The sequence below is a fragment of the Bradyrhizobium sp. Mp19 genome, from assembly GCF_029952935.1.
Lineage (GTDB): Bacteria > Pseudomonadota > Alphaproteobacteria > Rhizobiales > Xanthobacteraceae > Bradyrhizobium > Bradyrhizobium elkanii.
The window spans coordinates 55,925-113,277 of record NZ_JASAUT010000001.1; the positions used below are offsets into that span (position 1 = coordinate 55,925).

The following is a 57,353-nucleotide window of genomic DNA, read 5'->3' on the forward strand; positions in this document are numbered from 1 at the left end:
GACGCCGAAGGTGCCGCCGCCCATATAGGCGCGGTCAAGATAGAGCTTCAGGATCTCGTTCTTGGTGAGCCGCGTCTCCAGCCAGATCGCGAGGAAGGCTTCCTTCACCTTGCGCTCGATGGTGCGCTCGTTGTTCAGGAACAGGTTCTTGGCGAGCTGCTGGGTGATCGACGAACCGCCCTGGCGGACGCCGCCGGCCTGCGCGTTGGTGGCGAGCGCGCGGGCGAGGCCCGGCACGTCGATGCCGAAATGGTCGTAGAAACGTCGGTCTTCGGTCGCGAGCGTCGCCTTGATCAGATTGTCCGGAAAATCTTCCAGTGGGATCGAGTCATTATGCTTGATGCCGCGGCTGCCGATCGGGTTGCCGTAACGGTCGAGGAAGGTCACCGCGAGGTCGGACTTCTTCAGCCAATCCTCGTCGGCGGTCTCGCGGAAGGCGGGGATCGCGAGCGTCAGCATCAGGATCATGCCGCCGAGCCCAAGCGTCGCGGCCTCCGACAGCGGCTCGATGAACACCCAGCGCTTCCAGCGGCCGACATAGAAGCGGTCCATGAAGGTGGAATAACGCTCAAAGAGCTCGCGCAGGCCCTTGCCCGACGAGAACAGCGTCGAGTCGATACGCGCATCGAGGTCCAGGAAGAAGTTCCGGACCTTCTGTTTCCAATGCGACGGCATGATCTGAAAGGACCGGACCCTTGATCAGTTCGACAGCGCTGCGGGTGCCCAAAACGGGCACGGGCCAGCGTCTTGCTTCGATGTTGCGGCAATCCCAAGGCGCTTTTGCGTCGTTGGGGACTCGTTCGTTGTTCTATCCGAGCGGCTGCCATAAACCAATGGCGCGGCTTGTGAATTTAATGAAAGCCCTAACGCTGCCCACCGGCTTTTTCGACCCCGCAATACCACCCCCTTGCGGAGGGAGCGCCGGCATCCCAAGAAGAGTTGCACCGTCATTTCAGGGATATCATGACCACACCGCCCAAGCGCCCGTCGGACCAGGAGGGATTCTTCTGGAAAACCAAGACGTTGGAAGAAATGTCCAACGCCGAATGGGAGAGCCTGTGTGACGGCTGCGCACGCTGCTGCCTGGAGAAGCTCGAGGACGAGGACACCGGCAAGATCTATTTCACCCATATTTCCTGCAAACTGCTCGATTCCGGCCTCTGCACCTGCAAGGACTACCCGAACCGTTCCGACCAGGTTCCGGATTGCGTCCGCCTGACGCCCGAAAATGTCCGGACGCTGAACTGGCTGCCGCCGAGCTGCGGCTATCGGCTGGTGGCCGAGGGGCGGGACCTCTATTGGTGGCATCCCCTCATCTCGGGCGATCCCAACACCGTCCACGAAGCCGGGGTCTCGGTGCGCGGGCGGGTGGAGGGCACTGAACTCGACGTCAACGACGCCGATCTCGAGGATCATATCGTGCGATGGCCGGCTCTGCTGCCGAAACGGGCACAATTGAAGAAGCGGCCGAAAATGCTGGGCAAGACGACCAAAGCGTGACGTCGTCGCCGCGTCCGCGATCACGTCACCGCGAGAAGATCGCGGCGGGATGCACCCATGCGCTGGGGTGCCTGCCTCAGCATTCAATTGCTGCATAAATTGCGAAGCAGAGAATGATTCCATCGCGGGACGCGCCCGCGCAGCAGCATTACGCCTCAAATGAACAAGTATGAACGGCAGAGCCGGATTCCTGCCGACCAATCCACATTGCCTGAAGACATTGCCGAAGAGCTGTCTCATCTCCCGAGCGAGGTGATCGAACTCAGCGACGCGCCGCCGCTGGCGCCGCCGGCACCGCTCAATCCGGACGAAGTCCGCACCATCGTCATCAGCCTGATGCTGACGATGTTCCTGGCCGCGCTCGACCAGACCATCGTCGCGACCGCGCTGCCGACGATCGGGCGCCAGTTTCACGACGTCACCAATCTGTCCTGGGTGATCACGGCCTATCTGCTCGCCTCCACCGCGGTGGCGCCGGTGTTCGGCACGCTGAGCGACATCTATGGCCGCCGCGTCATGATCATCACCTCGCTCAGCCTGTTCGTGGTCGGCTCGGTGCTGTGCGCGATCGCGCCCAGCATGACCATGCTGATCGTTGCCCGCGGCCTGCAGGGGCTCGGCGGCGGCGGCATCATGCCGGTGGTCCAGACCGTGATCTCCGACGTGGTGAGCCCGCGCGAGCGCGGCCGCTATCAGGCCTATTTCTCCAGCGTCTGGATGGCCGGCGGCATTCTCGGCCCGGTGGTCGGCGGCGTGTTCGCCGAGCATCTGCACTGGTCGATGATCTTCTGGATCAACCTGCCGCTCGCGGCGGCGGCGCTGGCGCTGCTGCTGCCGAAGATGAGCAAGATCCCGGTGTTCCACCGCAAGCGCAAGGTCGACTGGCTCGGCGGCGTGCTGCTGATGGCCTCGGCCGTCGTGCTGATGCTGGTGCTGACCTGGGGCGGCACCAAGCTGTCCTGGCTGTCGCCGACGATTACGGCGATGATCGGCGCCTCGATCGCGCTTGCCGGCGCCTTCGTCTGGCACGCGCGCCGCGCCGACGAGCCGTTCCTGCCGCTGTCGCTGCTCGGCGGCTCGGTGGTGCCGTTCGCGATGGGGGCGGGCGGCTGTGCGCTCGGCGCCATGGTCGGCCTCACCGTCCACCTGCCGCTCTATTATGAGGTGGTCTATCACCTCACCGCCAGCGAGGCCGGCCTCGCGCTGATCCCGCTCGCGGCGATCTCGACCTTCGGTGCCGCGATTGCCGGCCGGACCATGGCGAAGGCCAAGCACTACAAGCGTGTCGCGATTGTCGGCACCTCGGTGGCCGCGATCTGTGCCGTCGGCATGGCGGTGACGACGCTGCCGCTGTGGGGACTGTTGCTGTTGATGAGCGTGTTCGCGCTCGGGCTCGGCACCACTTTCCCGATCAGCGTGGTGTCGCTGCAGAATGCGGTGGCGCGGCCGCAGGTCGGCACCGTCACCGGTGCGATGAACTTCTTCCGCGCGATGATGGCCTCCTTCACGGTCGCCGCCTTCACCACCATCCTGCTCATGACGCTGGGGACCGACATCTCGCTCGCCGGCGAGCATCATGCCACGGCCAGCACCGTCAGCGCGATCCCGATGGCCGACATGATCCATGCGTTCCGCTACGTGTTCGGCGCCGCCGCCGTGCTGCTGACCACCGCCTCGATCTGCATGATCACGATGGAAGAGCGCCCGCTCGCCGGTCCCGCCGCCCACCCGCCGGCGGAGATGGCTGAGTAGGGGCGGTGGCCCATACACCGCTGTCGTCCCGGCGAAAGCCGGGACCCATACGCCGCGGCGATGTTGTGGATGGGACTCGTCGTTCCAACATCGCGTAACAATCAGCATTCGTGGTATGGGTCCCTGCTTTCGCAGGGACGACACTGAGCTTGTCGCACGGCCAGCGGGAAACAATCCGCGTTCTCGCGACATGAATTGCCCGAGCCTTGCTTTACGTTCCGCTCTCTCCGCTTCGCTCGCCCTGCGTAATTTGCGCAGCGGGGAACGACGATCTGAGAGATCGGCGCCCGACGACCTTTTATTCCCCCTCTGCCTCAAATTTATTCAGCCGCACCGCGCCGACCCACTACTTTAGTCGCCGTCCATGCATGACGATCTGCGCGCAGTTTCACTTGCTGCGCATTTTGTCGCGGCTATAGTCGCGCCCCAAGAGCTCGAAGCAGCCGAAGAAAAAGAGGAGAGAAACAGGGTGACAAGAACATCGCGACTCCCCGTGCATGCGATGCAGAAACTTGCAGGAGCGGCCGTGTTGGGCCTGTTGGCTGCGCCCAGCGGAGCGCTGGCTGCCGACACCCTCAAGATCGGCGTGATCGCCGAAGCGCAGGCGATTGCCGGTGCATCGATCCCGCAGGCGGCGCAGCTGGCCGCCGACGAGATCAACGCCAAGGGCGGCATCGACGGCCGCAAGATCGAGATCGTCAGCTACGACAACCACTCGTCCTCGGCGGATTCGGTGCGCGCGTTCCAGCGCGCCGTCAACGAAGACAAGGTCAACGTCGTCATTTCGAGCTACATCAGCGAGGTAGTGCTGGCGCTCGAGCCCTGGGCCTCGCGCCTGAAGACGCCGTTCGTCACGCCCGGCGCCGCCTCCAACGAGATCAGCAAGAGCGTCCACGCCGATTACGAGAAGAACAAGTACACCTTCCACGGCTACCTGACCTCGGCCGCGCTGGCGCTGTCGGTCTGCGACGCCGCCAAGGAGCTCCTGGTCGATCAGAAGCACATGAAGACCGCGGTCATCATGAGCGAGGATGCGGCGTGGACCAAGCCGCTCGATGTCGGCTACGAGGAGTGCCTGCCGAAGATCGGGCTCAAGGTCGTCGACCATATCCGTTTCTCGCCCGACACCACCGACTTCACGCCGATCTTCAACAAGGTCGAAGGCTCCAAGCCCGACGTGATCATCACCGGCATCTCGCATGTCGGCGTGCAGCCGACGGTGCAGTGGAAGAACCAGCAGGTGCCGATTCCGATGTTCGGCATTTCCTCACAGGCGACCAACGAGACCTTCGGCAAGGACACCAACGACGCGGCGGAAGGCGTGCTGTATCAGGGCGTCTCCGGCCCGAACGTCGCGGTGACGCCGAAGTCGGTGCCGTTCGCGGAGGGCTTCAAGAAGCGCTACGGCAACTATCCGTCCTACGCGGGCTACACCGCCTATGACGAGGTCTACTACATCGCGGATGCGGTGAAGCGCGCCGGCTCGGTCGAGGCCGACAAGATGGTCGATGCGCTGGAGAAGACCGATTGGGAAGGCACCATCGGACGCGTCCAGTTCTACGGCAAGAACGATCCGTTCACCCATTCGATCAAGTACGGCAAGGGCCTGATCACCGGACTGATGCTGCAGTGGCAGGGCGGCAAGCAGGTCGCGGTCTGGCCGAAGGAGGTCGCCAAGAGCGACCTCAAGTTCCCGAGCTTCGTCAAGGTCACCACGAATTAGTTGATGATCATGCTCCCGGGCCCCTCCCGGGAGCATCGGTCTTCGGTTCCGCGTCCTCCACAACAGGCAGCCCCGCTGCCGCGGCCAATCTGAGATGCTTGCCTTACAAATCCTGATCGATGGCTTTGCCATCAGTGCGCTCTATGCACTCGGCGCGACCGGCTTCACCCTGATCTTCGGTGTCTCCGGCGTTCTCAACCTCTCCCACGGTGCCATCATGGTGGCCGCAGCGGTCGCGGCCTGGGCCGCGGCCAGCGTGCTGCACCTCGACATCTATACCGGCGCGCTGTTCGGTGTCGGCGTCGCGCTGATCGTGTCGTTCGCGACCTATTTCGCGGTCGTCAAGCCGATCCAGAATTCGAGGCGGATCCCCAACGAGGAGAAGGAAATCTTCGTCCTCACCGGCACCCTGCTGTGGGGCATCATGATCCAGGAGCTGATCGCCTATTTCTTCACCAACAACGCCAAGACGGTGCTGCCGATCGTCGAGGGTGTCGTCGATATCTTCGGCAACCGCACGCCGCGCAACAATATCTTCACCGCGCTGGTCTGCTGCCTCGTGATCGGCCTGCTGTGGCTCCTGGTGAACCGCACCAGGACCGGCAAGGCGGTGCTGGCGGCCTCGATGAACCCGCGCGGCGTCACGCTGCTCGGGCTCGAGCTCACCCAGATCTACATCGTGGTGTGGGGCATCTACGGCATTCTCGCCGGCATCGCCGGCGTGCTGCTCGGCATGTTCCTCGGCGTCAGCTCCTACAGCGTCGGGCCGCTGACCGCGAGCGCGTTCTCGATCGTCGTGCTCGGCGGCCTCGGCAGCGTGTCGGGCTCGCTGATCGCAGCCTTCGTCGTCGGCTATCTCGAGACCATCACGGCCTACATGATCTCGCCGGCCTATCGCACCATTCCGGCGCTGCTGCTTCTGGTGTTCGTGATGTATATCCGGCCTCAAGGCCTGCTCGGGAGGCGCTGAGATGGCCAGCTTCTTTTCCTCGCGCCTGTTCTTCATTTCGCTGGTCTGCGTGGTGGTCGCCGCGACGCTGCCGTTCTACGTCTCGGGCTACATCCTCGGGCTGCTTACCGTCGCGTTCTATTTCGGCGTGTTCGCGATGGCCTGGGACCTCCTGTTCGGCTTCGCCGGCGAGGTCAATTTTGGGCCGACCTTCCTGATCGGCACCGGCGCCTACACCGCCGGGATCCTCAACAACCAGTTCGGCTGGTCGGTCTACGTCTGCATCCTGCTCGGCGCGCTGGCGTCGGTCGTCGCGGGCTTCGTGCTGGCGCTGCCGGCGCTGCGGGTGAGGGGACCGTATTTCGGCCTGACCACGCTGGTGGCGGTTTTGATGCTGCAGAACTTCGTTGTCGTGTTCGCCGATCTCACCGGCGGCGAGATCGGGCTCACTATCCCTGACGTCATCACCATCAATGCCGGCGCCAATTACTGGATCGCGCTCGGCTTCATGACCGTGAGCGCAGCCATCCTCTATGGCCTGTCGCAATCGCCGGTTGGCCTCGTGCTGCAGGCGAGCGGGCAGGACCCGGTGCAGGCCGGTGCGCTCGGCTTCAACATCGTCAAGCACAAGCTCGCGGCCTTCATCGTCAGCGCCTTCTTCTCAGGACTGTCGGGCGCGCTCTTGGTGTTCTACTTCGGCACTGCCTCGGTCGGCACCGTGGTCGACGTCGCCGTCGGCGTGAACGTGATCGTCTCTGCCGTGCTCGGCGGCCGGCGTACGGTGCTCGGCGCCGCGTTAGGCGCGATCTTCCTGATCGTCGCCGGCGAATTCCTGCGCCCGACCGGCGAGCTTGCGACCTTCATCGTCTCGGCGGTGGCGCTGCTCGTCGTCCTGTTCTTCCCCGGCGGTTTCCTCGGAGCGGCCCTGTCACGCGAGGCGCGCTCTTAAATGGATCAGACTGTGACCACAGCAACGCTCACCGTCCGTGGATTGACCAAGCGATTCGGCGGCTTGACCGCCGTGAAGAACCTCTCGTTCGACCTGCATCCCGGCGAGATCCTCGGCCTGATCGGACCGAACGGCTCGGGCAAGTCGACCGCGATGAAGAGCGTGATGGGCATCGAGCGTCCGACCGCGGGCGAGGTGCTGTTCGAAGGCGAGAACGTCGCCGGGCTGCCTGCGCACAAGATCGCGCGCAAGGGCTTCGGCATGGTGTTCCAGCACTCGCGGCCCCTGAACCGGCAGACCGTGCTGGAGAACATCATGGTCGCGCTGTTGCCCGACAGCCTGTTCATGCTGTTTCCCGACAAGGCGCTGACCGAGCGCGCCAAGTGGATCGCCGAGCGCGTCGGACTGGGGGCGGTGATGGACCGCCGCCCGCCGACGCTGCCGTTCGCCGACCTGCGCCGGCTGGAATTGGCCAAGGCGATCGCGCGCGACCCCAAGGTCGTGCTGGTCGACGAGCCCTTCGCTGGTCTCACCAGCGCCGAGGTCGGCACCTTCTCCGCATTGATCCGCAGCTTCCGCGACGAGGGCCGCGCGGTGATGCTGGTCGATCACAACGTCAAGAGCGTCGCGGCGCTGGTCGACCGCGTGCTCGCGATGTATCTCGGCGAGGAGATCACGACCGGCCGCGCCGAGGACGTGATGAAGAACGAGACCGTGCGGCGGGTCTATCTCGGCGGCGCGATCGAGACCCACGCGCGGCCCGAGACCTCGTTCAAGGACAAGGTGCCGCTGCTGCAGGTCGAGAATGTCAGCGTGCATTACGGCAAGGCGCAGGCGCTGGAGAACGTCTCGATCCACGTCCATGAGGGCGAATTCGTCTCCGTCGTCGGCCTCAACGGCGCCGGCAAGACCACGCTGTTCAACACCATCTCGGGTTTCCTGCCCTATACCGGCGAGATCCTGCGCGGCGGACAGCCACTGCGCGGCACGGGGCCTGCGAAGATCGCCCGCTCCGGCCTCGTGCAATGTCCGGAATCGCGCGAATTGTTCGGCGAGATGACGGTGCGGGAAAATCTCGATCTCGGCGGTCAGCATCTCGACGATGCGGCGAGGGCCAAGCAGCTCGCCTGGTTGTTCGAGCTGTTCCCGATCCTGAAGGAGCGTCAGGGCCAGATGGCGCAGACGCTGTCCGGCGGCGAGCAGCAGATGCTGGCGATCGGCCGCGCGCTGATGATGCAGCCGCAGATCCTGATCCTGGACGAGCCGACGCTGGGGCTTGCGCCTGTTATCCTCGAGCTGCTGTCGAAGGCGCTGGAGAAGCTGCGCCAGACCACCAAGATCACGGTGCTGCTGGGCGAGCAGAACGTGACGTTTGCGCTTCCGCATGCCGACCGCGTCTATGTGCTGGAGCACGCGCGGATCGTCTGGGAGGGCGATCCGGGCCGGTTCGCCGCGGAGGCCGGCAAGGACTTTCTCTGACGTTCGCAGTTTGAAAAGAAGAAAGCAAAACAAGGGAGATCATGATGACAGCATATTCAACCGCGACCCGCGTGAGCCTGTTGGCCTCGGCGCTTGCGCTCTGCCTCGCGGCGCCGGCCTATGCGCAGTCCAAGGACCCGATCAAGATCGGCATCATTGCCGAAGTGCAGTCGATCGCGGGTGCGGCGACGCCGGGCGGCGCGCAGATCGCAGCCGACGAGATCAACGCCAAGGGCGGCGTGATGGGCCGCAAGATCGAGATCGTCACCTACGACAACAAGAGCTCGTCGGCGGACTCGGTGCGCGCCTTCCAGCGCGCGGTGAGTGAGGACAAGGTCTCCGCCGTGATCGCGAGCTATATCAGCGAGGTCGTGCTGGCGCTCGAGCCGTGGGCCTCGCGGCTGAAGATGCCGCTGATCACGCCCGGCGCTGCTTCGAACGAGATCACCAAGGCGGTTCACAACGACTATGAGAAGAACAAGTACACTTTCCACGGCTACCTGACCTCGGCCGCGCAGGCGCAGCTGGTCTGCGACGCGGCCAAGGAGCTGTTGGTCGACCAGCTCAAGTTCAAGTCGGTCGCGATCATGAGCGAGGACGCAGCCTGGACCAAGCCGCTCGACGTCGGCTACGAGGCCTGCCTGCCGAAAGCGGGCCTGAAGGTGGTCGAGCACATTCGCTTCTCGCCCGACACCACCGACTTCACGCCGATCTTCAACAAGATGGAAGCCGCCAAGCCCGACGTGATCGTCACCGGCATCTCCCATGTCGGCGTGCAGCCGACCGTGCAGTGGAAGAACCAGCAGGTGCCGATCCCGATGTTCGGCATCAGCGCGCAGGCGCTGAGCCCGACCTTCTGGGGCGACACCAACGGCGCGGCCGAGGGCGTGCCCTCGCTCGCGGTGGCGACGCCTGATGTTGCCGTCACGCCGAAGACCAAGCCGTTCGCGGCGGCGTTTAAGGCCAAGTTCGGCACGCCGCCGGCCTATACCGGCTACACCGCCTATGACGAGGTCTACATCATCGCCGAGGCAATCCAGCGCGCCGGCTCGACCGATCCGGACAAGATGGTGACCGAGCTCGAGAAGACCGACTTCGAGGGTACGATCGGCAAGATCCAGTTCTACGGCAAGAACGACGAGTTCACCCACGGCATCAAGTCCGGTCCGGGCGCCGTGACCGGCCTCGTGTTCCAGTGGCAGGGCGGCAAGCAGATCACGGTCTGGCCGAAGGCGATCGCCGAGGGCCAGATGAAGTTTCCGAATTTTGTGAAGCTCTCGCAGTAGCTGACGTACGCGCCGTCATTGCGAGGAGCGTAGCGACGAAGCAATCCATCTATCCCGGCGTGGAGGGGTGGATTGCTTCGCTTCGCTCGCAATGACGATCGGCGAATGTGAGCCCCAAACTACTTGCGCGTCGGCGGCGCCGTCTGGATCGTCGGCGCGGCTGCCGCGAGCAGCGCGGCACGGTCGCCGTTGCGCGGCGGATAGATGCGCTGCTGGTTGATGGTCTGCTTGGTGAGCTTGGCGGCGGCGCCTGACGTATGCACCTCGCGGTCCCAGCCGGTGGTGTAGAGCGCGCCCCAGGCTCCGAGATCGAGCACCGTCACATACCAGTCGATATTGAGCGGCAGCAGCTTTTCACCAAACAGATCGGCGACCACATTGTGGCCGGCGAAGCGGCCCATCGGCCGCGCGAACTGGCAGGACATCACGGTCGGGTGCTCGCCGTCGATCAGGCAGGCGGCGACGTCGCCGGCGGCGAAGACATCCGGCAGGCCTTCGACGCGCATGGTGTGGTCGACTTTGATGCGGCCGAGCGCGTCGCGCCCGGCCGGCAGCGAGGCGGCGAGGGGGCTGGCGCGCATTCCCGCGCACCACACCGCGGTTTTGGTCGGAATGATCTCGCCGGAGTTGAGCGTGATGCTGTCGGCGCCGACGGCGCTGACCCGGGCATTCAGCCGCGTCTCGACGCCGAGCGTGGCCAGCGCCTCGTTGATGACCGGGCGGCCATGCGCGCCGAAGGTCGTGCCGACCACGGGATTGGGATCGATCAGGATGACCCGATGATCGCCGGTGATGCCGGCGTGCGCCAGCTTGGCCGGCATCTCGGCCGCGACCTCGATCCCGGTGAACCCTGCGCCGACGACCGCGACCGTCGCGCGTGCCTCTGATGGTGGCTCTTTGCCGAGCGCCGCCAGATGCGTGTCGAGCCGCATCGCTGCTTTATAGGTGTCGACATCGAAGCCGTGGGCGGCCAGGCCTGAGATGGCGGGGCGGACCAGCTCGCTGCCGGTGGTCAGCACCAGCCGATCGTAGCTCAGAACCTCCGCGTCCGCGCCGGTCTTGATCGTGACCGCGCGCGTCGCCGGATCGATCGCCGCGACCTCGGCCACCCTGTGGCTGACGCCGACCGGATCGAGCAGCTCGCTGAGCGGCAGCGCGACGTCGCCGAGATCGACCTCGTAATTGCGCACCCGAATGTTGTGATAGGCGTTGCGATCGACGACGAGGATTTCGGTATCCGCCGCGCGAGCGCCGATCTCGTCGCGCTTGCGGGCTGCGCCGAGCGCGGCCCATAGCCCGGCAAAGCCGGCCCCCAGCACCAGGATGCGCGCCATCTCTCCCTCCGAAGTTGCACCGGAGGGAGCTTGCCTGCGCCGGCGATGTCAAATCAAGTGGCAGAGAGGCGTGTGAGGTGCCCTCACGTCCCCGGCCGCGACACCTCGGTCTCCTTGCTGGTGATGAATTCCAGCAGCACCGGCACGCCTTCCTTGGTCTTCTGGATGCCGCGCTTGATCGCGGGGATGATGTCCTCGGGCTTGGTCACCCGTTCGCCGTAGCCGCCGAAGGCGCGGGCCATCGCGGCGTAGTCGCCGGAGATGTCGGTCGAGCGGTATTTCTCGGTCGAGATCGGCATCACCTTCAATTCGATCGCCATCGAGAAATTGTTGAGCAGGATCGACATGATCGGAATCCGCTCGCGCACCGCGGTCTCGAAGTCCATTCCCGTAAAGCCGATCGCGGCGTCGCCCCAGACATTGATGCAGAGCTTGTCCGGCTTTGCCAGTTTGGCGCCCATTGCAAGGCCCAGCCCGTAGCCGAGCTGCGTGGTCTTGCCCCAGCCGATATAGGACAGCGGCTCGACCGACTTCCAGAACGGCGAGAGCTGGTCGCGCGGGCTGCCGGCGTCGTGGGTGATGATGGTGTTGTGGGTGTCGACGGTGTGCTGCAGGTCCCACAGCACGCGGTAGGGATTGAGCGGCGCGTCGTTATGCGTCAGCTTCGGCATCCACTTGGCGAGCCACTCCTTGTGGGAGGCGGCGATCTCCTCGGCGACCGCGCTGGCGTTGCGGTCTGTGGTCACCGTCTTGCCGATCTCCTCCAGCAGCGCGTCGAGCACCAGGCCGGCGTCGCCGACCAGGCCGACCTTGGCCTCGACATCCTTGTTGATGTGGTTCGGATCGAGCGTCGAATGGATGATGGTCTTGCCCTTCGGCATCGCGATGCCGAACGACGTCTCGGTGAAGGAGCAGCCGATGCCGAAGATCACGTCGGCTTCGGAAAGAAATTTCGGCACCGCGCGCGGCACCGCGAGGCCGCCGGAGCCGAGCGAGAGCGGATGCGTCTCGGGGAAGGACGACTTGCCGCCGAGGCTGGTGGTAACCGGTATCGCAAGCCGCTCGGCAAGCCGCTTCAGCTGCGGCCAGGCCTTTGCGTAGTGCACACCCTGGCCGGCATAGATTACCGGACGCTTGGCGCCCACGAGCAGGGCGGCCGCTTCCTTCACATGGACGGGGTCGGCGCCGTAGCGGGTGCGCAGCACCGGCGTATAGTTCAAGGGCTCTGGCACCTCCTCGTTCCACATGTCGGCTGGGATTTCGACGATGACCGGCCCGCCGCGGCCGTTCTTCAGTTTGGTGAAGGCGCGGCGGAAGATGTTGCAGACCTCGGCCGCGATGTTGATCGGCTCCGAGGATTTCGAGAACGCCTTCATCGCCTGGCTGGAATTGAAGTTCGGGTCGATATTCGCGAGCCGGCGCGCATAGCCCATCGGCAGCACCAGGACGGGCACGGATTCGCCGTAGCACTGCGCGACGCCGCCCATCGCGTTCTCGGCGCCGGGGCCGTGCTGCATGCAGAAGGCGCCGATCTTCTCGCCCGAGGTGACGCGGGAGATCGCGTCCGCCATGTGCACGCCGATGCGCTCCTGGCGCACCATCACCGGGCGGATGTCGGCATTGGCGGCGTATTCGATCAGGTGGTTGACCGGGTAGCCCGTGAGGATCTCGATGCCCTCGCGCTTCATGATTTCCGCGATCGCGGTGCCGAGCTTCATGACGGTCACTCCCTTTGCATGCGGCCGGTTCGTTCCGGCCTCGTTGTCGCCTGTCCGATAAAGGAACAGGATTCCGCGGCACCGGTAAAGCGCGGCCGGGGCCGGATCAGGTAGTCCTGATATGCGTTTACGACTGGAGCTGTTTCCGCTCAGACAGGATCGGAGCGGAGCTCTTAAATTCTTGTTTTGACGCGTTTTCTTTGCGCGAGCCGGTGTCCACTTCGCTGGAAAGCGCTCCGGTCGCGGCCCGGTGCCTCGCCCGGCGGCAACCCGATGCAGGCAGAACTAGCAAGGAAATTCGCTGCAACTTTTAAGCGACCGTTCATCCTTTCCCTCAATGGGCCGTCAACCAATGTGGCCTAGTTTGGCCGGCATATTACTACGGCGCGGGAGAAAAAGCCGCGAGCGTCGGACAGGAGCTTTTCATGCGCGCGTTGATGGCAAGGTTTCTGCGTGATGAGGTCGGGGCGACGGCCATTGAATACGCCATCATCGCCGGTGGCATCAGCATCGTGATCGTCGCCGGCGTCCGGGGCATCGGCACCAGTGTGAGCGGCCAATTCAATGCCGTCAGTTCGGCATTCAAGTAAGCGCTGCCGGCAGCTCGGCATTTTCCGGATTCAGTCGTCCCCGTTCAACGCGCGCAGCATCGCGATGCGCGCGAACATCAACCAGCCGGCACCTTGTTCCGCCGCATTGATCAGATGCTCGACCGCGATCTGCCAGCGCGTCTCCTGCTGGGTGTCTTCCGATAGCTTCATGATGTAGTCGGCAGCGTGCTGCAGCGTCACCAGCGTGCCGCCGCGATGCAGCGCGATCGGTTCGTCAAACGGCGTCGACCAGGGCATCTCGACCAGGACATCTCAGGCGCGGCGGACCGGGCTCAACTTGCGGTCGCTGCGCTAGCCTGCCTTCTTCCGCGCCGCGGTGCCCTGGGCGCGCGTTGTCTTCTCGGCCTTCTTCGGCTCGGGCTTGGCCGCCTCCTTGGGCTCGCGCTTGCCGCTGCCGGAGATCGGCAGCAGCATTTCGCGCTGGCCCTCGATGCGCTTCTTCGGCTTCTTGCCCTTCGCGGCCTTTGCCTCGGCCTTGGCGGGCGCGGCCTGCTTCTCGTTGGCGATGCTCTTCTTCAGCGCGTCCATCAGGTTGATGACGTTGCCGCCGGTCTTCGCCGCGGGCTTGGCAACCTTGATGCCGTTGCGCTTCTGGTTGATCAGGTCGATCAGCGCCTGCTCGTAGCGGTCCTCGAACTCCTCCGGATCGAAGTCGGCGGACTTCTGCTCGACGATGTGCTTGGCGAGATCGAGCATGTCCTTGGTGATCTTCACATCCTGGATGTCGTCGAAATACTCCTTCTCGCTGCGCACCTCGTACGGGTAGCGCAACAGCGTGCCCATCAGCCCGTTGTCGAGCGGCTCGAGCGCGATGATGTGCTCGCGGTTGGTGAGCACCACGCGGCCGATCGCGACCTTGTTCAGGCTGCGGATGGTCTCGCGGATCACCGCAAAGGCGTCGTGGCCTACTTTGCCATCGGGAACGAGGTAGTAGGGGCGGATCAGATAGCGGCTGTCGATCTCGCTGCGCGGCACGAATTCGTCGATCTCGATGGTGCGGGTCGAATCCAGCGCGATGTCGTCGAGCTCTTCCTTGGTGACCTCGATATAGGTGTCGGTGTCGACCTTGTAGCCCTTCATGATGTCTTCGGTGGAGACTTCCTCGCCGGTCTCCGCGTCGACCTTGGCGTATTTGATCCGGTGGCCGGTCTTGCGGTTGATCTGGTTGAAGGAGACCTTTTCGGTATCCGATGTCGCCGGGTACAGGGCAACCGGGCAAGTCACGAGCGAAAGGCGCAAAAAGCCCTTCCAATTGGCGCGAGGGGCCATGGGCGGAAACTCCGATTACGCAACCGACGGAACGGCCAAGGATAACACCGGGGACCCCAGTTTGAAACAACACGGCCCGGTGAATCTCGCAACGGCGTTAACCGTGGCCTCGAGCTGCGCCCGTTTGACGCGGCGGGCGGGACTGCCGTCGGGACAGCCGTCACAGCGCTCGGAACATCGCTCCTGATCACGCGTTGGCTGTCGAAGGGGAGCGGCAAACGCCGGAATTACAGGTACTTAAGCAAAGAGGTTGCCATGGCAACGGAACGACACGGTCAAATCGTTGAAACCCCGACCGAGGCGCGCCAGGCCGAGCCTGGACCTTCGGTTCTCGCGCTGCTCACGGCCTCGACGGGGCTGGCTGTCCTGATCCTCGGCATTGTCTGGTTCGCCTTTTTCCGCGTGTGAGGCGATGATCATTGGTTGGCCGCGTGCGAGGACTTGATTTGTTAAACTGAGAGGCGGGGCGAAGCGGGCAGATTGCTCCCGGGAAGAATGCGTTCGGTCGATCGTGCCGGCTTCCGGCGCGCGGCTATCCCGCATGCGGGCCACATCGCATGGTCAAGCTGCACGATCGTCTTGACGCCCAGACGCGACGTCGATCGAACCAGCACCCGACGCAAAAATTCCAGCGCGCGGGCTGCCGCGATTGCCGACGTCGAATTCCAGATCGTGTCGAATGGAATTTCCCTGAGCGATAGCGTGCGGCCTGGCGGCGTTTTGCAGCGGTGATCTGTGATGCGCGAGGCGAATGGCTGCGGCGACGCGTCACGAGATCATCGAAATTGACTGCTAGCTGATTTGAATCAGATACTTCCTGAGCCTGAGATGTTCTATTCGCAAGAAGAAAAAAACTCGTTGCTGGCCCGCCTCAAGGAGAAAAGCGTTTCAGGTGTCTTCGTCGGACTGACGGTGCTGGCGATGGCGGGGTGGATTTATCTTCTCAGCTCGATGTTCCTGAAATTCATGCTCTGGTGGTTCTCCTGAGACGTTGTCTCGCGAGAACAACCATTGTTGACGCCTGATTATTGTTGCGCCGTTCGATTGCACAAAAATTCCAGCGGCTGAACAATCTTTCGGCGCGTGTAATCATGATGTCGTCACAACTTCGAATGTTAATAACATCGGGGCGAACGTGGACGATTGTGATGGTTTCTCCTGCTCTGATTCTCGCGGCGGTGTTCGTCGCAGGCTTCTTCTCCGGCTTCGCTGCGCGTTCGTGGCGGTCGCACAAGCGCCGCGCGCAATATCGGATCTATGCACCGTATGTGGCGCCATCAGCCGCGAAATCGTCGAGGCGGGAACAGCCGGTCAGTGCGTTTGGCCACATGCGTCGCGCGTTCTAGCGGAGTAGTTCGATCGAGGTAGCGCGACTGTGTGCGGTGAGTTGGGGTTGGCTGGCAACATGCAATCGGTCATCATGTCCGCGTCCGTTGCGGCAGGCGGGTTGGTTGCGTGCCAGCGTGCGCCTGATCTCGTCGCCAGCCCTGGGGATCGCAAGGGAACTTTCACGTCATGAGTGATCTCAGGGGGCATTCGCCAAGGCGGTATGTCGTCGATGTCAGTGGCAAGCGCGTGCTGGTCGGGCTGACGCTTGAGGAGACGTCGGAGTTCGAGGACCTCGACTCCTCGCTGCCGGGACTGGCGGACGGAGACGATAAGGGCACGGGCCTGGTGCCGTCAGCGGGTGAGGGACGGTGGCTCGAACTCTATGACAAGCACGACAAGGCCTGGATCAAGTGGAAAGCCGACCTGAGGGCCGGGCATGAGGGCAATTCACCCTTTTTTAACTAAGACCGGGCGATTTTGACCTGTGCTGCCTGAATGGGCCCGAACCGGATACTGACAGATGTTTCAGCTGTTTTTGCGGTCTCGCGCGCATGACCTGATCAGGTCGCGGCGCGGCGAGGAAGGTTTCAAGGCACGCTCGGCCGAGCGCGATGCCGAGACCGATCGCGCCCGGATCGGATCGATCGTGGCCGCGATCGAGACCGCGTTGCAGGCGGCCGAAAGCGAGCAATCCGGTCTTGGCCGCCGTGTCGATGATGTTCTGGCCCGCGCTGCGGTGACCCTCGGCAACGGCACCGACGAATATCTGGAACGCGAGGCGCTTGACAACTATCATCAAGACCTGTTTGACGCCGAGATCTCCAACGGCCAGCGCCGGCTCAAGGAATTGGCGACCGAGATTGCGCACTTCAAGTTCATGAAGGCCGCGGTCCTCAGCCGCTTTCCGGACTACAAGCCTCCGGCCGCCGGCAACTGACGCCTAGCGGGGCGCAACGCGCGGGCAGCTGCGGCTGCCGCGTGTAACGGCGTTTCCCGAAGGTCCGGCGCAAGGCGAAAGGCACAGGCAAAACGTGGTGATCGCAGGCAATCTACTCGTCACGGGCTGCGCCGGCTTCATCGGCTTCCATCTGGCGGAGCATCTGCTGCGGGCAGGGCAGCCGGTCATCGGCCTCGACAATCTGAACGACTATTACGACCCGGCGCTCAAGCGCGCGCGCCTCGATCTGCTCAAGCAGCACCGTGGCTTCACCTTCGTGGAGCTCGACCTCGCCGACCGCGCCGGCATGAAGGCGCTGTTCGAGCGTTATCGCTTCGAGGTCGTGGTGCATCTCGCCGCGCAGGCCGGCGTGCGCTATTCGCTGCAGAACCCGCACGCCTATGCGGATTCCAATCTGGAGGGCTTCCTCAACGTCCTCGAGGGCTGCCGGCACACCGCGTGCAAGCACCTGTTGTTTGCGTCCTCATCGTCGGTCTATGGCGCCAACACCAAGTTGCCGTTCTCGGTCCACGACAATGTCGACCATCCGGTCAGCCTGTACGCCGCGACCAAGAAGGCCAACGAGCTGATCGCCCATTCCTACAGCCATCTCTATCGCGTACCGGCGACCGGGCTGCGGTTTTTCACCGTGTATGGGACGTGGTATCGGCCGGACATGGCGCTCTATGCGTTCGCCGACGCGATCACCAAGGGCAAGCCGATCCAGCTGTTCAACAACGGCAACATGCGGCGGGACTTCACCTATGTCGACGACGTGGTCGAGGCGATGGTGCGGTTGATCGGCCGTGCGCCCGAGGGCGACGTGAACTGGTCGGGAGCGCATCCAGATCCGGGTTCGAGCCGGGCGCCGTGGCGGGTCTACAATATCGGCAACAGCAGGCCGGAAGAACTGATGCATGTGGTGGCGCTGCTCGAGCAGGGCTTCGGGCGGCAGGCCGAAAAGCGGTTGCTGCCGATGCAACCGGGAGATGTACTGGAGACGTCGGCCGACGTCTCCGACCTGGAGCGTGAAATCGGCTTCCGCCCGCAGACGCGGATCGAGGATGGTATTGCCAGGTTTGTCGCCTGGTATCGGGCCTATCACGAGGTCGATCGGACCTAGGGCCGCGAGAATCGTCGTCGCGTTTCTGCTCGTGGTCAGAGCTTGATCTTCGCGCAAACGCGATCCGCGTTTGTCGCGACGGAAAACCCTTCGCACTTCTCCGGATCATGCTTTAGTGCGCTCCTTGCGAGTCCGGGCTCGAGAAAAAAACTGATTCAGTTTGGAACGGAGTGTGGCAATGCGAGTTATCTCGGGTTTTGCGATCGCCTCAGCCGTGATCATGATCTCCAGCGCAATGGTTCCGGCGCATGCGATCGACGTGCAGGTGGCACGCGCCTGCGATGCTTTGGTGGCGAAGGCATTTCCGCCGCTGCAGCCCGGCAATCCCGCTTCCGGTAGCGCGAGGGGCGGTGCGAACGCCCAGCGGGACTATTTCAACAAGTGCGTCGCCAATGGTGGCAAGATGGACGACGATACGCCTCCTAAATCGAAATAGCGCGCGATCGCGACACGCGTGGCGAATTAGCGATGCTTATGGCGAACCTTCGCTGTCCGCTGCTGTTCGTGGCGACTGTGCAAGCGCGTGCGAATGGAGCGCCAAGCGCGCGAAAGGCGTTCGCTCCCTCTGTTCAAGCCGGACGCTTCGATCCCGCTCATTTGAATTAGAATAGCGTTAGCGCGGTTGGGGCAGGCGGAGGCGAAATCGCGCTTGATCCGATGTCCAGCGTTGAATTCATTTCGCAAGGTTGCTCGAGCGCTTCAGGACACCGTCAGCCGCTTCAATATTCGCAACCGGTCGAAACACTCTGCGATCCTTGATGGACATGGCAGCAGCAGATTTTGCGTCTAGGGAGCGGCTTGGTGGAATATCTTGTGTGCACCTGAACGCGTCCTTTTACGTGCGATCGCGGTAACACGGCGACATTGTGATAGCCGAACAATGCGCGTTCAGCATTGCACGACACGGCAGCCATCAATGATCACCAAGCAATATCATGCGCTTGGTAGAGCTTCTGACCCACATTGAGCCGCGTTGTCCAGCCGCGCGCCTTATCGCTGCCGCTGCCAACTCATCGGTACGACACATCAAAGGCCGCCGATCGAGCGCTTCGCGATCAGGTTGTGGAACCTGATTGAGAAAATTTAACTCGGAGCCGCGTTGGTCGCAAACCTGCCCCATTAACCGCCTTCCATGTGCGCGGAATAACCCTGTCATCGAAACTTCAATCACATCGCTCATACCCTTAACCGCAGAGCGAGGGCGCGCCATGAAGCAGCACAAAGTTCAACATTTGCATCAGCCGATCGAAGAGGCGTTGCTCGCGACCAATCAATCGCTGCGCAACGAAGTCGTTGCGCTGATGCTTGATATCGCTGAGTTACGTGAAATCCAGGAACGCCCGGGCTCGTCGCGGTCGTTCGGAATGTCTCGTGAGCAGAATACCCCGCGCGTCGCGCTGCGCCGGGTTCACAGCTGAAGTTCGTCAGCCTATTTCTCACCGGCAAAATATGCGGCCACGTCCTCGCCAATCCGGCGAGCATGCTGGCGCGCCTGCAGCTGCGGACAATTCAATTCTAAATTGAAGAATGCACCGGCCCAATGCTCGTTCAGGCGAGCTGGCGGACGTTGCTGCGGACAATCGCGGTCGTGAGGGTTGGGGCGGTCAGTGTTCCTGCGGCACGGACTTGTGCGCCCCGACATCGGACAGACGCTCGCGCAGGATCCAATTCTGCAAGACCAGTTCGACCGCGGTATGCCGGAGCTCGCAATTCTCTGCGACGAGGCGTTCCAGGATGTCGGCCGCCTCGCTGGACGCGGGTTGGCTCCCCTCGAAGACCTTGAGACGCGCCATGGTGTCGATCCTCGCAAAAACAATGTTGATCAGAGACTGGCTCTGACAAGCGTCAGCGCAGAATGGTTCGTGGATTATCGGGCGGACGTGGTTCCGCCTGATGGCCTTGGGTGGGAAAGCGCTTAATTGATAATTCGTGGATCGAGTTATGAGCGTTAGGTCTCGTGAAAATAATCCTCAAATATGTTGAAACCCTCATGACACCTAACGTCCTAGTAACTACTGCTGGGCGTGTACGCCCGCAAGCGGCCGGACGCGAAAGTTGCGGGATTAATTTGTTAGAAATTTGTGAAAGTTGCGCTTGGCCGATGAGGCGATTATCGCGGCGAGGCATGGCGCACTCACAATCTGTCGAGGGACCGATTGAATATTCTCATTTGCTTCCCGTTTGAGAATGCAAACAGTGCGCCAGTTATCCAGATCAAACTCTCATACACAGAAAGTCGTATAACTTTTTTTATCGGGCCCTTTCAGCGGAGGAATATTCCCCGTATATTCCGGTAAATACCTTGCAGCTTCGGCGTTTCTTCGCACTATGTGTTGCTGCCGACCGGCAAGTTCGAGGCTCCCGAAAGGCCCCCGGGAAACCCTCAATTTGAATTTCCTGTTGCATTTACATAGCTTATAGGCCATGCGATGATTGCTAATCTAGGGGGCAATGAGATGACCAATGAGGCGTCATTCTACTGAGGAGATCAGTTCCAAGGTCAAACAGGCCGAGGAACTCATGGCGCGGGGGCAGTCCCAGGCCCAAGCGTGCAAGGTGCTGGGCGTTAGCGTGATGACATTTCATCGCTGGCGCAAGCAGGAGGCCGCACGTGGCCACCAGGCGAATGGTACTGTTACCGAATTCGCCGCTCGCACCGATGATCGAGATGGGATCCCCCCTGTCCATAACCGTATTGATGAATTACGGCTGGAAAATGAACGGCTGCGCCGGATCGTGACCGACTTGCTGCTCGAGAAAATGAAGATCGAGGAGAAGCTTGCGCTCAGGTCCAGCGGCGGGAGCGGCTTGACCCGCCGTGGCGAAGCCCAAAGCTGACGTAACCTATCCGTTAATGGATGCGTGGAGGCCTGGGAGCCAGCAGCAGCTGGTCGCTCAGATGTGCCTTCTCCGACCTTGCGCGCAGCTCTTCGAAGATCGGACGCAGTCTGGCCTGTGCAAGGTCCAGACCTTTGACGATGTCCTGATTCGGCATGTCGGCCGGGAAGCGGGCCGCGCGCAGCTTGGTCTCGATCGCCTTGACCAGCACCTCGACGTCGTCGCGGTGCTGGCCTGCGACGAGCTCGGCGCCCATCAGGCGGATGAGATGGAGGAGGGCCACCAGCGCGGCCTCGGTTTCGCCAGCCGATGAACTCATGCGCGCTCTCTATCCGATATCCGCAGCAGGTCTTGCGAGCTCACGACCCGCCTGATAATACACATATGAATTGTTAACACGAATGTTAATTCCCGATGACCGACCTTTCGGACGCTCGATTGGCGAAGGTACCGGTTAACTTCGGCGCCTTCTCGTTTGCTTTCGCCTCTCTCGAGGTGTTTGCCGTCGCCTTCGAGATGATAATCGTCGTGCTGTCCAGCATCGTTGGCGGCGCGGCCTATCACCTCTTTTACTACCACACGGTTTATAGCAACAGCTTCGAGGGTTTTCTAGGGATCGGGGTCCTCGCCGCCATCCTTCACATGTTCGTGGCGAAGTCGCAGGGCCTCTACAATGCGCAGGTGCTGGCCGGTCTCGACCGGCGCTGGAGCAGTCTGCTCGGCGGATGGTTGCTGGTCGTTCTGCTGATGACCTTGATCATCTTCCTTTTGAAGGTGGGTTCCGGCGTCTCGCGCGGATCGGTGATGTCATTTGGCGTGATCGGCGGCCTCGGGCTGGTCACCGGACGGATGCTGCTGCAGGCGCCGCTGCAACGCGCGATCGACCGCGGCATGCTGGCCACGCGCCGCGCGGTCGTGGTCGGGATGGCGGACGAATTGTCCCGGGTGCGGCAAGCGAGCCTGCTGAGCGATTTCGGCCTCAGCGAGGTGCGACGGGTCCAGCTCTCCGGATCGTCCGACGACGCCGGCGACCGGGCCGCCGTCGCGTCTGCCATTCGTGCAGCCCGCGAGTGCGGCGCCGACGAGATCATCCTGGCCATGCCCTGGCAGCAAGAGCCGCGCATCCAGTTCGTGTGCGATCAGCTGCGGGCATCGCCGCTGCCGGTGCGGCTGCTGCCGGACCGGACCGCGGAGCGATTCCTGGTGCTGCGGATGGTGGCGACCGGCCCGATCCCGACGCTGGAAATGCAGCGCTCGCCGCTTACCTCGCTCGAGCGCGCCGGCAAGCGGCTGTTTGACATCGTGGCATCCAGCGGCCTCCTGGTGCTGTTCGCGCCGCTGCTGATCGGAACGGCGATTGCGATCAAGCTCGACTCCAGGGGGCCGGTTCTGTTCCGACAGCGCCGCAACGGCTTCGACGGCGAGCAATTCACCATCCTCAAATTCCGCTCGATGCACGTGCTCGAGGATGGCGATGTCATCACGCAGGCCCGCCCGAACGATCCGCGACTGACCGGGATCGGCGCGACGCTGCGCCGCCGCAGCATCGACGAGCTGCCGCAGCTGGTGAACGTCTTGCGCGGCGACATGTCGCTGGTCGGGCCGCGGCCGCACGCGCTGGCGCATGACGACAAATATTCGAAGCTGATCGCGACCTATGCGCAGCGCCAGCACGTCAAGCCCGGCATCACCGGTCTCGCGCAGGTGCAGGGGCTGCGCGGCGCGACGCCGGCGATCGAGGACATGCAGCTGCGCGTGGCGCACGACCTCATCTATATCAAGAGCTGGAGCTTCGTGCTCGACCTGCGCATCCTGCTGCGCACGGTCGGCGCGGTGCTGCGTCACAAGGGTATCTGACGGCTGGGCATCCGGCTCCAGGCGGGCCTTTACTCCGGAATGCTCTGGTTGGCGTCCTTGAATTCCGCCTCGATGATGCGCCGGTTGGCGTCGCCAGCCACGCGATAGGCCTGCCCGATCGCTCCCTTCAACTCCGGCGCGCGGGTGAGGATCAGGCGGATCTGCCGCTGCAGCAGATCGACCAATTCGACATCGCGCGTGGTGTCGACCTGCGCCAGCAGGATCAGGCGCGGCGCGATCAGGTCGCTGCGGTTGAAGCCGGTGTAGTAGGACATCTTCAGCGCCTTCGACGCGGTCGGGTTCAGCCAATCGAACCGTCCCGTTGCCGAGGCGAGGCCGAACCAGGCGCCGGCGTCCATCGGCGAGAGGCGAAGCGAGCGCGTGAACGCGGCTTCGGCCGCCTCCGGCGACGTCTGCAATTCGCTCCAGCCGTCGCGCAGCCACAGCTCGCCTCGGACCATGCCGACCTCTGCGGCGATCGCCGGTTTGCCGCGCAATGCATCGGCGGCAAGCCACCAGGCCGACAAGGCCAGCGTCGCCGCGCCGATCGCGGCGGCGGCGGGCACGAAGGCAGGCGATAGGCGCCTCGCATTCCGGCCGATCGCGTCAGCCATCGTGTTAGCCATCATGTTAGCCATGGCGCGCGGCCCGGTTGCCGGTCATCAGCAGGGTTCGCCGTGCTCCCTCGAGCTTGACGCAGGTCAGGCGGCCGGTCGCATAGGCGCCGGTGTCGACATTGATGCGGTTGCGCAGCAGCTCGGCCTCATGCACCGGCGTATGGCCGTGGACCACGACCTTGCCGAAATCATCTTCCGACATCAGGAAGTCGTCGCGGATCCAGAGCAGATCCTCCTTGCGCTGCTGGTTGAGCGCGACGCCGGGCCTGACGCCGGCATGGACGAAGAAGTAGCGTTTGTGCACATAACAGAGCGGCAGCGAGCGCAGGAAGGCGAGATGAGCCGGCGGCATCTCGCGGATCAACTGCCGGGCGAGCGCCCTTCGTTCGGAGGCGTCGGGATTGGGCGAGGGCGTCAATCCGTAGGACATCAGCGTTTGCAAGCCGCCGAACTGCCGCCATTGCGCGAGCATGTCGGGATTGACGAGAAACTCCAGCAGGCAGGCCTCGTGATTGCCGAGCAGGCAGACCATGCTGCGGGTGCGGCGGCGTTGATCGAGCATGGCGATGACATCGCGCGAATCCGGTCCGCGATCGATATAGTCGCCGAGGAACACCTGGATCGGTCGCGCCGGCCGGAACCGACCGATGTCGGCATCGATGCGGGCGCAGATCTCGTGCAACAGGTCGGCGTGGCCGTGGATATCACCGACGGCGTAGATGCAGGTCTCGTCGCCCTCATGTTCGCGATCGCCGGTTTGGCCGACAAGACGCTGGAGGAAGCTGCGCATCTGGCGCCTAGCCCGCCTGCAACCGTGAACGGCTGATCCGCTGTGCCAGTCCTGTTCCGATCACGGCTCCCAACACGATCACTCCGGGCAGCGCCGGCAATTCCGGCAAGGTGAAGCTGGCAAGCAGCAGCGTCAGCAGGACGGCTGCGGCCGATGCAGGGTAGGACCAGTCGCGGCCGCGGTTGCGCGCGCCGGCCGTGAACGCTGCGATGCCGACGATGATAGCCGCGACTAAAGTCCAGAACATGGCGGAACCGAACTGGGCGATCAAGGCCGCCGCGCTGGTCGCAACCACCGGCCGCGTGGTGGCGCCCTGCCAGTCCATATACGTCGACGCCAGCATTGCCGTGGTGCCGGCGCCGCTGCCGAGCGCGGGCAGGTCGGCGAGCAGATTGTGGGTCGATTGCACGAACTCGGACGGTGCGTGAACAAAGGCGACCGCAAGCGGCACGTCGGGATGACGGTTGGCGATCGCCGTCGCCAGGGCGATCAGCGCGATCGCTGCCGCAGCAGCAGCGCTGCTCCAGCGGTGCAGATGAAGTTTCCGCGCGGCGAAGGTCATCAGGACAAGGGCGATGCCCGCGGCAAGTGCGATCGCGGCGCCGCGCCCTCCGTACCAGCAGGCGCTGGCGGCGCAGAACAGCGCGCCGGCGGCGAGTAGCCAGCGCAGCCGCGTCAATTGGGCTGCGGTGCGGCCGTCAGCGTGTCCGCCGACGTCGAGCGCGCGCGCAAGGCCGAGCGGAACGCCAACGAGAACCACGACCAGGAATCCGTTTGCCGTCTCATCGCGCGCATTGCCAAGCCAGACTTTGACCGGATCGCTTGATAGCAGCAGGATCAGGGCCGCGACGGCCGCCGTTGCTGCAATGGTGCGGGCCACCACATCGGCGCGGCGGGCGTCGATCGCGATCGCGGCGGCGGTGATCATGACTGACGTGAGTGACAGCCAGATCAGCAGCGCGCCGAGGCTTGCGCCGGTGTCGATCGTGATGCTGCCGCTGAGCTGTGCTCCCAGTGTTTCGCCGGCGAACTTCCACACCGGATGTGCCAAGGAAGCCAGTGGCAGCATCTGCAGGATGATCCAGAGCATCGGCAGAAGCGCCGCCGCAACAGCAGGACCGGCGACCGACTTCAGGAACGACAGCTCACCTGGACGGATCGCCACGAGGCTTGCGAGCAGCCCGAGCGACGTCGCCGCGCCGACGGGACCCGTTGCGAGCGATGCGTCGATGAGACCCAGCGGAATCGACGCCCCGATCAAGATGCAGATGAAAGCCGTGACGTTCCACACGAGAGGGGGAGGTCCTGCGGAGGATGAGACGCAAGACAGCGGGATGCCCCGGGCTTGCCGCGAGGTCAACGGAAATCGGCCACGCCAAAGGGCAGTGTTATGCCCTGCTATTGCGAACGGCGCAGGGCGAGACGTGGCGTCGAGCTGCGAGACCAGAACAGCGGCGCGAAGGTGCTTGCCAGATATCCGACTTGCAGCGCTACGATCGCGGTGATCATGAGCAGCGCGGTTTCCGACCACGACAGGCGCGCGACTCCGATGGCGGCCAGCAGCGCGAGCTCCGCGAGCGCCACCGGCGCCAGCACCAGACAGTGCTGGCGCAGCCCGAGAACGGTGCCGCCGATCAAATTGCCAAGGAAAACAAATAACATAACCAAACCCTGCGCCCGCATGGTAGCGGGCCGGGCCTAAGCCGGGGTTAACCCGCACGTCGCAAGCGGGCCGGCGCGGTGCCGATCGACGCGCGAATGGCCAGTGGGTTTGTTAATAGATTAACATTCAGAACGGACGCAGATCGCCGTAACTATAGGCAGCCCAATAATCGCGGCCGCCGTATGGTCCATACGCGCCGTAGAGCGGCGCGCAGGAGTAGCGATCGGGACAGCCGTGCCAGCAAACCCGTTTCCACTGGCAGACGTCGCCATGACAATATTGCAGCCGCTGACAGTTGCCGCCGACCCGTTGCACGGCGCGCGGGGCCGGGGAAACGCTTAGTTCTGCGGCAAAAACCGAGCTGCCAACAGAACCGCCCAGCAGCAAGGCGACCATTCCCAACGCGATCGCCGGTGGCTTCATGCGGGTCATCGAACCCTCAATCGGTTAACTCAAACCATCTCATTCACAGATAACGGGAACACCGGACGAAATCAAAGCCGGACTGACGGTGCGCCGGGCTTTGTCTCACGGCGGTGCGCCGGTGTCGCCGAATTGCCTCACCTCGCTAACATTATTTATCAATTGCATCGCAATATATCGTGGAACCTTGTGATTATGATAGTTGGCGTGTTACGGCACGGCCGGGGTATTTAAATGTCGCGTGCGGTTTTCATTCGGGTAATGTTATTGCTTGCGGCCGCCTGTTGGGTCAGCGGTTGCCACTACATGCCGACCAACGGTCCGACGAGCTCCGATGTCGTGGCCGGGCAGCGCGATCCTGAAAGCCTGCCCTATGCGATGGTCAAGATTACACCGCAGATCGAGAACGTGCTGGCGTCATTCGCGCCGCAACTCGCCGGCGGCATTCAGGGCCCGCCGCCGAAGGATATCCGCTTCGGCATCGGCGACGTCGTCAGCGTCACGATCTTCGAGGCCGCCGCCGGCGGTCTGTTCATTCCGGTCGAGGCCGGCGTGCGTCCCGGCAACTACATCACGCTGCCGAACCAGAACGTCGATACCGACGGCAACATCTCGGTGCCCTATGCTGGCGCGATCCGCGCCAAGAGCCGCACGCCGACCGAAGTGCAGCGCTCGATCGTCGATGCGCTGAAGAACCGCGCGATCGAGCCGCAGGCCGTGGTCGCCCTGATCGAGCAGCGCACCTCGCTGATCTCCGTGCTCGGCGAGGTCAATTCGCCGAACCGCTTCCCCGCCAACGCAGCGGGTGAGCACGTGCTCGACGCCATCACGCGCGCCGGCGGCCCGAAAGGGCAGGGCTTTGACACATGGGTCATGCTCGAGCGCGACGGCAAACGTACTACGGTGCCGTTCGGTCAGCTGGTCTACGAACCCAAGAGCAACATCTACGCCCATCCCGGCGACACCATTTATGTCTACCGCGAGCCGCAGACCTTCGTCGCCTTCGGCGCCTCGGGCGCGCAGGGCCAGTTCAATTTCGAGGCCTGGCGCATCTCGCTCGCCGAAGCGGTCGCCAAAGCGGGCGGCCTGAACGACTCCTCGGCCGATCCGGCCTCGGTGTTCGTCTATCGCGGCGAACTGCCGGAAGTGGCCGCCAAGCTTGGCGTCGACGTCAGCAAATATTCAGGGCCGATCATCCCGGTCGTCTACAACATCAATTTCCGCGATCCGGCCGGCTATTTTCTGGCCACGCGTTTCCAGTTGCGCAACAAGGACGTGCTCTATGCGTCGAACGCGGCATCCGTCGAGGACGCCAAGGTGATGCAGCAGATCCGCCTCGTGACCGCAACGGTGAACGATCCGATCGTGGCCGCCTACAACGCAACCTTACTTCGCAATTCGATCAAGCTTGCGCCCTGATACTGGGGCGTGAGCCGGCACGGCCGGCTTCATGACACGTTTGCGATTTGCTTCCGGCTTGGGCGAGGCGACGGCATTGCCGTGGCCGGTGCGCTGGTCGTCGTGGCTGTTCTGCGCCGTCGTCGCTTTGGCGCCGCTGCCGCTCGGCTCGGTCGGCACCGTTGCGCCCGCGATCTGGTCGATCCTGCTCGGGATTGCACTACTCGGGGTGTTGCCGATGCGCCTGCGCGGCAGTCAGCTCATGATCCTCGCCGTGACGGCGCTGTTGACAGCGCTTGCCATGCTGGTGCTGCACGAGCAGTCGGCGCTCCGCCCCTGGTCAGGTGTGGCGCCGAACGCGCTGTGGGCGGAGGCCGGCAAATTGCTGCCTGCCGAGTTGCCGCCGGCCGTGTCGATCGCGCGCGGTCAGCCGTTCTATTCGATCGGCGTCGGAATCGTTTGCCTGCTCAGCTTCGCCATCGGCGTCGTGCTCGGTGCCAACCGCGGACTGGCGCGCGGGTTGTTGCGGGCGGTGGCCGCGGCGGGCCTGGTCTATGCGATCTGCGGCATCATCACCTTCGCGATCGATCCCACCCGGATCTACCTGCTGCACGAGAAGCAGGCGCACCTGGCGTGGCTGACATCTCCGTTCGTCAATCGCAACACTGCCGGCATCTATTACGGTTGCTGTGCGCTGATCTGGCTGTTGTTCGGCTGCGAGCTGATCGAGCGGCATTGGCCGTCGCGCCGCGCCAGCCTGTCACGGCTGCTCGCGCGTGTCGATATGCCGGCGCGGCACCGGCTCGCCGGCCATGCGTTCGGCTGGTTCACCTGCCTGCTGGCGATGTTTCTGACCGGCTCGCGCGGCGGCGTCGGGATCTCGCTGCTCGCTGCGGTCGCAGCTGCCGCGATCTTCTTTCGCAACCGCGTGCCGCGCCGCTACGGCATGATCGTGGCACTCGGCGTCGGCAGCCTGGTCGCGCTGGCACTGCTGCAGCTTCTCGGCGGCGGTGTCGGCGCGCGCTTCAGCACGATGGGCCTGTCGGACGAGGGACGGTTCTCGACCTATCGCGCAACGTTGCGGATGATCTGGGATCATCCGTGGCTCGGCGATGGTTTCGGGACCTTCGAATGGGTCTATCCGGCTTATCGCACCGACGACATCTCGCTGCGCGGGACCTGGAACCGGGCGCATAACAGCTGGCTCGAACTGGCGTCCGACGGCGGAATGTTAATGGCCGGCGCCGCCATGATCGCACTGCTCGCAGCGTTTGGCGTGCTCGCGCATGGCGTGCGGACCCGTCGCCGCGACGTGATCGTGCCGCTCGCGGCGCTCTGCGCATCGGCCGCCGGCGCGCTCCATTCGATGATCGATTTCTCGCTCCAGATCACCGGCTATGCCGTTGTAATCGCGGCCCTGCTCGGGGCAGGCCTGTCGCAATCCTTCCGCTCGGGCGGGGGCGGCGCCGGTGGCGGCTCCAATCGTGACGCCGGTGTTACGGTCGGGCGGGCGGTTAACGTTGATTTGGCGCTCCGAAGCGGGGGCGCTGCCGGCGAGGCTATTTAATTGGCGCGATAACTCTGACTATGCTAACGAACTGTTAGTATTCGTTAGGGAGATAGCTGTGTTCACATTTGAGCGATCTGGCGGCTTTTCCGCCCCGCGCTTGGCGACGTTGGTGGTGATGTTGGTGCTCGCGACACCCGGTGGTGCGGCGCTGGCGGAGACACCTGGCGGGTTGATCCAGCTGTCCCAGGCGGTCACCAATTTCAAGGCCAGCCCGGAGCAGCTGCTGACCCAATATCCGAACGCGGGCGTGGAGTTGACCTCGCGGGCGCGCGATTTCGCCCTCAACGATCCGACATCGCTCGATCCGCTGATTGCGCTGCTCGCCAAGGCAAGCAAGGACCAGAAGACGGCGATCGCCGCCGGTCTCGCCCAGGCCGCGCGCATCGTGGTGCGCAGCAACCAGCCCTACGCGACGCGCATCCAGCAGGCGATTGCCGACACCAAGGATCTCGACACCGTGATGGCGTTTGCCGCTGCGTCGGGTGACAGCGGCACCGCCGCAACCGGCGCCGGCGGCGCGGGTAGCGCCGGTGCATCCGGCGGCCAGACCAGCGCGCTGGGCGCCAGCGGCGCCGGAGCTGGCACGCTTGAGGCCATCGACGGCAACAGCGTGAACACTGGCATCTTCAGCTTCACCTCGTCGGTCAGCAGTTCGGGCAGCACGACGACCGGTACGGCCACGGGCACCGGCACCACCCTCATTTCAACAGTAACTCCCTGAGCGGGCTTCCGATCGCCAATGGAGAACTCTCTGCAGCAACGCGCTTCGGTGTCGGCGGCGGGACGCTTCGCAGGATCATTGGAGGGCGCGAGGGCAGGCATCGGCCTGCCGGCGCGGCGATAGGACGAGATGCTTCAGCGCAACCAGATTTCGCCGTCCGTCGACTTAAGAAATCGTCCGGCTGAACTGCCGTCGCTGGCGGAAACCTTCGACGCCTTCGTCACCTATCTGCTCCGGCAATACTGGGTCATCCTCGGGACCGCCGCGCTCTGCCTGTTCGGCGGCATCTGCTATCTGATGACGGCGGCGCCGAGCTATACGGCGCTCGCCACGATGATCATCGACACGCGCAAATTCCAGGCCTTCCAGCAGCAATCGCCGGTGAGCGAGGCCCCGGTCGATTCCGCCGCGGTCGAGAGCCAGGTCGAAATCCTGAAGTCGGAGAATGTGGCGCTCGCGGTGATCCGCGACCTCAAGCTCAACGAGGATCCGGAATTCGTCGGCTCGAGGGCCGGCGCGGCGGGCGCTGTGCTGGATTTCGTGTCCGGCCTGCTCGCCGGCGGCGCGCCGCCCACCGAGTTCGACCGGACCCGGCGCGCGGTTCGCGCCTTCCAGAAGCAGCTCGACGTCCGCCGCCGCGGCATGACCTATGTGATCGAGGTCAGCTTCCGTTCGCTCGATCCGGAGCGCGCGGCGCAGATCGCCAATGCCGTTGCCGACGCCTACATCGTCGACCAGCTCGATTCCAAGTATCAGGCGACGCGACGCGCCAGCGTCTGGCTGCAGGACCGCATCCAGGAGCTGCGCACGCAGGCATCCAACGCCGAGCGCGCGGTGCTCGACTACAAGAAGACCAACAACATCGTCACCTCCAGCGGCAAGCTGCTCAACGAGCAGCAGCTCGGCGAGCTCAACACCCAGCTGCTCCACGTGAAGTCGCAGGTCACCGACGCCAAGGCCAAGCTCGACCGCATCGAGGCGGTGGTGAAGGGGGGCGTCCCCGATGCGACGGTGGCCGATACCCTGAACAACCAGGTCATCACCAAGCTGCGCTCGCAATATCTCGAGCTGGCCAACCGCGAGGCCGACTGGTCGTCGCGCTATGGCTACAATCACTTGGCCGCCGTCAACCTGCGCAACCAGATGCGCGAGATCCAGTCGTCGATCGTGGACGAGCTGAAGCGGCTCGCCGAAAGCTACAAGAGCGACTATGCGATCGCCCTGCAGCGCCAGAACGAGATCGAGCGCGCGGTCAACGACTCGGTGTCGCAGTCGCAGTCCACCAACCAGGCGCAGGTCACGCTGCGCGAGCTCGAGAGCTCGGCGCAGACCTATCGCTCGCTCTACGACAACTTCCTGCAGCGCTACATGGAAAATGTGCAGCAGCAGTCGTTCCCCGTCAGCGAGGCGCGGGTGATCACCCGTGCCTCGCGTCCGCTCAGCAAGAGCCATCCGCAGACCTTGGTTGTGCTCGCGCTCTCGGCGCTCGGCGGCCTGATCGCCGGGCTCGGGCTCGGCGTGTTGCGCGACCTCTATGACCGGGTGTTCCGCACCGCTGAAATGGTCGAGACGATCCTCGAGGCCGACTGCATCGCCATCGTTCCGCGCGTCTCGCCGGGCCAGATCAAGGCGCCGGTCGCCGGTCGTCCCAATCTGCCGATCGGTCCGCGCACGATCCGGCGCGGCGACGAGCCGGTGCTGTGGGCGGCGATCGATTCGCCGTTCTCGCGGTTCTCGGAAGCGATCCGCTCGATCAAGGTCAATGCCGACCTCAACGTCACCAAGCCGTCAAAGATCCTCGGCCTGACCTCCGCGCTTCCCAACGAGGGCAAGTCGACGCTGGCCTTCGTGTTTGCGCAACTGGTTGCCCAGAGCGGGGCCCGCGTGCTCCTGATCGATTGCGATCTGCGCAATCCCTCGCTCAGCCGCAAGGTCGCCGCGACTGCTGAGCGCGGCATCCTCGACGTGCTGTCCAACAATGCGACATTGCAGGACACGCTATGGCGCGATCCCGAGACCGGCCTCGCCTTCCTGCCCGGCGCCACGCGATCGCGCATCGCGCATTCGCACGACGTGCTGGCCTCCGACCAGATGAGGGATTTCATCGACGGGGCCCGCAGCCACTATGACTACGTGATCGTCGATTTCCCGCCGCTCACGCCGGTGGTCGATGTCCGCATCACCGCACACTTCGTCGATTCCTTCGTCTTCATCGTGGAATGGGGCAAGACCCAGGTGCAGGTGGTCGAGCGCGCGCTGCGCAGCGCGCGAGCGGTCAACGAGAACCTGCTCGGCGTCGTGCTCAACAAGGCCGATATTGCCGCGATGAGCCGCTATAGCGGCTATGGCGGCAAGAACTACTATTACAACTCGCACTATGGGCGATATGGCTACACCGACTGAGACGCACGGTGGGATGCCCGGGCGCGCAGCCGCCTGGCTTGCGCGCGGCCTGCTGGCCGCGCTCGCGTGCTCGTCCGTCGCCTGGGGCACGACCACCTTGCCGGACTTTGTCGACCAGACCCGGCTCGACGGCGCAAAGGACCTGATCCTTCGCAACGTACCGGTCAGCGACGCCGAGCTCGATGACCTCGGTCCGTTGCTGTCGCGCGCCGTGGCGGAAAAGGATTGCATGCCGGCCATCGATCGCAGCGCGGCGGTGATCCGGCTGCGGCGCGCCGAGAACGCGCTCGCATCCGGCGAGCAGGTCGATGCCCGGATGGGCGAACTCGACGACGCTGTCCGCAAATCGCTCGGCTGCGCGCCGGCCGATCCTTATCTCTGGCTCGTGCTGTTCTGGCTTCGTAATACAAGGCAGGGTTTGAGCGACGCCAATTTCGACCTGCTGCGGGTGTCGTACCGGCTCGGACCGAACGAGGGCTGGATCGTGGTCAAGCGCAGCGCGATGGCGCTCGCAATGTTCGACGCGCTGCCGCCTGACCTTTCGTCCGACGTGATTGCCGAGTTCGCGCGTCTCGTGAAGACCGAACTGTACACCGAGGCAATCGATCTCCTGAAGGGACCGGGCTGGGCGCACCGTGGCAAGCTGCTGGCCGGCCTCGCGGCTGTCCCGCAACGGAACGTCGACATCCTGACCCGCACCATGGCCGACATTGGATACGATCTCGACCGCCGCTCGCCGGCGGAACGGCGCAATTGGGAGCACAAATCGAACGACCGCTTCGACGAGCTTGCCCCAATGCCGCCGGAGGCGAGGGCTAGGCCATGACGATAGAATTTTGCGTCGGACAGCACAACGCGCATTATGAGGGCATCTATTCGGCACAGGAGCGCGACTGGCGCCGCGTCTGCGCGGTCGACAAGGCCGATCATATCGCCGGTTTGCTCGGTGCAGCCGCCGCGAGGGTCGGCAATGTGCTCGAGGTCGGCTGCGGCACCGGCGCCGTGCTGGCGCGGCTGTCGGCGATCGGCGTCGGCCGCGACTTCACCGGCATCGACGTGATCGATCCCGCGACCAATCTGGAGATCGACGGCGCAGCTTCAGCTCCATTCCGCTGGTCCAGCTATGACGGTGCGACGATCCCGTTCGCCGACGGATCGTTCGACCTTGTCTATGCCAGCCACGTCCTGGAGCACGTGCCAGAACCGCGCGCATTGCTTTACGAGCTCGCCCGCGTCTCGCGGGACTTCATCTATGTCGAGGTGCCCTGCGAATTGCACGCGCGGACCAGTCGCCGGGCGCTGCAATCGACGCTCGACATCGGCCATATCAATTTCTACACGCCCGATACGTTTCGGCTGCTGCTGGAGACCGTGGGGCTCAAGGTCAAGGACTTCGGCACCTGGGACCACAGCCTGCCGGTGCATGCTTTTCATTCGTCGCGGATGAAGGGGCTCGCGAAGAGCATCGTGCGGAAGTCGCTGTTGTCGGTCAGCCCAGGGTTCGCGACCCGGCTTGCGACTTATCATTGCGGGGCGATCTGCCGGCACGACGCGGCGCCGCCACGGGACCGCTGAGCCATGGCGCCGCGCGTGGTCGTCTTCAACAACATGATCACACCATACACCAACCGGCTCTACAACGAGCTGGTTGACCGTGGGCTGGATCTCGCGGTGCTATCCTGCACCGCGCAGGAGGCCGATCGGTTCTGGGCCGGCTCGTTCACGCCGCGCTATACCACGCGCACGGTGCCCGGCGTCTCGATTCCGCTGTCGCGGTCGCGTCACACCCACGTCAATATCGGGGTCGGGCGCGCCTTGAATGCGCTCGCGCCCGACCTGCTGTTCGTCAACGGTCTTTATCCCTCGATGCTGGCCGGCGCGGCATGGGCGCGCGCCAACGGCAAGGCGCTCGCGCTGACGATCGACGGCTGGCGCGAGACGATGCCCAACACCGCCTATCATCGGCTGGCGCGGCCCTGGCTGCTGCGCCAGTGCGACGCAGTCGTATGCTGCAGCGACAAGGGCAGGGCGTATTTCCGCGGCGAGGGCGTTCGTGCCGACGATCTGTTCGTGGTGCCGTTGGTGCCGGCATGGGATCCGCCGGCGGTTGTGCCGGCATTCCACGACCGTCCATTTCATCTGCTCTGGTGCGCCCGGCTCAATGACGACGCCAAGAACGCGATCTTCTTCGAGAACGTCGCGATCGCGCTTGGCCGGATCGTGCCCGGGCTGAAGGTGCGCGTGGTCGGGTCGGGCGCCGCTGAGCGGCGCATGCTGGCGCGGCTCGGCGGTGCCGGCATCGATGTCAGCCACGACCGCTATCTGCCGTGGCAGGCGATATCGGACGTCTTTCTGCAGTCGAGGCTGCTGCTGCTGCCTTCATTGCTGGAACCGTGGGGCCTGGTGTGCAACGAGGCCCTGCAGTGCGGGGTTCCCTGCCTGGTGTCGCCTCATGTCGGGGCAGGCGGCGAGTTGGTGCGTAACCAGGACAACGGCTATGTTTGCGCGCTCGATGAACAGGTTTGGGTCGACGCGGCGCGCGGCTTGCTCGAACATCCTGCGCGCTGGGAGGCGATGTCGCGGCAGGCCCGGCAGAGCGTGCGACGCGATGCGCTTGCCGACGCCGCGGCGCGTTTCACCGCCGCAGTCGATCATCTCTTGAGGGCGCCGGCCCGGCAGGAGGCCGTGCAATGATCGGCAGATGGTGGCTGCGAACCGATGTCTTTCTGCACGCCTATCTGGTGATGGTGCTCGGCTGCATCTATTTCCTGTTCAATTTCATCGAGGGCATCTCGTTCGCGGAAAGGGCCGGGGAATCCACGCTGTTCCGCGGCGCATGGCTGCTGCTCTACATACTCTTGATGCTGCACATTGCGATCGATCGGAATCGCTTCGGCCTGCTGATGCTGCAGTCGCATCTCTATCTGACGTTCATCGCCTTCGCCCTGGTATCACTGGCGCTGAGCGCGGACCCCGCCGGCTCGTCGATCAAGTTCGCGATGTATCTGTTGACCACGATGTTCTCGGCGTGGGTCGTGATCAGCTGCCCGGTCGATCGTCTCGTCGATACGCTGTTCCGGATCGGGATCGTGGTGCTGATCGTTCACGTCCTACTGTTTCCGGTGATCGGCTCGCAATGGGATTACGACCCGCTGCACCGGCCGACGGTGCTCGGAACCCAGGCCTATGCCGGCGTGTTCGGCCACAAGAACCTCGCGGGCGCTTTCTTCGGCCTCATGGTGCTGATCTGCTTCGTGCGCATGCTGGCAGGACCGCGGCGGCAATTCGGCTGGACGCTGCTGCTGATGGGATGTCATTTTTTCGCGCTCGCCGCAGCGGGCGCCGCAGGACCGCTGATCAGCATGTTGACGGCGCTTGCCGTGACCTTCGGCCTTCTGCTGGTGGTGCTCGGGCACAGAGGGGCTGCCTCGATCTATTGGCTCGGCCTCGCTTTTGTTGCGCTTGTCGTGTTCGCCGTGCCGAGCGACGAGTTGTATGGGCTGGTCGGCCGCAGCGGAAACCTGACCGGCCGCTCGTTCCTCTGGTCGGTCTGGCCGCACTTCTTCTGGCAGCACCCCTGGCTCGGCTACGGGTTTTCGGGATTCTTCAACGAACTGCCGAACTCGCCCGTGAACGAGCTGACGAGCATGGCGCCGTGGAACACCGAGTTCGGCTCGTTCGAGAATTCCTATCTCGACGCCTTTCTCCAGTTCGGCCTGCTCGGCGGTGCGCTCTATATGCTGCTGCTGGCGCTCGCATTGTGGAACAGCATCGTCTTCGCGTTCGAGCGGAGAGGGATGTATTGCATGGCGCCGTTCGCGATGCTGCTGTTCGTCGTGATCGCGTCGGCCAATGACTCCAGCCAGCTGCTGCACAATTATTTCGGCTGCGTGCTGGTGTTCTGGTGCTATTTCGGCCCGGAGGCCAGGCTGCAAATGGCGCCGCGGCGGACGTTCAACAGACTACGGGTGAGTGAGGCGTGAGTGCGTTGACCGACAGGCTGGACCGGGCGGCGGCTCAGACCCGGGTCGCCGGTGCCATGAGCGGATTGCTTCGCCGGCTGCGGCGTGCCGGGGGCAATGTGGCGCTTGGCCTGATCGATCAGGCGTTGCTGAGCGGGTCTGCCTTCGTGCTGACGATCGTGCTCGCCAACGTGCTCGACATCAATTCATTCGGCAGGTTCAGCGTCGCCTGGTCATTCTCGATCCTGATCGAGGCGGTGTTTCTGCGCGGCCTGTTCGACGACGGGCTGCCGGCGATCGCGCATCGGATCCCGAAGTCGCTATGGCCGCAGCTGCGGCTCGGCCTCTATCTGTCGTCGCTGCTCGTCTCGGGTGCGCTCGGCCTGCTGCTGGTGGGTGCGGGGCTTGTGATCGCAGTCGTCGGCGGGGACGCCGGTGGGCTCGTGATCGCAACCGGGCTTGCGATCCCGGCGGTTCGCCTGCAGAGCATGTTTCGCCGGATTTGCTATCTCGACGGCAGATTGCCGCGCGCGCTGGCGTCCTCGCTGACCTATTGCGTGGCGCTGGTCGTCTCGGCCGGGCTGATGATCGCGCTCAAGCCCTCCGGCGCCCCCGCGGCGATGGCGTGCATCGCGATCTCGGCCGCGCTCGCCGGCAGCCTGCTGCTCGCCCACACCCGCGAACTGGCCTGGCCGCAAGCCAGAATCTTTCGCGGCTCGCTGCGGCGGCTGTTTCGGAACGGGCGCTGGTTCGTCGCGACCTCGTTCACCTACTGGATCGGCAGCATCGGGCTGATCCCGGTGTGCGGCTTCCTGATCGGGCTGGACGCGAGCGCGTCGCTGCGGATCCTGCTCTTGGTGTTCGCACCGCTCAGTCAGTTCTGCGCGACGATGTTCTCGGTTCGCCTGCCGGAAATCGCGGCCGAACTGCGCGCCGGCCGGCGCAGCGCGGTCGCCGCTGCCGCGCGCGAAAATGCCCTGCTGCTCGGGTCGATCGCGGCCGCCTACGGCACGGTGATCGTGCTGCTCGGCCAGCGCATTCTGGCGCTTGTCATCCACGGACAGAGTTACGAGATCGGCACCGGCAGCCTCGCCTTGATGGGCGCGGCGATGGCGCTCGACGCGGTGTGGCTCGGCCTCGCGCTGCCGCTGTTTGCGACCGGCAAGCCGCAGCGATTCATGCTGAGCCGGATCGCCGGCCTCGTCGCGCTGTGCTGCGTCCTGCCGTTCGCGGCGGAGGCCTGGCAGGTGATGGGCGCGGTTGCGGCGATGGTGGCCTCCAGCGCGGCGTCGGTGATCACGGTTGTGCTGACCAATTCGGCGCGGGAGCGGACATGACCGGCGACGCGCGCGGCGGCTCGCTTGAAAAGCTGCATATCGGCGCCTTCAATTGCGGCATCGACGGCTGGATCAATACCGACATCACGATGCACCTGTGGATCGCGCGGATGCCGTTCGCGGCGAAAGCGCTGCATCTCGCGGGCGTGCTGAGCGATGCCCGCTATGCCGAGCACCGCCAGGGCAGGTTCGCCGGGCTGCGCCACATGAACCTGACGAGGCCGCTGCCGTTCGCGGATCGCAGCCTCTCGGCGGTATTCAGCGCACATGTCTTCGAGCACCTGTTTCCCGACGAGGTCGAGCGGCTGGTGCGCGAGATCGCGCGGGTGCTGGCACCGGGTGGGGTGTGCCGGATCGTCGTCCCCGACATGGAGCGGATCGTCGCGCTCTACGATCCGGCGGCGCCGCAGGCTTTCCTCAAGGGCGTGTTCGAGATCGATCGCCGCAAGGAGGCCGCCTTCGCGCATCACTGGGGCTTTACCCGCGCCTCGCTCGCCGCGCTGTTCCGCGACGCCGGCTGTTCGGAAACCCACACCCGTGCCTATCGCGAGGGCGTCTGTCCCGACATCGACCGGCTCGACAACCGGCCGGACGAGTCGATCTTCTTCGAGGCCATCAGGTGAGCGCGACAGGAAAATCGACGGACCGTTGCGTGAGCGATCGCGCATGCCGTGCTAGATCGAACCGACCGGTAGCAGGAGACTGACCTTGCTGGGTGCGATTCAAGCCCGATTTTCCAATGCAGCGCGCCAGCGGCGCGGCGAATTCCTCGTTCGCACCGTGAACCTGCCGCTCGATGCGAAAATCCTCGATCTTGGCGGCGGCACCGGCCGGCACATTCGCGCGATCCTGCCCCGCCATACCGACATCACGGTTTGCGACATATCGGCCGATGATTTGAAGGCCGCGCGCGAGCGCTTCGGCTTCAAGACGGTGCTGCTGCGGGAGACCGAGCGCCTGCCGTTCGACGATCGGGCATTCGACTTCTGCTTCTGCTCGTCGGTGATCGAACATGTCACCGGGCCGAAGCAGGATGTCGTCACGATCGAGGACGGAGCGGCGTTTCAGAGCATCGCGCGCGAGCATCAGAACCGTTTTGCGGGCGAGATCTCGCGGGTCGCGAAGTCCTTCTACGTGCAGACGCCGTACCGGTATTTTCCGATCGAAAGCCATACCTGGCTGCCGGGCATCATCGTCCTGTTGCCGAGGCGGCTGCAGATCGCGCTGATCAGTATATTCAATCGCTTCTGGTTCAAGCGCACCGCGCCCGATTGGCATCTGTTCGACTGGCGCGAGATGACGGAAACCTTTCCCGACGCGAAGATCTATCGCGAACGCTACCTCGGCATGACCAAATCGCTGATGGCGATCAAGGCCTGAGGCGGCTATCCGCCTGCCATGTCAATCGTCACGCCGGGCCAGGATGTTGATCAGCGTGCCCACTGCGGGCTGCCGATCCAGCGCCGGCGGGAGTGGGGAGCCGGCAAAGCTGCTCCCCAGCATCATGAGGCCATGTTGTCGCAGCAGATCCTGCATGGCCGCCGGCGAGGTGTCGAATTTGGAGAACGCGAGATAGCGAAACAGCGGCCGCGCCGACACGCGTGAAGAGGCCGCATGCGCGAGCTTGTAGCTCCGGCGCAGCAGCGATCCGCGGTTGGGGATGGAGAGCAGAAAAAGCCCGCGAGGCCTGAGCACGCGATGAATCTCGGCGAGGCACTGCGCCACGTCGGGAACATATTCCAGCACGCTCGCGCACAGCGCGCCGTCGAAGGATTGATCGGGAAACGGCAGGCTTGCGATGGTCGGGATCTGCTGAAATGTAAGCCGCGCGGCGAGCGTGCCGCCGGCGCGGCGGCCGTGTGCCGCCGCAATCATCTCCGATGATGCGTCGACGCCGGTGACGTCGCAACCGCGTGCGGCGAGCAGGCGGGACAGCGTTCCGGTGCCGCAGCCGGCATCCAGCCAGCGCTGCCCATTGAGGTCCGCGTTCCCGAGCAGGCCGAACATCGCGGCGGTGCGCGCCTTGAAGGTGCGGCTCTGATGCAGCGTCTCCCATCCCGACGAAATCTCGTCGTGAAAGCGGATTTCGGGTCGCTCGCGGGTCTGGCCCATGGTGGCCATGATAGTCCCTACCAGTGGAAGCCGCTCACTTTGGCGCGCACCTGTTCGGGCAATCCGATCTCCGACAGTTCGAGCACAACCTGGTCGGGACGCGTCGCCGTTAGCGCCGCAACGAAGCGCGGATCGGCCGTCGTCAGCACGATAATGTCGGCCCACTCGATGGTCGCCGTCACGTCGTCGTTCAACAGGCCGACCAGCTCCGGATTGCGCATCAGGAATTCCCGGTTGGCGCCGATCAGTTGCGACAGCTGCACATTGGGGTCGTAGATCCGGATGTCGCGCCGCTCGCCGCGCAGGCTCTTCACCAGCCTCACGAACGGACTGTCGCGGACATCGTCGGTGCCGGCCTTGAAGCTGATGCCGAGGAACGCGATGCGGCGGCCCTCATGCGACAGGATCCAGTCGGCGCCGCGCGACATGATCATGTCATTGCTCGGCAGGATGCTTTCGAGCACCGGCGTCGACAGTCCGCGGCTGTGTGCAAGGTGCTTCAGCGCCTTGACGTCCTTGGGCAGGCAGGACCCGCCGAAGGCAAAACCCGGCCGCAGATAGGCCGGCGAGATGTTGAGCCGCGTGTCCTGCATGAAGATGTTCATGACGTCGCGGCCATCGATGCCAAGCGTCTTCGCGATCGTGCCGATCTCGTTGGCAAAGCTGACCTTGAGCGCATGCCAGCTGTTGTCGACATATTTCACCAGTTCCGCGGTCTCTACCGGCGGCGTGATCTTGGCGCCGGGCAGATCCTTGTAGAGCGCCATGACGCGGTCGGCGGTTTCCTGGTTGAAGGCGCCGACCACGGTCTTGGACGGCGCGTTGAAATCCGCAATCGCGCTGCCCTCGCGCAGGAACTCCGGATTGAAGGCGAGGTCGAAGTCGCGTCCGATCCTGTTGCCGGAGGCTTCCTCGATCAGCGGCCCGACGGTGCCGCGGGTGGTGCCGGGCAGCACGGTGGAGCGGATCGTCACGGTATGTGGCGCGTTCTTGGCGCGCAGTCCGCGGCCGATCTCGATCGCGACCTGTCGGATCGCGGTCAGGTCGAGATTGCCGTTGCCGGACGAGGGCGTGCCGACGCAGACCATCGATATGTCGCTGTTGACGATCGCTTCGGTGGCGTCGGTGGTCGCGGTCAGCTGACCGGTTGCCACCGCGCGCGCCACCTTGTCCGAGATGCCCGGCTCGACGACCGGCGATCTGCCTCCGCGGATCAGGTCGACCTTCGCAACGCTCTTGTCGACGCCGATGATCTGGTGGCCGAGCTCGGTGAAGCAGGCGGCGCACACCGTTCCGACATAGCCGAGGCCGAAAATGCTGACGTTCATGCTTCGACCTTCAACAATCCAGGACGTGCGCGTGGCCGCAGCCGCGTCGCGTTTGACGTGAGTGAGGCGGCTGCGTGTTCAAGACGATGCCCGTCCGGAGGCTGCGTTCGCGCTGGAAGGTTGCGAGGTTGGCCGCTCGGCGGTTGCATGCGCGCGCGGTGCGGGGATCTTCCTGGCGAACAACGCCTCATAAGCCGCGAGCAGCTTCGGCTCCTCATGTGTCCACGACAGCGCGCGCTCGACGCGATTGCGGCCGAACGCCCCCATCGTCTGCCGCAACGACGGATCGTCGATCAACGTAATGATCTTGCTGGCGAAATCCCTCGGATCGTTCTTCGCGGCATAGAGCGAGGCGTCGAGCGCCGAGCGGCGGCCCTCGCGAACGTCGAATTGAACGATCGGCCGTCCGAGCGCCATGTACTCCATGATCTTGTTCATGGTGGAGATGTCGTTCATCGGCGTGACGCGGTCCGGATTGACGCAGACGTCAGCGGTCGAGAGCATCGTGAACAGCGCCTCATCCGCGATGGCACCGGTGAAGTTCACGTAGTCGGAGAGCTGCATCTCCTCGCAGAGCTTGACCACCGCATTCCACTCCGGTCCGGTGCCCGCGATGTTGAACTGGATGTCGGTGCGGCCGAGATCGTGCACGATGTGGCCGATCGACTGCAGCAGCAGATCGATGCCTTCCGACTGGCCGATCACGCCGACATAGCCGACGCTGTGGCGTCGGCCACGGCGCCAGGCCGGATCGGCCGGCCGCGAGCGCACCCGGTCGAGATTGGGGCCGGATCGCACCACGAAAACGCGATTGGCGGGCATGCCGCCGCGCGCGATCGCGATCTCGCGATAGGATTCGTTGGTCGCGATCGAGATGCTCGCCGTCTTGAAGGTGAGATATTCGACCAGCCGCAGCAGATGCCAGAAGAAATCCTTGCGGCCGAATTTTGCTTCGTAGAGCTCGGGATTGACGTCGTGATGATCGAACACGAAGCGCTTGCCGCCGAGCTTGAACAACAGGCCGATCAGGAAGATCAGGTCGGGCGGATTGCAGCCCTGAATCGCGTCGAAGCCGTGCTTCCACGCCACCTTGATCGCAAGCAGCGTTTCCCAGAACAGTGCGACCGGATATTCGATCAGGTAGGCGGCGATCCCGCGCGCCTCCACCGGCATCGGATGACGGTAGATGTGAACGCCCTCGAGGCATTCGTAGGATTCGTCATGGCCGCGGCCCTTCGGGCAGATCACCGAAACTTCATAGCCCGCCTTGCGCAGCGACGTTGCTTCGCACCACACCCTGCGATCGAAAGGAACCGGAAGGTTCTCGACGATGATCAGGATCCGCCGCGGTGATGGTTCAGCTCTCGACATCTGCGATGATCTATACCATTGACCTAACAACATCACAATCCGACTAACATCGGCATTAACATGCGCGGCTTCCACTATGCAATCCCGGCACCGATGTGACGGCGACGAGACAGGGACATGGCAGGCAGAGTGAGGGATTGGGGCCAAAGGGCAGTGATTGCGCTGGTTTTGAGCGCGCTGCTGCCGCTGGCCTACAAATGGCCGCTGCAGTGGAATGGTTCGACGTCAAGCGATGCGCTGAGTGCGAGCCGCGTGAATGCGGTGATCCCGCCGACGCTGTTCGGCATGACGATCAACGCGATCGGGCAGTCGCAGCCAAAGTCGCAGCCCTGGCCCGAGCTCAAATTCGACGGCGTTCGGCTGTGGGGCGCGATCTACTGGGCGCAAATCAATCCGGCGCCCGGCATCTACAATTGGGCGCGTTTCGACGCCATCCTTGCCGCGGCGGAGCGCGAGCACGTCGAGATCGTTCTCAATCTCGCCTACACGCCGCGATGGGCCGCAGCGGTGAAGGATGCGCCGCCGGCGTTCACGCCGGGCGCAAGCTCACCGCCCGCCGATCTCGCGTCATGGGATGACTGGGTGCGTGCGGCCGTCACGCGTGCCGCCGGCCGCATCAAATACTGGGAAATCTGGAACGAGCCCGAGGATTCCAAATATTACTCGGGTGATATCGCGACCATGGTCCAGCTGCAGAAGCGGGCCTACGAGATCATCAAGACCAGCGATCCCACGCTGACCGTGCTGACGCCGCCGTCCAACGGCACGCCGGACGGGTATCGCTGGCAAGAGGCCTTCATAGCGCAAGGTGGCGGACAATATGCCGATGTGTTCGCCTTCCACGGCTACACGAGCGAGCCCGAAGCGGTGATTGGAATCATTGCGCGCTTCAAGAAAATCCTCGCCGCGCACGACCTGTCCGCGAGGCCGATCTGGGACACTGAGGCCGGCTGGTCGTCCTATGAGGACAATCCGGACGGGTGTCTGGCGCGCGCCTACATCCTGAAATGGATCAGCGGTGTCGACCGGTTCTATTGGTACGAGTTTGCCGGAGGCGGCAGCGACTTTGGAAAATTATGGGACCCGGCGCGCGGGCTGCTTCCGAGCGGAATTGCCTACCGCACGATCCAGTCCTGGTTGGTCGGTGCAAGCGTCGTGGCTGCGGGCAGGACGTCGCCGTCGATCTGGCGCGTCGAGCTTCGCATGCCGGATGGCCGCAACGGTCTGATCCTCTGGACCACCAAGGGCCGGTCCGTTGATCGGGTCGACCCGCATTTTAGCCGTTACCAGGGCCTGGACGGCGGCGAAGGACCTGTCGCCAACGGCGAGGTCGAGATCTCGCCAAAACCGGTTCTGTTGCTGGAATGATAACAATGTTAAGTCCCGGCAAACGAGATAATTATGACGATGTTCTTGGCTTCATTGCGGGCGTTGGGCGCGATACAAGGAGCGCTGTTAACTTGAGGCGATTGACCGACTGTGAAGCAGATCGCGCAGAACTATAAGAGCGGCGAGCTCAAGCTGATCGATGTGCCGGCGCCGCGCTGCCGCCCCGGCGGGGTTTTGGTGCGCACGGCGTTCTCCGCGGTGTCGACCGGCACCGAGATGATGAAGTTCACCGAGGGCCGCCTGTCGCTGCTCGGCAAGGCGCGCGCGCGACCCGACCAGGTTGCCAAGGTGGTAAGCTCGGTCCGTCAGCAGGGGTTGCTTGCGACCTATCAGAAGGTGATGAACCGCCTCGATTCCTACACCCCGCTCGGCTACTCGCTGTCGGGTACCGTCGTGGAAGTGGGCGAGGGCGTCGGCGGCTTCTCGGTCGGACAGCGCGTCTGCTGCGGCGGCAATCAATATGCAACCCACGCTGAATATAATTGGGTGCCGGTGAACCTCTGCGTGCCGCTGCCGGACAGCGCTGCGCTGGACCAGGCCGCATTCACCACGATCGCCTCGATCGCGCTGCAGGCGATGCGCCAGTCGGAGATCCGTTTCGGCGAGACCGCCTGCGTGATCGGCCTTGGCCTGATCGGGCAGATCATGGTGCGGCTGCTGCGCAGCGCCGGTGTCGTGGTCGCCGGGCTCGACAGGGTGGAGGCGCGCTGTCGGCAGGCGGAGGCTGCGGGCGCCGCGGTCTGTGCCGTCGCATCGGATGATGCTGCGGCCGGATTTCGTGCCCGGATCGACCAGCTGACCGCAGGCAACGGCGTCGACTGCGTGTTCATCACGGCGGGCAGCGACGACCCCGATCTCGCCTCGCGTTCGGCGGCACTGCTGCGCGACCGCGGCCGCATTGTCGATATCGGCAAATGCACGCTGAACCTGCCGTGGAACGAATTCTACGACAAGGAGCTCGACGTGCGCTTCTCGCGCTCCTACGGCCCCGGCCGCTACGATCCGCTCTATGAGGAGGGCGGCATCGATTATCCGATCGGTCATGTGCGCTGGACCGAGAAGCGCAACATGGAAGCGATCGTCGCGCTGCTCGCCGACGGGCGGCTCGATTTTTCCTCACTGATCTCCGAAATGGTGCCGCTGGAGCAGGCGACGTCGGCGTTTGAGCGCATGAGCCGCGGCGAGGTCGGTCTCGGCATGGTGTTCGCCTATCCGGACGCCGCTCCCCGCGCGATGCAGATGATCTATCGTCCGGCGGTTGCCCTGCGCAGCGGCCGGGTGCGGTTCGGCGTCATCGGCGCCGGCAATTATGCCTCCAGCATGCTGTTGCCGCAGCTTGCGAGTAACCAGCGCGTCGATCTCGTCGAGGTCGCCACCAATACCGGCCTGAGCGGCGCCACTGCGGTCCGCAAGTTCGGCTTCGCGCGTGCCTCGACGGATGCGGCCTCGGTGCTCGGCGCCGACGACATCGATGCCGTGCTGATCGCAACGCGCCATGCCTCCCATACCGACCTCGCGACGCAGGCGCTGCGCGCCGGCAAGGCGGTGTTTGTCGAAAAGCCCCTGGCGATCGATACAAACTCACTCGATCGATTGGAGCAGGTGATCCGGGAAACCGGCAACAACCGCCTGATGGTCGGCTTCAACCGCCGCTTTTCGCCGCTGCTGCAGGGCATGCGCGCGGCGTTCGCGCCGGCAGGACCGCAGACCCTGCAATATCGTGTCATCGCCGGGCCGCTGGAGAAATCATCCTGGTATCTGCAGGCCGAGAGCGAAGGCAGCCGCTTCGTCGGCGAGGGCGGCCATTTCATCGACGTGTTGTGCTGGTGGCTCGGCGCCGAGCCTGCACGTGTCTCCGCGAGCACGGCGGGCAAGGACGTCGACAATCTCGTCGCCACCTTCGACTTTGCCGACGGTTCGGTCGCGAGCCTCAGCTATCTCACCGGCGGCGATCCGCGGGTGCCGAAGGAAGCGCTCGAGATATCGGCAGGCACGGGTTTTGCCGCCTTCGACAATTTCTCGGGCTTCGAGGTCTGGCACGCCGGACAGCGAACGGCGAAGACAGCGCGGCTCGACAAGGGCCAGCGGCCGATGCTGGATGCCTTCATCGCGGCGGTCGCATCGGGAGCTGCGATGCCGATTGCGCTCGACTCGCTGCTGGCGACCACGCGCGCGACGCTTGCCGTGCAGGAAAGCGCGGCCGCCGGGATGCCGATCGATCTGACGGCCGGCGCAGCGGAGCAGGGCGTCGCGCGCGCCTCGACTGCGTTGAGATGAATCCGGCCTGGTATCTGCGCAGGCTGCAGCGCATGGAGCCGTCCGAGCTTGCGGGACGGGTGAACGACCAGGTGCTGCATTTGCTCTGGCGGATCACTCCGCCGGATATCGCGCGGCGCGCCGGCGCGAGGCTCGCTCCCGGCTCGCGACAGCCGCGCCTGAAGCCGCTGCCTTTGCCCGCCCACGTCCCGCAACAGGCTGCCGAACGGTTGATCCAGAGCGCCGACCGGATTCTCGCCGGGCACTGGCGGATTTTCGCCAAAGACCATGAGGCCCTCGGCGAACGGCCCGACTGGTTCGTCGATATCAGAAGCGGCAAGCGGGCGCCGGCCGATGTGCACGCGTTCGCGGTTCCCTATCGTGACGAAACCGCGGTCGGAAACATCAAGTACATCTGGGAGCCGTCGCGTCACCACCATCTCACGGTGCTCGCGGCCGCGTACTACCTGACCTCCCACGAGCGCTACGCCAGGCGCGCGGCCGAGCATCTGGTGAGCTGGTGGCGCGAAAATCCGTTCCCGCGCGGCCCGCACTGGATCAGCGGCATCGAGCTTGGCGTGCGGCTGATCTCATGGGCATGGGTACGCCAGCTGCTGCAGAACTGGCCCGAGGCTGCTGCGCTGTTCGAAAACAACGACCTGTTCCTGACGCAGCTCTATGCGCATCAATACTGGCTGTCGCAGTTCCCAAGCCGTGGCTCCTCGGCCAACAACCACCTCATCGCGGAGGCTGCCGGGCAGTTCGTGGCGGCTTGCGTGTTTCCGTTCTTCCAGGACAGTGCGCGATGGCGTGAGCAATCGGCCGGCACGCTGGCACACGAAGCCGTTGCGCAGACGCTTGCCTGCGGCAGCAACAGCGAGCTCGCGACCGACTATCATGGTTTTGTGCTCGAACTGCTGCTGGCGGCGGCAGTGCAGGGCCAGTCGTCCGGACATCCGCTTGGCGATGCGGTCTGGACCACGATGTGCCGCATGAGCGACGTCATTGCCGCGATGCTGGACGATCGCGGTCATCCTCCGCGGCAGGGCGACGGTGACGACGGCATCGGCCTGTTGCTCGACGATCACGCCGGTAATCGCTGGCTCGGCCTGCTCCCCGCCGGCGCGCGCCTGTTCGGCGATCTGCCATGGTGGCCCAAATCGCCGGAGCCCGATCTGCGCAGCTTTTTGCTCACCGACGGCATCGAGGCCCGTGCGATCGCTGGGCGGCCCAGGCGCCGCCCGCATTTGCTTGAAGGGGCGGGACAGACCTTTCTGGTCGATTCCGAGCGCGCCGTGTGGTGCCGTTGTGACCACGGCCCGCATGGTTTCGGCCGCATTGCCGCCCACGCCCATGCGGATGCGCTGTCGCTCGAATGCAGGATCGGTGGTGTGGAGATCTTCGCCGACCCCGGCACCTATTGCTACCATGGCGATCCGCGATGGCGGGCCTACTTCCGCTCCACGCTGGCGCACAACACGCTCTGCCTGTTCGCGCGCGACCAGTCGGTGTCGGGCGGTCCGTTTCTCTGGACACGGCATGCGCAGAGCCGGCTTGTCGCAGCAAGCGGCCTGGACGATCGCGATGCGGATGCGAGCTGGGTCGCGGAGCATTCGGGATATCGGGACGAAGCAGGTGTCGTGCATCGCCGCTCGGTGCAATTGCAGCGTCAGGCGGCACGGCTCGTCGTCACCGATACCGTGCTTGCCGATGAAGGGCTTGCGGTGCCGGCGAGCCTCAGCTGGCATATTGGTCCCGACGTCGAATGCAGGCTCGAAGGGCACAGGGCGCAGCTCGTATGGCCTGGCGGGCGCGGCGAGCTCGATCTGCCGGCGGCACTCAGCTGGATGCCGTATCGGGGTGACGAGACCATGCCGGCCGGCTGGTATTCGCCGTCCTTCGATCTCAAGGTGCCGGCGACGACGCTGATCGGCTCCGGTACGCTCGCGGGCGGCCAAAGCCTGGTGACCGAGCTGCGCTGGTTCTCAGACCCGGCCCGATCATGAGGATCCTGGTCGCTCACAACAGGTACCAGGGACGCGGCGGCGAGGACGTCGTGTTTGAAGCGGAAGTCGACCTGCTGCGCGCCGCAGGACACAGCGTTGAAACGCTCACGGTCAGCAACGCGGCGATCAATTCGCTCCCCGCACGCATCGCGACCACGCTGTCGATCGCCGATAATGCGGAGGGAAAGCGGGTCGTGGCGGAGGCGATCGACCGCTTTCGCCCCGACGTCGTCCACGTCCACAATTTTTTCCCGCTGCTGTCGCCCGCGGTGTTCGATCTCTGCCGGCAAAAGCGCGTACCCGCGGTGGTGACGCTGCACAATTATCGCGCCATCTGCACCGGCGGCATGCTGCTGCGCGACGGCCGCATCTGCCACAAGTGCCTGGACCGTGGCCATCTCTGGGGCGTCGTGCACCGCTGCTACCGCGGATCGCTTCCGGGCTCGATGGCTTCGGCCTACATGATCGCGCAGCACCAGCGCCGCGGCACCTGGACGCGTCCCGGGCTGCGCCTGATCGCGCTGACGCAGTTTGCCAAAACCCTGTTCACGCAGGCCGGCTTCGATGCAGACCGGATCGACGTGAAGCCGAACTTCATGGCCGATCCGGGGGCGCCCGATCCGGCGGCGCCGCGCGCTGGACTGCTTTACGTCGGACGGCTGAGCCGCGAGAAGGGCGTCGGCGTGTTGCTCGATGCCGTTGCGGGGACCGGCGTGCCCTTGCGCGTCGTGGGCGAGGGGCCTGAGCGCGTCGTGCTCGAGGCTCGGGCGCCCGGCAATGTCGCGTTCCTGGGCGGGCTCTCGCGCGGTGAGGTGCTTCGGGAAATGGCGAATGCCCAGGCATTGGTGGTGCCGTCGCTATGGTATGAGGGATTTCCGATGGTCGTGGTCGAGGCCTTCGCGCGAGGCACGCCGGTGATTGCCTCCGAGATCGGCGGACTTGCCGAGGCGGTGACCGCCGGCAAGACCGGCGCGCTGGTGCCGCCGGGCGACGCGGCCGCGCTCCGAAAGCGGATCGGCGAAGTTCTCGGGGCCGCCGAACTGACCGCCGCATGGGGACGGGCCGCGCGAGCCGCCTATCTCGAACTCTACGCGCCGGACGAGAATCGCCGGCTGCTCGAGGCCATCTACGCGCGTGCCGCCGGTGGATGATCGCCGCTGGCCGGCGCGCGGCCAGCGATCGGGCCTCGTCCCGCCGGTTCCATGGCGGCGTCGCTAACATATTGCGGCAAATCTGGTGTTAATTTGTTACAGTGTGGCGTCCGTTCGGCGCCGCGCAGGTTTTGATCGCGCGGTCGAATGGCGCTGATTCTGCGGGTGATTCCATAGATCTCGCTTGATCGAGCCCGCAGACTGCGGCCAGGCGGCGTTATAACACTGGTCGGTGGGGCGCCGGCTGCGGAGTTTGACGCTTTTTTGCAAAACGTCTCACGCGATGCAGAAATATTTTTTTCAGATCAGAAAATCGCGTCGAAGCGCTCGCGGCATCAGTGAAATTCGTCGCTCCCGCGGTATCCCAGGCTCCCGTGAAACCCCGTATAATCACTACCCTTTTTTGCGCCGCGGCTAACATTGGCAATTGGCCTGCGCTGAATGTTATAGCGCATCCGAAGTGGTGCTAAGTCTCACATAAACCTCGTGGAACTCAGCGTTAACAGCACATTGCTGATTGACACTCCGCTTTCGTGGACTTAACAATGGACTTAACAAGTTCGTAACCTGGGTCCACATTTGGGTTGCATCGCAACAAACCAGTTGTGAATCAACAGCTTAAGTGTGGGCGAGCGGCTTGAATCCTCGTATCCCAAGCAGGGGCTACATCGATGGCGACTTACAATCTAGACCAGACGGACCTCAAAGCGGCGATCAACTCAACGATCGATCACTCGACCCAGCAACAGATTCTTGACTATCTGATCAACGCGGGGATCGGATACACCAGCCCGGATAACGGCGCGACGATTCCGGTGCAGGAGGGATCTGGGATCACCAACCCGGATCCGAACGCCAATGTTCTGATCGAAACCAACCCCATTAACACTGTCAACACCGACGCCAATCTGAAGGCGATCATCGAGGCGACCAATCAGGACGTCACGCTGACGGTGAACGGCAGCACCCCGGTGCTGGTCGCGACCGGCGACGGCAACGATCAGGTGTTCGTCAACAATACCGGCGACACGACGGTTCTCACCGGCTCCGGCAACGACACGATCTTCGGCGGTGCCGGTCACGATTCGATCAATGCGGGCTCCGGCAACGACGTGCTGGTCGACAACGCCTCGGGTCACAGCACGCTGGATGGCGGCAGGGGCAACGATCTGCTGTTCGGCTCCGGTGCCGACACCCTGAACGGTGGCGCCGGCAACGACACGATTTACGGCGGCAGCTCGTCGCAGCTGAGCGGCGGCAACGGCAACGACGTGCTGGCGTCCGGCAGCACCGCCGGCAATTCCAGCACGCTGGATGGCGGCAAGGGCAACGATGCGCTGTACGCTGGTGCGGGCAACGACAGCCTGGACGGCGGCGCCGGCAACGACTCGCTGTATGGCGGTTCCGGTGTCGACACGCTGTACGGCGGCAACGGCAACGATCTGCTTGTCGGCGGTGCTCAGACTGCTTCCGAGTTCGGCGGCAACGGCAAGGACGTGCTCTACTCGGGCAGCGATGCGTCGCACGCGACCTCGCTCGATGGCGGTAACGGCAACGACTCGCTCTATGGCGGTGCCGGCAACGACACGCTGTACGGCGGTTCCGGCAACGATACGCTGGTCGCCGGCTCCGGCACGCAGACGCTGATCGGCGGCGACGGCAAGGACTCGTTCGTCGGCTCCGAGACCGGTACGGCCTCGATGGTTGGCGGCTCCGGTCAGGACTACTTCTACCTGAACAACGCCACCAGCAGCGACACCATCGATGGCGGTGGCGGCAACAAGGACTCCCTGACCTTCCTGGATCACGCTTCGACCGACGTGAGCGACATCAGCTCTGGATCGAACGGCTCTCTGGACATCACCTTCAGCAATGGTCAGGTGACCCAGATCAGCAACATCGAATACCTGATCTTCAACGATGGTAACTCGACCAAGCTGTAAGATCCTAGGTCTGCACTAAGCGAAGGCGCCGCCCCAACCGAGGTTGAGGCGGCGCTTTTTTCTTTGATCGCCGGCATGACCCGTCAGGAATGGGTGATTGAATGATCGAATAGACTGCCGTTGATGATCATGACGCGCCTGCCATGAGGTCGACGGCTCGCATCAAGGGGAGGCGCATGCGCGCATCCCGATTGGAACTTTGTCGACCGATTCGCGTCAAATGCATCAAATCAATCACAAGTTCCGCCTCGGGCATTTCCGACAAGGGATGTTAGAAGTTAGTCCGTCACATTCGGACCACGTAGCTTTTGTAAAGCCGTGCGGCTCGCTTGACACGACGGAGCTCTGGCCGATCGCTATCCGCGGCCCCGGCGCCTTTGGTCAAGACGAACGATCGCTGCAGAACTCAGCCGCTTAACGAACCCGCGGAGCTCTCGAATTGGCCACGAAGAAAATGCTGAATGCCGGCGCTGGATCGACGGTTACCAAGCGCATCCAGCCGCTCCTGACATCGCATGAATGGGACGAGATTCGATTAGACGTCGACAGCGGCGTGAACCCCGACGTCGTCGGGTCGATTACCGATCTTGCCCGATTGTTCCCGGCGGCCTCGTTCGATGCGATCTGGTGTTCTCATGTCATGGAGCATCTCTATGCCCATGAGGTTCACCGCACATTCGTCCAGTTCCGCGAAGTGCTCAAACCGGACGGCTTCGCACTGATCATGTCTCCCGATCTCGAGGCGGTCGCTCAGCACATGCTGACGCGCGGCCTCGGTGCGATCGCGTACGTCTCGCCGGCAGGTCCGATCCGGCCATTGGACATGATCTACGGGCATTCCGGCGCGATCGAGCAGGGGCGCCACCACATGGCGCACAAGACCGGCTTTTCGACCGAGCGGATGGGCAACCTGCTGCTCAGCGCCGGTTTCCCGACGGTGTCGGTTCGGAGCGGGAATTTCGAGATCTGCGCATTGGCACTCATGCCGGAGGCCAGGGATGAGCGGATCAGGCCACAGTTGGAGGCCTGCGGATTCGACTTCCAGGAGACGGTGACCGCCGACTCGTGATTTGTCGATGTTAAACAATGTTATAAGGTTCCCTGGTTAAGTCGCACGCGAGCGTGCTCGAAACTGGCTTCGCGGCCTGCCGTGATGCATATCTTTTTCGGGTGACGCGCTGAAAATGCTGCGTTAGCGAACTAACAGTGATAAGTTATATCCCGCTGGGGACCGGACCTTGCGCAGTCGAAACTTCGAGGCATCCATGACCAAACACCTCTCGCTCGTCGGCGCACCTTCGGTGGAGGCACTGCCACCTTCGGGTCTCGCTTGTCTCGTCATCGTGGCAAGACAGCATGGTTTGCATCTGACCCCGTCCCAGCTGATCCACGACAACCTCCTGGGCGACCAGGAAGTCACGCTGGCCGAGCTTTTGAAGTGCGCGAATTCCTCGGGCATGACGGCAAAGGCCGTCACGCTGGACTGGAAGGGCCTGAGCCATCTCAAGAGGGCGCTGCCGGCCATCGTTCGCCTGCGCGACGGCAGCCACATGGTGCTGCTGCGCCTCGAAGGCGATGAAAACAGCTCCCGGGTGGTCCTGCAGGATCCGAATGCGGGCGAGGACGCGCTGCTCGTCATCGATCAACCGCGCTTTGAGGACATCTGGTCGGGCGACGTCGTCATGGCCAAGCGCGACTATGAGATTTCGGACGAGACGCAGCCGTTTAGCTTCGGTTTTGTCGTTGCCCTGGTGTTCCGCGAACGGCGCATCATGCGCGACGTCGCGATCGCGGCGCTGGTCCTGGGCTTCATGGGGCTGGCACCGATCATGTTCTGGAGGCTGCTCTCGGACAAGGTCATTTTCTACAAGGCGTACAATACGTTCTACGTGCTGTGCGTTGCGATGCTGGTGATCATCCTGTTCGAGACGGCGTTCTCGTTCCTTCGGCAATACCTCGTTCAGAGCCTGACGGCACGCCTCGACGTCAAATTGTCGACCTACGTGTTCGAAAAGGTGCTCAATCTGCCGATCGATTATTTCGAGCAGAATCCCGTCGGCCTGATTTCCCGCGACATCCGCGAAGTGTTCCGGATTCGCGGCTTCCTGACCGGGCAGTTGTTCGGGACGGTTCTCGATTCGACGACGCTGATCTTCTTCCTGCCCGTCATGTTCTTCTTCAGCCCGATCATGACGCTGATGGTCCTGGGCTTTGCCGCGATGATCGTGGTCTGGCTCATCCTGATGCTGCCCGTGTACCGGAGGAGTTCCTCGGCGGTTCTTGCCGCCGAAGGCGCGCAGGGGGCGTTTCTGATCCAGAGCCTGAACGGCATGAGGACCATCAAATCGCTGGCGCTCGACACGCGCCAGCGGCACATGTGGGATGTGCTCGTTGCGCGCGCCGCCAAGGCGCGTCTTGCCGAAGGCATGACCGGAAACATGATCCAGACGCTGGTCCGTCCGCTGGAACGGTTGGCGGTCAGCGCTCCCTATGCACTCGGCGTCTACCTCGCCGTATCGAGCGGCGATCCGGTCTATGTCGGGGCGCTGTTTGCCTTTCTGATGCTGTCGCAGCGTGTTGCCGGCCCGCTGATGAAGATGGCCCAACTCATCAACCAGTATGACGAGGCGCGCACCGCGGTCACCATCGTCGGCAATCTAGTGAATCAGCTGCCGGAGGAGGGACGCTCTGGCCATGGCGTGCGGGTTCCGCTGAAGGGCCTGATCGAGTTCTCCGGCGTCACGTTCAAGTACAAGGGCGCGGTGTCGCCGGCGCTGAACAATATCTCATTCGAGATTCCGCTCGGCACGACGCTCGGCGTGATGGGCAAGAGCGGCTCCGGCAAGACCACGATCACGCGGCTGTTGCAGCGCCTGCACTCCGACTATGGCGGGTTGATCAAGGTCGACGGTATCGATGTTCGCGAATACGATGTCGACCATCTGCGGCGCAACGTCGGCGTCGTGCTGCAGGAGAACTTCCTGTTCAGCGGCACGATCCGCGAGAATATTGCCGCGGCAAAGCCGGACGCGACCTTCGACGACGTCGTCAGGGCGGCGCGATTGGCCGGCGCCGAGGAATTCATCGACAAGCTGCCGCGGGGTTACGAGACCTATGTCTACGAGGGCTCCACCAACCTCTCCGGCGGACAGCGTCAGCGCCTCGCGATCGCGCGTGCGCTGATCGTCAATCCGCCCATCCTGATCTTGGACGAGGCGACCAGCGCGCTCGATGCGGAGAGTGAGACGATCGTGAATGCGAACATTTCGCGGATCGCGCATGGCCGCACGCTGATCATCATCTCGCATCGGCTGTCGTCGCTGACGAAGGCCGACGCGATCCTCGTGCTCAATCGCGGCGTGGTCAACGATATCGGGCGCCACGAGGAACTTCTGGAGCGCAACGACATCTACAGCTCGCTCTGGTACCAGCAGAACACGCATCTCGTTCCGGCGGGCCGCAACGACAAGCCTAACTTCAGGAGTCCGACCCTTGTCTCCTAATCAAGCTTCGCTCGCGACCGTTCGCCAGTTCCAGTCCGAAACCGACGCCATCCGCGAGGCGCCCGAGCCGATGTTGGCCCGTGCGACGCTGTTCGTGCTGTCGGCGCTGCTGGTATCCATCGTGGCGATCATGTGCCTGACGCGCCTCGATCGGGTGATCACCAGCGTCCGCGGCAAGATCGTTCCGGTCGATCAGATCAACGTGCTGCAGGCCCTTGACCCGTCGATCATCAAGACGATCGATGTTCGGGAAGGCGAGCAGGTCGACACGGGACAATTGCTTGCGACCCTCGACTCGACCTTCACCGCGGCCGATGTCACCCAGTACAAGCTGCAGATCGCGAGCCTCGATGCGCAGGTTGCGCGTGACGAGGCCGAATTGTCCGGAAAGCCGCTGTCGTATGGCAACGCCAAGGATCCGGATGCCGCCAGGTACAACGCCTTGCAGAAGGCGCTCTACGACCAGCGCGTCGCCCAGTACAGCGCGCAGGTGACGAGTTACGATTCCAAGATCAGCCAGACCGAAGCGACGATCCTGAAGGCGAAGAAGGACGACGAGCGGTATGGTCAACGCGCCGAGATCGCCGGCAAGATCGAGGACATGCGCTCGACCCTTGCCGAAAGCGGCAGCGGGTCCAAGCTGAACCTGTATCTGTCGCAGGATACGCGGCTGGAGTTGCTGCGTCAGATCGACAACACGCACAACACTCTGCTGGAAGCGCAACACCAGCTCGACTCGCTGAGGGCCGATCGCAAGGCCTTCATCGAGCAGTGGAACGCGCAGCTGAGCCAGGATCTGGTCACGACGCGCAACAATTTGGATACGGCCCGGGCAGCCTACGACAAGGCCATCAAGCACCAGGACCTGGTCCGATGGACGGCTGCCGAGCCGTCGGTCGTCCTCACCCTTGCCAAGCTCTCGGTCGGATCCGTGCTGAAGCCGGGCGATCCCTTCATCACGCTGATGCCGCTCAAGACGCGGCTGGAGGCGGAGATCCAGGTGCTGTCCCGCGACGTCGGCTTTATCCGGCCGAATGACCCCTGCACGCTGAAGGTCGATGCCTTCAACGCGGCGGAGCACGGCACGGCGGCGGGCAAGATACGCTGGATCAGCGAAGGCGCCTTCACCACTGACGACGACGGAAAGCCCGTCGATGCCTACTACAAGGCGCGATGCTCGGTCGACCAGAGCAACTTCACCAATGTTCCGAACAATTTCCGCCTCATCCCGGGCATGACGCTGCAGGGCGACGTCAATGTCGGCACCCGTTCGGTGGCGATGTATCTACTCAGTGACATGCTGCGTGGCATGACGGAAGCGATGCGCGAGCCATGATGGAGTCGACAAGATCCCTGCTCGAGTTGTTTCGGCCCGACTCCTCCCGTTCAGACTCAAAGCAGTTTGAACGGGGACTGGAGGCTTACGAGAACGGGCGATACCTTGAAGCCCTGCGCTTTTGGCGGCTTGCCTCGCGGGCGGGCAATCCCGAGGCGGATTACCGGATCGGGCTGCTCTATGCGCGGAACGAGGGCGTCATCGGCAGCATTCCGGACGCGGTCGTGTGGTATGAACGCGCCGCGCTGAAAGGACATCTGGATGCGCAATTCCAGCTTGGCCTGATCTACCTCAACGGGGTCAAGGCGACGCTCGGACCGAACAGGCCCGAGATGTGGCGGCAATCCACTGCGGCCCGTCTCGGCGACAAGGCGATTAACCTCCACGATCTGGTCTTCCCGAACGGGATAGGCGTGGCCAAGGACGTCGATGCCGCATTCCTCTGGATGTCGGTGGCGGCGGAAGCCGGCAAGGCGGAGGCGCAATCGATTCTTGGCAACATGTACGCCAACGGGCAAGGTTGCGAGCGGGATCACGCTGCTGCGCTGCGCTGGTATCAGGCCGCGGCCGAGCAGAAGGCGGCGTCCGGGGAATTCGCACTCGGCGACGTGTATTATCAGGGCCGCGGCGTTCCCGTCGATTTCGCGCAGGCCGCAATCTGGTATCACAAGGCCGCCGAGCAGGGACATGTTCGTGCACAGGTTGCGCTGGCTTTCATGTGCCTCAAGGGCACCGGGCTTCCCGAAAATGTCGAAGAGGCCGCACGGCTGTTCCAGAGCGCCGCTGCGCATGACGATACGATCGCGCTCTACAACATTGCGCTGTTGCGATTGAGCGGCAAGGGTGCTGTCAAGGATCTCGACAGGGCCGAGACCGCATTGCGCAAGGCGGCGCGGAAGGACTATCTGCCGGCGATCCAGGCGCTCGCCGAATTCTATGCGCTCGGGACTGCCGCCGAGCCGGATCTGCGCGAGGCGGCGTATTGGTACGAGAAGGCGGCCGAGCGCGGCGATACGCAGGCGCAGTTCCTGACCGGACGCTTCTATGCCACCGGCACCGGCGTTCCGCCCAGCATCCGCCAGGCTGCGAAATGGTTCGAGCGTGCAGCGGAGGGCGGCCACGCCACCGCGGCCCACAACATTGCGGTGTTCTATCTCAACGGCAGGGGCGTGGCGCGCGATGTCGCGACTGCGATCAAGTGGTTCGAGCGCGCATCCGAGGGAGGCATCAGCGCCGCCGGCGTGCAGCTCGGTCGGCTCTACTCGGCGGGCAACGGCGTGCCGCGCGATCAAGCGCGCGCCGCGGAGTGGCTCAGCAAGGCGGCCAACGGCGGCGATGCCGATGCGAAGACGGCCTATGCGATGTTTCTTATCCAGGATGAGCCGTCCGCGGAGCGTCTTGCGCAAGCACGTGCGCTGCT

The 57,353-nt window shown here is 63.9% G+C and carries 53 protein-coding genes (2 of these 53 running past the window's edge); 38 read left to right on the forward strand and 15 right to left on the reverse strand.

The window, feature by feature from the left end; translation table 11 throughout:
• Nucleotides 1-675 carry the 5' end (the start) of a PBP1A family penicillin-binding protein gene (locus QJT82_RS00265; RefSeq protein ID WP_264641915.1) on the reverse strand. The gene continues 1,599 nt to the left of window position 1, outside the view, so 675 of the gene's 2,274 nt are visible here — the first part of the coding sequence; it begins with the start codon at nt 673-675; its stop codon lies beyond the left edge, outside the window.
• A 288-nt stretch (nt 676-963) separates the two neighbouring features.
• Between QJT82_RS00265 and QJT82_RS00270 the strand changes: the two genes are divergently transcribed.
• The 7 genes from QJT82_RS00270 (at nt 964) to QJT82_RS00300 (ending at nt 9,638) form a co-directional block, all read left to right on the forward strand.
• Complete coding sequence (locus tag QJT82_RS00270) at nt 964-1,500, forward strand: YcgN family cysteine cluster protein (protein WP_028345334.1); 537 nt, start codon at nt 964-966, stop codon at nt 1,498-1,500.
• A gap of 159 nt (nt 1,501-1,659) precedes the next feature.
• Nucleotides 1,660-3,252, forward strand: a complete 1,593-nt coding sequence (locus QJT82_RS00275; protein ID WP_028345333.1) for an MDR family MFS transporter — start codon at nt 1,660-1,662, stop codon at nt 3,250-3,252.
• Nucleotides 3,253-3,754: 502 nt separating this feature from the next.
• Nucleotides 3,755-4,975, forward strand: coding sequence for an ABC transporter substrate-binding protein (locus tag QJT82_RS00280; RefSeq protein ID WP_051448222.1), 1,221 nt, complete (start codon nt 3,755-3,757; stop codon nt 4,973-4,975).
• Between the two features lie 94 nt (nt 4,976-5,069).
• On the forward strand, nt 5,070-5,945 hold the full coding sequence (locus QJT82_RS00285; protein ID WP_018270667.1) for a branched-chain amino acid ABC transporter permease: 876 nt from the start codon (nt 5,070-5,072) through the stop codon (nt 5,943-5,945).
• Nucleotide 5,946: 1 nt separating this feature from the next.
• Nucleotides 5,947-6,873 (forward strand): branched-chain amino acid ABC transporter permease, encoded by a 927-nt coding sequence (locus tag QJT82_RS00290; protein ID WP_028345331.1) that lies wholly within the window; start codon nt 5,947-5,949, stop codon nt 6,871-6,873.
• Nucleotides 6,874-8,352, forward strand: coding sequence for an ATP-binding cassette domain-containing protein (locus QJT82_RS00295; protein ID WP_028331621.1), 1,479 nt, complete (start codon nt 6,874-6,876; stop codon nt 8,350-8,352).
• A gap of 41 nt (nt 8,353-8,393) precedes the next feature.
• The gene (locus QJT82_RS00300; protein ID WP_016841804.1) at nt 8,394-9,638 is read left to right on the forward strand and encodes an ABC transporter substrate-binding protein; all 1,245 of its coding nucleotides are present in this window, start codon (nt 8,394-8,396) and stop codon (nt 9,636-9,638) included.
• Nucleotides 9,639-9,757: 119 nt separating this feature from the next.
• Here the strand turns inward: QJT82_RS00300 and QJT82_RS00305 are convergent, their stop codons facing one another.
• A complete protein-coding gene (locus QJT82_RS00305; RefSeq protein ID WP_028345330.1) occupies nt 9,758-10,972 on the reverse strand; it encodes an FAD-dependent oxidoreductase in 1,215 nt (404 codons plus the stop codon).
• Nucleotides 10,973-11,055: 83 nt separating this feature from the next.
• Entirely contained in the window at nt 11,056-12,690 is a 1,635-nt protein-coding gene (locus QJT82_RS00310; protein ID WP_028345329.1) for a thiamine pyrophosphate-requiring protein, read from the reverse strand.
• A gap of 425 nt (nt 12,691-13,115) precedes the next feature.
• On the opposite strand from QJT82_RS00310, the gene QJT82_RS00315 reads away from it, so the two are divergent.
• Complete coding sequence (locus QJT82_RS00315; protein WP_016841801.1) at nt 13,116-13,280, forward strand: Flp family type IVb pilin; 165 nt, start codon at nt 13,116-13,118, stop codon at nt 13,278-13,280.
• Nucleotides 13,281-13,310: 30 nt separating this feature from the next.
• Here the strand turns inward: QJT82_RS00315 and QJT82_RS00320 are convergent, their stop codons facing one another.
• Nucleotides 13,311-13,538, reverse strand: coding sequence for a hypothetical protein (locus tag QJT82_RS00320; RefSeq protein WP_016841800.1), 228 nt, complete (start codon nt 13,536-13,538; stop codon nt 13,311-13,313).
• Between the two features lie 54 nt (nt 13,539-13,592).
• Nucleotides 13,593-14,570, reverse strand: coding sequence for a Ku protein (locus tag QJT82_RS00325; RefSeq protein WP_028345328.1), 978 nt, complete (start codon nt 14,568-14,570; stop codon nt 13,593-13,595).
• Nucleotides 14,571-14,825: 255 nt separating this feature from the next.
• Between QJT82_RS00325 and QJT82_RS00330 the strand changes: the two genes are divergently transcribed.
• From QJT82_RS00330 to QJT82_RS00365, 8 genes are all read left to right on the forward strand, one after another.
• Complete coding sequence (locus tag QJT82_RS00330) at nt 14,826-14,978, forward strand: hypothetical protein (protein WP_016841798.1); 153 nt, start codon at nt 14,826-14,828, stop codon at nt 14,976-14,978.
• Between the two features lie 420 nt (nt 14,979-15,398).
• Nucleotides 15,399-15,557 carry a hypothetical protein gene (locus QJT82_RS00335; protein WP_016841796.1) on the forward strand — a complete coding sequence of 53 codons (159 nt, stop codon included), beginning with the start codon at nt 15,399-15,401 and terminating at the stop codon, nt 15,555-15,557.
• Nucleotides 15,558-15,601: 44 nt separating this feature from the next.
• Nucleotides 15,602-15,916 (forward strand): hypothetical protein, encoded by a 315-nt coding sequence (locus QJT82_RS00340; RefSeq protein WP_155258888.1) that lies wholly within the window; start codon nt 15,602-15,604, stop codon nt 15,914-15,916.
• 169 nt (nt 15,917-16,085) lie between these two features.
• Nucleotides 16,086-16,364, forward strand: coding sequence for a hypothetical protein (locus QJT82_RS00345; RefSeq protein WP_028345326.1), 279 nt, complete (start codon nt 16,086-16,088; stop codon nt 16,362-16,364).
• A 55-nt stretch (nt 16,365-16,419) separates the two neighbouring features.
• Nucleotides 16,420-16,836: a hypothetical protein gene (locus tag QJT82_RS00350; protein ID WP_028345325.1), complete on the forward strand. Its 417-nt coding sequence runs from the start codon at nt 16,420-16,422 to the stop codon at nt 16,834-16,836.
• Nucleotides 16,837-16,936: 100 nt separating this feature from the next.
• Nucleotides 16,937-17,959: an NAD-dependent epimerase gene (locus tag QJT82_RS00355; protein ID WP_028345324.1), complete on the forward strand. Its 1,023-nt coding sequence runs from the start codon at nt 16,937-16,939 to the stop codon at nt 17,957-17,959.
• 178 nt (nt 17,960-18,137) lie between these two features.
• Entirely contained in the window at nt 18,138-18,395 is a 258-nt protein-coding gene (locus tag QJT82_RS00360) for a hypothetical protein (RefSeq protein WP_245288969.1), read from the forward strand.
• A gap of 772 nt (nt 18,396-19,167) precedes the next feature.
• On the forward strand, nt 19,168-19,377 hold the full coding sequence (locus QJT82_RS00365) for a hypothetical protein (RefSeq protein WP_016841790.1): 210 nt from the start codon (nt 19,168-19,170) through the stop codon (nt 19,375-19,377).
• Between the two features lie 186 nt (nt 19,378-19,563).
• On the opposite strand, the gene QJT82_RS00370 is transcribed toward QJT82_RS00365, so the two are convergent.
• On the reverse strand, nt 19,564-19,752 hold the full coding sequence (locus QJT82_RS00370) for a hypothetical protein (RefSeq protein ID WP_028345322.1): 189 nt from the start codon (nt 19,750-19,752) through the stop codon (nt 19,564-19,566).
• Nucleotides 19,753-20,422: 670 nt separating this feature from the next.
• Between QJT82_RS00370 and QJT82_RS00375 the strand changes: the two genes are divergently transcribed.
• Complete coding sequence (locus QJT82_RS00375; RefSeq protein WP_028345321.1) at nt 20,423-20,797, forward strand: helix-turn-helix domain-containing protein; 375 nt, start codon at nt 20,423-20,425, stop codon at nt 20,795-20,797.
• Nucleotides 20,798-20,810: 13 nt separating this feature from the next.
• On the opposite strand, the gene QJT82_RS00380 is transcribed toward QJT82_RS00375, so the two are convergent.
• A complete protein-coding gene (locus QJT82_RS00380) occupies nt 20,811-21,116 on the reverse strand; it encodes a hypothetical protein (RefSeq protein WP_028345320.1) in 306 nt (101 codons plus the stop codon).
• Between the two features lie 119 nt (nt 21,117-21,235).
• Between QJT82_RS00380 and QJT82_RS00385 the strand changes: the two genes are divergently transcribed.
• The gene (locus tag QJT82_RS00385; protein WP_245288968.1) at nt 21,236-22,654 is read left to right on the forward strand and encodes an undecaprenyl-phosphate glucose phosphotransferase; all 1,419 of its coding nucleotides are present in this window, start codon (nt 21,236-21,238) and stop codon (nt 22,652-22,654) included.
• A 29-nt stretch (nt 22,655-22,683) separates the two neighbouring features.
• Here the strand turns inward: QJT82_RS00385 and QJT82_RS00390 are convergent, their stop codons facing one another.
• The 5 genes from QJT82_RS00390 to QJT82_RS00410 form a co-directional block, all read right to left on the reverse strand.
• On the reverse strand, nt 22,684-23,268 hold the full coding sequence (locus tag QJT82_RS00390; RefSeq protein ID WP_028345318.1) for a hypothetical protein: 585 nt from the start codon (nt 23,266-23,268) through the stop codon (nt 22,684-22,686).
• Between the two features lie 16 nt (nt 23,269-23,284).
• Nucleotides 23,285-24,061: a metallophosphoesterase family protein gene (locus tag QJT82_RS00395; protein ID WP_028345317.1), complete on the reverse strand. Its 777-nt coding sequence runs from the start codon at nt 24,059-24,061 to the stop codon at nt 23,285-23,287.
• Between the two features lie 7 nt (nt 24,062-24,068).
• A complete protein-coding gene (locus QJT82_RS00400; protein WP_028345316.1) occupies nt 24,069-25,352 on the reverse strand; it encodes a hypothetical protein in 1,284 nt (427 codons plus the stop codon).
• 107 nt (nt 25,353-25,459) lie between these two features.
• Entirely contained in the window at nt 25,460-25,744 is a 285-nt protein-coding gene (locus QJT82_RS00405; protein WP_155258887.1) for a hypothetical protein, read from the reverse strand.
• 106 nt (nt 25,745-25,850) lie between these two features.
• On the reverse strand, nt 25,851-26,156 hold the full coding sequence (locus QJT82_RS00410; protein ID WP_155258886.1) for a hypothetical protein: 306 nt from the start codon (nt 26,154-26,156) through the stop codon (nt 25,851-25,853).
• Nucleotides 26,157-26,453: 297 nt separating this feature from the next.
• Here QJT82_RS00410 and QJT82_RS00415 point away from each other — a divergent pair, with 297 nt between their 5' ends.
• From QJT82_RS00415 to QJT82_RS00465, 11 genes are all read left to right on the forward strand, one after another.
• Nucleotides 26,454-27,566 (forward strand): polysaccharide biosynthesis/export family protein, encoded by a 1,113-nt coding sequence (locus QJT82_RS00415; RefSeq protein WP_018270685.1) that lies wholly within the window; start codon nt 26,454-26,456, stop codon nt 27,564-27,566.
• 31 nt (nt 27,567-27,597) lie between these two features.
• Nucleotides 27,598-29,112 (forward strand): O-antigen ligase family protein, encoded by a 1,515-nt coding sequence (locus QJT82_RS00420; protein WP_259244313.1) that lies wholly within the window; start codon nt 27,598-27,600, stop codon nt 29,110-29,112.
• Between the two features lie 58 nt (nt 29,113-29,170).
• On the forward strand, nt 29,171-29,836 hold the full coding sequence (locus QJT82_RS00425) for a hypothetical protein (protein WP_245288966.1): 666 nt from the start codon (nt 29,171-29,173) through the stop codon (nt 29,834-29,836).
• Between the two features lie 129 nt (nt 29,837-29,965).
• Nucleotides 29,966-32,239, forward strand: coding sequence for a polysaccharide biosynthesis tyrosine autokinase (locus tag QJT82_RS00430; RefSeq protein WP_028345311.1), 2,274 nt, complete (start codon nt 29,966-29,968; stop codon nt 32,237-32,239).
• A gap of 13 nt (nt 32,240-32,252) precedes the next feature.
• A complete protein-coding gene (locus tag QJT82_RS00435; RefSeq protein WP_028345310.1) occupies nt 32,253-33,065 on the forward strand; it encodes a hypothetical protein in 813 nt (270 codons plus the stop codon).
• Nucleotides 33,062-33,814 carry a class I SAM-dependent methyltransferase gene (locus QJT82_RS00440; protein WP_028345309.1) on the forward strand — a complete coding sequence of 251 codons (753 nt, stop codon included), beginning with the start codon at nt 33,062-33,064 and terminating at the stop codon, nt 33,812-33,814. The genes QJT82_RS00435 and QJT82_RS00440 overlap by 4 nt, the downstream gene beginning before the upstream one ends.
• A gap of 3 nt (nt 33,815-33,817) precedes the next feature.
• On the forward strand, nt 33,818-34,933 hold the full coding sequence (locus QJT82_RS00445) for a glycosyltransferase family 4 protein (RefSeq protein WP_028345308.1): 1,116 nt from the start codon (nt 33,818-33,820) through the stop codon (nt 34,931-34,933).
• Nucleotides 34,930-36,222, forward strand: coding sequence for an O-antigen ligase family protein (locus tag QJT82_RS00450; protein ID WP_028345307.1), 1,293 nt, complete (start codon nt 34,930-34,932; stop codon nt 36,220-36,222). The genes QJT82_RS00445 and QJT82_RS00450 overlap by 4 nt, the downstream gene beginning before the upstream one ends.
• Nucleotides 36,219-37,538 carry a polysaccharide transporter gene (locus tag QJT82_RS00455; RefSeq protein WP_028345306.1) on the forward strand — a complete coding sequence of 440 codons (1,320 nt, stop codon included), beginning with the start codon at nt 36,219-36,221 and terminating at the stop codon, nt 37,536-37,538. Before QJT82_RS00450 ends, QJT82_RS00455 begins: the two co-directional genes overlap by 4 nt.
• The gene (locus QJT82_RS00460; RefSeq protein WP_028345305.1) at nt 37,535-38,161 is read left to right on the forward strand and encodes a methyltransferase domain-containing protein; all 627 of its coding nucleotides are present in this window, start codon (nt 37,535-37,537) and stop codon (nt 38,159-38,161) included. Before QJT82_RS00455 ends, QJT82_RS00460 begins: the two co-directional genes overlap by 4 nt.
• 85 nt (nt 38,162-38,246) lie before the next feature.
• Nucleotides 38,247-38,918 (forward strand): class I SAM-dependent methyltransferase, encoded by a 672-nt coding sequence (locus tag QJT82_RS00465; RefSeq protein WP_028345304.1) that lies wholly within the window; start codon nt 38,247-38,249, stop codon nt 38,916-38,918.
• Between the two features lie 21 nt (nt 38,919-38,939).
• On the opposite strand, the gene QJT82_RS00470 is transcribed toward QJT82_RS00465, so the two are convergent.
• The 3 genes from QJT82_RS00470 to QJT82_RS00480 all read right to left on the reverse strand — a co-directional run bounded on the left by QJT82_RS00470 (nt 38,940) and on the right by QJT82_RS00480 (nt 42,349).
• Nucleotides 38,940-39,659 carry a class I SAM-dependent methyltransferase gene (locus tag QJT82_RS00470; RefSeq protein ID WP_028345303.1) on the reverse strand — a complete coding sequence of 240 codons (720 nt, stop codon included), beginning with the start codon at nt 39,657-39,659 and terminating at the stop codon, nt 38,940-38,942.
• Between the two features lie 8 nt (nt 39,660-39,667).
• Complete coding sequence (locus QJT82_RS00475) at nt 39,668-40,978, reverse strand: nucleotide sugar dehydrogenase (protein WP_018270697.1); 1,311 nt, start codon at nt 40,976-40,978, stop codon at nt 39,668-39,670.
• A gap of 78 nt (nt 40,979-41,056) precedes the next feature.
• Nucleotides 41,057-42,349, reverse strand: a complete 1,293-nt coding sequence (locus QJT82_RS00480; RefSeq protein ID WP_028345302.1) for a glycosyltransferase family 4 protein — start codon at nt 42,347-42,349, stop codon at nt 41,057-41,059.
• Nucleotides 42,350-42,466: 117 nt separating this feature from the next.
• Here QJT82_RS00480 and QJT82_RS00485 point away from each other — a divergent pair, with 117 nt between their 5' ends.
• From QJT82_RS00485 to QJT82_RS00525, 9 genes are all read left to right on the forward strand, one after another.
• Entirely contained in the window at nt 42,467-43,717 is a 1,251-nt protein-coding gene (locus QJT82_RS00485; protein WP_245288965.1) for a glycosyl hydrolase, read from the forward strand.
• Nucleotides 43,718-43,828: 111 nt separating this feature from the next.
• Nucleotides 43,829-46,015: a bi-domain-containing oxidoreductase gene (locus QJT82_RS00490; RefSeq protein WP_028345300.1), complete on the forward strand. Its 2,187-nt coding sequence runs from the start codon at nt 43,829-43,831 to the stop codon at nt 46,013-46,015.
• Nucleotides 46,012-48,000, forward strand: a complete 1,989-nt coding sequence (locus tag QJT82_RS00495; protein WP_028345299.1) for an alginate lyase family protein — start codon at nt 46,012-46,014, stop codon at nt 47,998-48,000. The genes QJT82_RS00490 and QJT82_RS00495 overlap by 4 nt, the downstream gene beginning before the upstream one ends.
• A 50-nt stretch (nt 48,001-48,050) precedes the next feature.
• Nucleotides 48,051-49,151, forward strand: coding sequence for a glycosyltransferase (locus QJT82_RS00500; protein WP_281446615.1), 1,101 nt, complete (start codon nt 48,051-48,053; stop codon nt 49,149-49,151).
• Nucleotides 49,152-49,822: 671 nt separating this feature from the next.
• On the forward strand, nt 49,823-51,094 hold the full coding sequence (locus QJT82_RS00505; RefSeq protein ID WP_028345297.1) for a calcium-binding protein: 1,272 nt from the start codon (nt 49,823-49,825) through the stop codon (nt 51,092-51,094).
• Nucleotides 51,095-51,548: 454 nt separating this feature from the next.
• Entirely contained in the window at nt 51,549-52,163 is a 615-nt protein-coding gene (locus QJT82_RS00510) for a class I SAM-dependent methyltransferase (protein ID WP_028345296.1), read from the forward strand.
• Nucleotides 52,164-52,359: 196 nt separating this feature from the next.
• Nucleotides 52,360-54,597, forward strand: a complete 2,238-nt coding sequence (locus QJT82_RS00515; RefSeq protein ID WP_028345295.1) for a peptidase domain-containing ABC transporter — start codon at nt 52,360-52,362, stop codon at nt 54,595-54,597.
• The gene (locus tag QJT82_RS00520; RefSeq protein ID WP_028345294.1) at nt 54,587-55,933 is read left to right on the forward strand and encodes an HlyD family type I secretion periplasmic adaptor subunit; all 1,347 of its coding nucleotides are present in this window, start codon (nt 54,587-54,589) and stop codon (nt 55,931-55,933) included. The genes QJT82_RS00515 and QJT82_RS00520 overlap by 11 nt, the downstream gene beginning before the upstream one ends.
• A protein-coding gene (locus tag QJT82_RS00525; RefSeq protein ID WP_245288964.1) for a tetratricopeptide repeat protein crosses the window boundary here: on the forward strand, nt 55,930-57,353 show its 5' portion. 613 nt of this gene lie beyond the right edge of the window; 1,424 of the gene's 2,037 nt are visible here — the first part of the coding sequence; the start codon lies at nt 55,930-55,932; the stop codon falls past the right edge of the window. The genes QJT82_RS00520 and QJT82_RS00525 overlap by 4 nt, the downstream gene beginning before the upstream one ends.

What these genes read in the sequence shown, in the direction of transcription:
- QJT82_RS00270 (WP_028345334.1), top strand. Translation starts at nt 964, where the DNA reads ATGACCACACCGCCCAAGCGCCCGTCGGACCAGGAGGGATTCTTCTGG.
- QJT82_RS00275 (WP_028345333.1), top strand. Translation starts at nt 1,660, where the DNA reads ATGAACAAGTATGAACGGCAGAGCCGGATTCCTGCCGACCAATCCACA.
- QJT82_RS00280 (WP_051448222.1), top strand. Translation starts at nt 3,755, where the DNA reads ATGCAGAAACTTGCAGGAGCGGCCGTGTTGGGCCTGTTGGCTGCGCCC.
- QJT82_RS00285 (WP_018270667.1), top strand. Translation starts at nt 5,070, where the DNA reads ATGCTTGCCTTACAAATCCTGATCGATGGCTTTGCCATCAGTGCGCTC.
- QJT82_RS00290 (WP_028345331.1), top strand. Translation starts at nt 5,947, where the DNA reads ATGGCCAGCTTCTTTTCCTCGCGCCTGTTCTTCATTTCGCTGGTCTGC.
- QJT82_RS00295 (WP_028331621.1), top strand. Translation starts at nt 6,874, where the DNA reads ATGGATCAGACTGTGACCACAGCAACGCTCACCGTCCGTGGATTGACC.
- QJT82_RS00300 (WP_016841804.1), top strand. Translation starts at nt 8,394, where the DNA reads ATGATGACAGCATATTCAACCGCGACCCGCGTGAGCCTGTTGGCCTCG.
- QJT82_RS00305 (WP_028345330.1), bottom strand. Translation starts at nt 10,972, where the DNA reads ATGGCGCGCATCCTGGTGCTGGGGGCCGGCTTTGCCGGGCTATGGGCC.
- QJT82_RS00310 (WP_028345329.1), bottom strand. Translation starts at nt 12,690, where the DNA reads ATGAAGCTCGGCACCGCGATCGCGGAAATCATGAAGCGCGAGGGCATC.
- QJT82_RS00315 (WP_016841801.1), top strand. Translation starts at nt 13,116, where the DNA reads ATGCGCGCGTTGATGGCAAGGTTTCTGCGTGATGAGGTCGGGGCGACG.
- QJT82_RS00320 (WP_016841800.1), bottom strand. Translation starts at nt 13,538, where the DNA reads ATGCCCTGGTCGACGCCGTTTGACGAACCGATCGCGCTGCATCGCGGC.
- QJT82_RS00325 (WP_028345328.1), bottom strand. Translation starts at nt 14,570, where the DNA reads ATGGCCCCTCGCGCCAATTGGAAGGGCTTTTTGCGCCTTTCGCTCGTG.
- QJT82_RS00330 (WP_016841798.1), top strand. Translation starts at nt 14,826, where the DNA reads ATGGCAACGGAACGACACGGTCAAATCGTTGAAACCCCGACCGAGGCG.
- QJT82_RS00335 (WP_016841796.1), top strand. Translation starts at nt 15,399, where the DNA reads ATGTTCTATTCGCAAGAAGAAAAAAACTCGTTGCTGGCCCGCCTCAAG.
- QJT82_RS00345 (WP_028345326.1), top strand. Translation starts at nt 16,086, where the DNA reads ATGAGTGATCTCAGGGGGCATTCGCCAAGGCGGTATGTCGTCGATGTC.
- QJT82_RS00350 (WP_028345325.1), top strand. Translation starts at nt 16,420, where the DNA reads ATGTTTCAGCTGTTTTTGCGGTCTCGCGCGCATGACCTGATCAGGTCG.
- QJT82_RS00360 (WP_245288969.1), top strand. Translation starts at nt 18,138, where the DNA reads ATGCGAGTTATCTCGGGTTTTGCGATCGCCTCAGCCGTGATCATGATC.
- QJT82_RS00365 (WP_016841790.1), top strand. Translation starts at nt 19,168, where the DNA reads ATGAAGCAGCACAAAGTTCAACATTTGCATCAGCCGATCGAAGAGGCG.
- QJT82_RS00370 (WP_028345322.1), bottom strand. Translation starts at nt 19,752, where the DNA reads ATGGCGCGTCTCAAGGTCTTCGAGGGGAGCCAACCCGCGTCCAGCGAG.
- QJT82_RS00375 (WP_028345321.1), top strand. Translation starts at nt 20,423, where the DNA reads ATGAGGCGTCATTCTACTGAGGAGATCAGTTCCAAGGTCAAACAGGCC.
- QJT82_RS00380 (WP_028345320.1), bottom strand. Translation starts at nt 21,116, where the DNA reads ATGAGTTCATCGGCTGGCGAAACCGAGGCCGCGCTGGTGGCCCTCCTC.
- QJT82_RS00390 (WP_028345318.1), bottom strand. Translation starts at nt 23,268, where the DNA reads ATGGCTGACGCGATCGGCCGGAATGCGAGGCGCCTATCGCCTGCCTTC.
- QJT82_RS00395 (WP_028345317.1), bottom strand. Translation starts at nt 24,061, where the DNA reads ATGCGCAGCTTCCTCCAGCGTCTTGTCGGCCAAACCGGCGATCGCGAA.
- QJT82_RS00405 (WP_155258887.1), bottom strand. Translation starts at nt 25,744, where the DNA reads ATGCGGGCGCAGGGTTTGGTTATGTTATTTGTTTTCCTTGGCAATTTG.
- QJT82_RS00410 (WP_155258886.1), bottom strand. Translation starts at nt 26,156, where the DNA reads ATGACCCGCATGAAGCCACCGGCGATCGCGTTGGGAATGGTCGCCTTG.
- QJT82_RS00415 (WP_018270685.1), top strand. Translation starts at nt 26,454, where the DNA reads ATGCCGACCAACGGTCCGACGAGCTCCGATGTCGTGGCCGGGCAGCGC.
- QJT82_RS00420 (WP_259244313.1), top strand. Translation starts at nt 27,598, where the DNA reads ATGACACGTTTGCGATTTGCTTCCGGCTTGGGCGAGGCGACGGCATTG.
- QJT82_RS00430 (WP_028345311.1), top strand. Translation starts at nt 29,966, where the DNA reads ATGCTTCAGCGCAACCAGATTTCGCCGTCCGTCGACTTAAGAAATCGT.
- QJT82_RS00435 (WP_028345310.1), top strand. Translation starts at nt 32,253, where the DNA reads ATGCCCGGGCGCGCAGCCGCCTGGCTTGCGCGCGGCCTGCTGGCCGCG.
- QJT82_RS00440 (WP_028345309.1), top strand. Translation starts at nt 33,062, where the DNA reads ATGACGATAGAATTTTGCGTCGGACAGCACAACGCGCATTATGAGGGC.
- QJT82_RS00445 (WP_028345308.1), top strand. Translation starts at nt 33,818, where the DNA reads ATGGCGCCGCGCGTGGTCGTCTTCAACAACATGATCACACCATACACC.
- QJT82_RS00450 (WP_028345307.1), top strand. Translation starts at nt 34,930, where the DNA reads ATGATCGGCAGATGGTGGCTGCGAACCGATGTCTTTCTGCACGCCTAT.
- QJT82_RS00460 (WP_028345305.1), top strand. Translation starts at nt 37,535, where the DNA reads ATGACCGGCGACGCGCGCGGCGGCTCGCTTGAAAAGCTGCATATCGGC.
- QJT82_RS00470 (WP_028345303.1), bottom strand. Translation starts at nt 39,659, where the DNA reads ATGGCCACCATGGGCCAGACCCGCGAGCGACCCGAAATCCGCTTTCAC.
- QJT82_RS00475 (WP_018270697.1), bottom strand. Translation starts at nt 40,978, where the DNA reads ATGAACGTCAGCATTTTCGGCCTCGGCTATGTCGGAACGGTGTGCGCC.
- QJT82_RS00480 (WP_028345302.1), bottom strand. Translation starts at nt 42,349, where the DNA reads ATGTCGAGAGCTGAACCATCACCGCGGCGGATCCTGATCATCGTCGAG.
- QJT82_RS00485 (WP_245288965.1), top strand. Translation starts at nt 42,467, where the DNA reads ATGGCAGGCAGAGTGAGGGATTGGGGCCAAAGGGCAGTGATTGCGCTG.
- QJT82_RS00495 (WP_028345299.1), top strand. Translation starts at nt 46,012, where the DNA reads ATGAATCCGGCCTGGTATCTGCGCAGGCTGCAGCGCATGGAGCCGTCC.
- QJT82_RS00505 (WP_028345297.1), top strand. Translation starts at nt 49,823, where the DNA reads ATGGCGACTTACAATCTAGACCAGACGGACCTCAAAGCGGCGATCAAC.
- QJT82_RS00510 (WP_028345296.1), top strand. Translation starts at nt 51,549, where the DNA reads ATGCTGAATGCCGGCGCTGGATCGACGGTTACCAAGCGCATCCAGCCG.
- QJT82_RS00515 (WP_028345295.1), top strand. Translation starts at nt 52,360, where the DNA reads ATGACCAAACACCTCTCGCTCGTCGGCGCACCTTCGGTGGAGGCACTG.